Raw genomic sequence first — 46,479 nt, 5'->3', positions numbered from 1 at the left:
GGTCCGAGCGACTCGGCCAACTCCACGGCTTGGTGCTTGAACTCATCGGTGTAGCTACGACGGGTGATACGGGACATAAGGGACCTCCAAGTGCGATCAAAGTATCGCTTCTTGGCGTCCGCTGACGGGGGGCCAGATCAAAGGTCCCCACCGTGCCGGATGCGGAGGGCAGGGGCAAGGTGGTCTTGGGCAAACGCCCTTCACGTGCGAGAATACGCCGCTGCCCGGGCGACCGGGACCCGATTGGAGAGATGGCCGAGCGGTTTAAGGCACCGGTCTTGAAAACCGGCGAAGGGTCAAACCTTCCGTGGGTTCGAATCCCACTCTCTCCGCCAGTTGATTCAAAGAGCCCCTGGATTCAGGGGCTTTTTCGTCTCGTCAGTCCACGCCATCGATCTGCACGCGAGCCGGGGTAGCACGGCGGCCTTGCATGAGGAGCCCGACGCCGGCCACGAGGCAGGCCGCCAGCGTTGCGATGGAGAGCGGAAGCAGGAACTCGTCACGACCGGCCGCGGCGAAGCCCACATGAATCATGGCGGTGCCGGCGCCAACTGTCCCGCACAGGCTGGCATACGCCCGCGCGGAGGGCTTGGCCAGCACAACCTGGCGATAGCCATGCAGCAGGGCGCCCACAGCGATCAGGTTGAAAGCCAGAAACCCCTGGATGCCGCCAGGAACGCCGAACAGGGCCCACTCGTGCCAGAACGCTGCATCAATCTGGTGCAGGACCAACGCCAGCAGTGTTGCCAGATACCACCGTTCCATGGGGTCGTCCATTTGAATGTCGGCAAAGTCTAGCAGCCGGAGTGAGTAGTCGATCTCCGCCTGGGCGAAGCTCACGGTGACGGTGAGGGCAGTGCGCACATCGCCAGGAAAGCGCAGAGAATACGCTCACCCACGACGCCCGCCCTTCGGCTTGTTATGGCACAACGGATAACTCGAGCACGACCGGAAAGGCCCATGTGGCCCATTGCGGTCCACGAACACGCCCACCTTGCACACCGGGCAGCGCTCTTCGTGGATGGCCGCGCCTGAAATCGCGGTCACTTCCACGGCGCCGTCCTTCACCAGCTCATCCAGGAATGGCGAGTGCTTGCCCTGCAGGGTGAACATCGCAACCGAACGTCGCGCACGCGTCTGCGCGACATAGAACAGGCGCCGTTCTTCGCTCAGCGGATAGGCATCCCCATCCGGCATCGCCAGCGAAAGCACCGGGTCATCCGCGCGCAGGCTCGGGAAGCTGCGGTTGATCATGCCCGGCAGGATCACGTAGTCCGCCTCGCGCCCCTTCGATCGATGGGTGGTCAGGAACTCGACCTCCATCGTGCTGCCAAAGGCCGTCTTCCAATCCAAAGGCATCGCGCTGCGGTCCGCGCGATACCGCCCCAGAATGAATACAGTCACGCGCCCGTTGCGGCCCTGCGGCACTGCACCTGACAGCAGTTGCTGGTGCAGCGTCGCAAGGTATTGGCGAACACCATCCTGCACCTCCTCACGCCGGTTCATCTGGAACGCCTGCAGCACAGGTCCCATTGCCGGCGCAGCAGAGCGAACTTCCTTGGTGATCTGCACCGGATTGCGGCTGATGAAGCGGCTGGAAACATCACACAGTGCTTGCGGGCAGCGGAACGTCTGCTCCAGTTTCAGCACCTGGCCATGCCCCATCCATTCGCGGAATCCGGTCATCACCGAAACGTCGGCGCCAGCGAAGCGGTTGATCGACTGCCAGTCATCGCCCACCGCAAACAGATAGCGGCCCGGTTGGCTGACCAGCGCACGGCAGAGGCGCGCACGGGCGCGCGAGGCATCCTGGAATTCGTCGGCCATCACCAGATCGTAGGGTGATTCATAGTGGCCCTGTTCCAGCAGCCCGGCGGCCATGTTGAGCATGTCCTCGAAGTCGATGCCACGTTCGTCCGCCAGTGCGTTGTCCCAGGCCTGGAAAACCGGCCCGGCGATTTCCAGGAAGCGCCGGTAGCGTTCCTTGAACTGGTCTTCGGGCATCTGCCGCAGGCGTGCGGCCATGTCATCCAGCGTCAGGCAGTTGCTCTTGGCATGCGCAATGAAGGTGCGCATCAGGCCGATCAGGTCTGCATCCGGCATTGGTTTGGCGCCCTGGTCGGGCAGTTCGCGGTCCGGGTTCGGGTCGAGCTCGACGTTGTAGTCGTCCAGCCTCTCGGCCAGATGGCGCAGGGCGTCTCCGCTGCGCAGGCCATACGAGGTGGTCTCGACAAGAGCCGTGCCACGCGCCGCATGCTGCTCGCGCTTCCAGTGCATGCCTTCTGCGTAGTTGGCGAAATGCTTCGGCGGCTGGCCACCGGCATCCAACGCAAAGTGCTCGTGATACAGCCCGGCGTCCGGATAATAGAAATCAGGGCGATACTGGCGATAGGTGTCGGTCGCCGTATCGAATTCGTAGCGCCGTTCGTAGTCGTAGGTCACGCCGTTGTAGAACAGCCAGTCAGCGATCACGCACTCTTCCTGGCTCTTCACCCGCTCACCCTGCAGGGTGCGGATGTAGGGCGTGCCATCGCGGTCGTAACCATCGGCCATCATGTCGGCACCCAACGGCGGCAGATCGCGTCCGAACACAAGGCGGAACATGTCCCACTGGGTGCGGAAGTGGGTCGAACGGTCCTTCAGGTCGTCCACCAGTTCGGCCAGCTTGTTGAAGCCCAGCGTGGCGTCGATCGCCCATTCCGGGATATCAGGCTTGCGTCCCGTGGCCTTGGCGATGATGGCCAGGCCCAGGGCGTGGAAGGTCCGCGCCTCGACCACGATGTCGCCCATGCCGAGCCGGTCGAAGCATCGTCGCGCGCGTTCCTCCAGCTCGTTGGCAGCGTCCTTGTTGAAGGCGAGCATCACGATCCGCTCGGGTTCGACGAAGCCGCGGTCGATGGCATAGGCCGCCTTGGCGACCATCGTGGAGGTCTTGCCGGAGCCGGCCGCGGCCACGACCTGCACGCGGTTGTCGAAGCAGAAGACGGCGCGGGCCTGTTCCTCGGTCAGGGGCTTGCTCTCGACCCGGTCGAGGAAGTCCTTGGCCAGCACCTGCTCACGCGTTGCCATGGTCGCGTTGGCGTCGGCCCAGATGGCGGGCCAATCCAGGTGCCAGTCATTCAGTGCCTCAAGCGCGGCCAGATGGCGGCTGGAGCGCAGGTCGCCGTGCACGCTCGCATCGAGGAACAGACTCTCCAGCTCATCCGGGGAGAGCGGCAGGGCAGGCCGATCAGCCAGCAACGCCTGCTGCTGCTCATGGGTGATCCAGCGTCGGCTGGCGTGACCTCGATCAGTCAGTGCGTCCGCCGCGCTCAACCAGGCTTGGATCTGTTCGAGGATCTTCTCGAACAGATCCTTGCGCCCGCGCGTGCTGCGCGCGAAGAGCAGGCCCCGCACAGCCCCTGCAAGCTGGGACGCTTGCCCGTTGGGCAGGCCGCCCACGGACACGGAACCGCTGTCGGTCTGCAATGAAACGCTGGCCCAGAAAAACCCTGGAATGACCTGCACGCTGTGATCGTCATCCACGCGCTGCCGGTACTGTTGGCCTGCGGTGTTCAGCTCGATGCATTCGCCATCCAGCCGCAACCGCCAGTGTGGCGAGCGTGTCACACGTTGGCCCCAGCCCGAGGGGCGCCATTCCATAGACATCCAGGTACTGCCTTGCAAACGTCAATCGGGCATGTAGAGCCCCTAAGCCCGCATGATAAGGGGCCTTGACGTTGCATGGGGTCTTTCCTGCGCGGGCAGGGCGCATCCAGATGCCGTCTATCTCAGCTCGCCCAAGCGCCAGGCGCATGGCACCATGAAAGGCCTGAATCCAAGAGCTGGCCATGGAAATTGACTGGTACCAGATCGGAACCTTGAAGCACATCGGTGGCGGCTACGATATCCGGACGGATCCATTGAACATCCTGGTGACCACTGCGAAGCAAGGGCACGAGGGCGAAGTCTCTGACATGCTTATCGTGATGGACGATGGCACCGTCATTCCACCGGACGGGATCATGCGTCTGGCACGGGCGCCTGGCCGGATCCGTTAGGAGATCCAGAACCTGCTGTGTCAGCAGTAGTGGCTGAATCACTCAAGCGTACGAGACCCTCGGTGCTGCAAGATGCGCTCCGTCACAGGCTATCGTTCCTTGGCGATCTCCGTCACTGTCACGCTCGCGATACGAAAGTGCGGTGGAGGTAGGCAGCCACCTCCCCCTGTCATCATGGTTCGCAGCCCTGCGTCAGAAGCTGTATGCCGCCTGCACATACACCCGCCGCGGCTCGCCCGGGAAATGCCCGTTGCGTTCGATGAAGCCACTGGCTGCGTACACCTTGTCGAACAGATTCTTGACGTTGGCCTGGAACTGCCACTGCTTCCACGTGGTCTTCCAGCTCATGTCGAATACCGTGTAAGCCTTGACCGTCTGCCCATCCAGGCTGACACGCTCGCCCACGTGGTCGGCGCCGAAGCCGATGGCCGAGTTGATCGAAGGCAGGTCGTAGCGCGTCCACAGGCCGAGCTTGTTGCGTGGCGCATTCGCGAAGCGGTCGCCGGAGGCATTGGTGATGCCGTTCGGTCCGGCGTCCTTTACCCGTGCGTCGTTGTAGGCGTAGGTCAGGTTCACCACCCAGCGCTCGGTCACGTCGGCCAGCAGGTCCAGTTCCATGCCCGTGCTGCGTACCAGGCCCAGTGCAGCGAGTTGGTTTACCCCGCCGACCACCTCGCCGGTGGCCTGCACGATGTTGCTGCGGTCGATGCGGTAGGCCGCCATGTTCAGGGTCACACGGTCGGCCAGCAGGGACTTCAGGCCGACTTCCCATTGCCTGCTGCGCTCCGCGTCGAACGGTCCGCCGGCCGCCGGGTTCTGGTTGGTGGCACTCTGCGGCACGAAGCCGCTGGCGATGTTGGCGTACAGGTTCACGCCGTCCCGGACGGTAAAGGTACTGCCCAGACGCCAGCTGAGCGCGTTGCCATCCACGCTGCTGCCGCCCATGCGGTCCTCATCCTTGAAGCCATCCCAGCGCAGTCCGGCCAGCACGTGCCAGCGCGTGCCCAGCGCCAGCTCGTCCTGAAGATAGCCGCCGTAGCGCTTGCTGCGGGTGGCGGTGCTGCGCCAGGGCAGGGCGGCCAGGTTGTAGTCATGCCAGGTGCTCGCGCCATAGACCGGGTTGAACAGGTCGATGCCGCGCACCGGGCCGGCGCCGCGTGCCAGGTCGGCACTGTTGGCGGTCTGCGCCGTGAAGTCGGCGTCGAGCTGATACACGTCGGCGCCGAACAGCACCTTGTGTTCGATACGGCCGGTGTTGATCCGCCAGACGGCATTGCCGCTGGCGGTGAAGGCCTCGTTGTCGCGGATCTGGTTGCGCAGCTGGCGCGTCATCCATTCGGCCACCCCGTCGCGGTCACGATCAATCAGCCCCATCGGCTCGTGGTACATCTGGTGCTCGTTGTTGCTGAACCAGCGCGCAGCAATGTCCACGTCCAGCGTATCGAGCGGTGCGAAGCGGTACTGCGCCAGTGCGACCCTGGCGCGCATGTCGAGGAAGTCGCTGGCCTCGTTGTGGTTCCATCGCCTGTCGATCAGGAAGCTGCCGGCATCGTTCACTGGCACACCGCGCAGCCGGTTGCCGCCCAGGTTCTGGGCGATGTCGGTGAACTGCAGCACCAGTTCGCCGGTCTGGCCAACGTCGAAGGCCAGCGATGCATCGCCGATCACGCTTTCGCTGTCGGCGTTCCAGCGCACGCCCTGCTCGCTGTCGGCATACAGGCCGGCGCGATAGCGGATGCTGCCGCTGGCATTCAGCGGGCCGGTGCCTTCGATCGATCCGGCGCGGAAGTCCTTGTCACCTGCCTGCAGCTCGATGCGGCGTTCGGCGCGCGCCTTGGGCTTGCGCGTTACATAGTTGATGATGCCGCCCGCATCACCACCGCCGTACAGCGCACCGGCCGGGCCCTTCAGCACTTCCACGCGTTCGATGTTGAACAGCTGCGGCACCGAGAAGCCTGCATAGGGATCACCGCGCAGGCCGTCGTAGAGCACGTTCTCCTGGCGGAACCCGCGCAGGGTGACGCCGGCATAGCTGAAGAAGCTGATGCCGCTGATGCTGCGGTACAGATCGGTGACCTGGCGCGCCGCCTGGTCGTCGATCAGCTCGCGTGGCACGACCTGGATCGACTGCGGTACGCGCTCCAGCGGAGTATCGGTGCGGGTGCCGACGGCTGCATCGTTGGCGCGGTACAGGGTCTGCGCGCGGCCGCGGACTTCCACTTTGTCCAGGTCCCGCGGGGCGTCAGTGGAGGCCTCGGAAGCCAGTGCAGGTGTAGCCAGAGCAAGGGGCAGCGCCAGGCAGAGGGCGTGCTTGAGCGGGGTCGGAAGGGGCATGAGGGACGAGGCTTGGCTGCAAATGAGAAAGATTAGCATTTGCAGTGCTTCGGGACCTATCCCCCGGATGCACTATGGACGCGGGCCCGGGTCGGTATACGGGGTGCCGGCCAGAGCCACCAGCATGTCCGGGCGGCAGGCAACGATCACCGCGTTGCATTTGGCCACCACATGGACCGATGCCGCGCGCCAGGCCACGGCCTATCGCAGCGGCCGCGTGCTGTTGGCTGGTGATGCGGCGCACATGCATTCGCCGCTGGGAGGTCAGGGCCTGAATCTCGGCATCGGCGATGCGATGAACCTGGGGTGGAAGCTGGCCGCCGTGGCGCGAGGCGACGCCGCCGAGACGCTGCTGGACAGCTATCAGGCTGAGCGTCATCCGATCGGCGCCCGGGTGCTCGACTGGTCGCGTGCGCAGGTGGCGTTGATGCGACCAGGCCCAGGGCAGCGCGCGCTGGCGGCGGTCTTCGCCGACCTGGCCGCGACCCGCGACGGTGCCACCTATCTCGCTGAGCGGCTGTGGGGCGTGGCACAACCAGCGGTGTTCGACGGCGAGCATCCGTGGGTTGGCCAAAGCGTGCCTGACGTCCAGCTGGCCAATGGCGATCGCATGGGGGAGCTGCTGCGCGCAGGGAAGGGCGTGCTGCTGGGGCTCGATACCGGCGTTTCACTCGGCCCGATCTTTGCGCGCTGGCAACGCTCGGTTCCCTGCGTGATATCCACGGCGCGCGATGCGATGGGACTGGGCGCGGTGCTGGTCCGCCCTGACGGTATCGTCGCTTGGGCCTGCGATGTCGGCGGCGATGCGTCGGGGCTGGAGTCTTCGCTGGAACGCTGGTTCGGTTTGCCGTGGTGAGCGACCGGCTAGGGCGATGCCATCACAGCCAGCGCGCGGCGCGCGGTCTCGGTCATCACCGAGGCCAGCTGCTTCAATGAGTACGGCTTGCGCAGCAGGGTGAAGCCATGGCCAGGATCCCGCGCCAGCAATTCGCTGTAGCCGCTGGTGAGGATCACCGGAAGCTCCGGAAAGCGGGCGCGGATGGCACGGGCCAGATCCAGGCCGTTCATGCCCGGCATTACCACGTCGCTGAACACCAGATGGAAGCGCGAGGCATCCCGTTCCAGCTCGGCCAGGGCCTCGTCCGCATTGCGTGCAAGGACCACGCTGTAGTCGAGTTCGCGCAGGGCGCCCACCGCAAATTCGGCCACGTCGACGTTGTCTTCCACCACCAGCACGCAGACGCCATGACCATGCTGCAGCCCCGATTGCGCCGCCGGCCGTTCAGTCGTTTCTCCTGCCTGCGCCAGCGGCAGATACAGCGTAAAGCGGGTACCGGCGCCGGCCTGGCTCTGCACATCCACCTCGCCTTCTGACTGCTTGACGAAGCCGAATACCTGGCTGAGACCGAGCCCGGTCCCGGCGCCCACGCTCTTGGTGGTGAAGAAGGGCTCGAAAATGCGGTCAACCACCGCAGGGTCGATGCCCGCTCCGGTGTCGGTCACACTGATTGCGGCAAAGTCGCCCTTCATCGGCGCGGCGAAGCGCACCGAAGGCACCGCGGTGACCCGTTCCACTTCGATGGTCACCCGGCCGTGTCCGTTGATTGCATCGCGGGCATTGACCGCGATGTTGATCAATGCAGTGTCCAGCTGGGTCCGGTCCAGCAGTACCGGCATCGGTGTATCGGGCAATGCCAACGACACCTGGATGCGCGCGCCGAGTACCGTGGTGATGATATCCGAGAGCGCGTGCACGCTTTCGCAGAGGTCGAAGACCTCCGGCGACAGACTCTGGCGACGCGAGAATGCAAGCAGTTGCGCGGTCAGCTTGGTGGCGCGGTCCGACGCTGTTGCAATGGCCTGGATGTAGCGGCGCCGGGTGTCGTCTGCGGGCCACGTGTGCAGGAGCATGTCTACCGAACCCGTGATGACCTGCAGCAGGTTGTTGAAGTCGTGGGCCACCCCGCCGGTGAGCTGGCCGATCGCCTCCAGCTTCTGCGATTGCCGCAGCTGCTCGCGGGCGCGCACCAGTTCCAGATGGGCCTCCCGCGCCTGCTCGGTGATCGCCGCGACCTGGCGGCTGTGCAGGTCGCGCTCGATCACCCGTTCGGTCTGTTCGCTGACCACGCACAGGATGCCGGCCACACTGCCGCAGCCGACGCGCAGCGGCGAATAGGAGAACGTCCAGAATGTTTCACGCAGCGTGCCGTCGCGATCCATCATCAACGGGAGATTCTTGAAGCTGCGGCTGGTGCCGGCGAAGGCATCGTTGACGGCCTGCACCACGTCTGGCCATACGTCCGCCCAGACATCCTCCAGGCGATTGCCCATCGCGCCGTGCAGTTTTTCACCCAGCATGGGCAGGTAGGCATCATTGAAGAAGAACGCCTTGTCTTCCTTGCCCCAGGCAAGCCACAGCGGTTCTGGCGAATCCAGGATCATCGCCAGCAACGTGCGAAGTTCGGCGGGTGCGCTTGCGGCAGTGGCCGAGCGGGCCCAGTCACTGTCCTGCAGCAGTCGGTAGGCGAGCTGATCAGGTGCAGAGACTGGCAGGGGAAAAGGATGCATGGCCGCCATTGGCGCAGGAAGGTGGCGCAGCATAGCCGAGCGCATGTCATGACGCTCTGCACACCGCCGACATGAAAGGCCTCGCCACTTCGCCGTCGACGTGGCAGGGATGCACCCATTGTTCCGCAGGTTGCCGCTATCGCGGCGCAGCGCGAAGGGAGGCGACGCTGGCCTGAGCGGCGGGTCTAGCCCTCACGACCTGCCTGCGCGGTGAGCGCATCCCGGCCAGCCTCGGTGAGATCGATATCCCCGTCCTCTGCCTGTACCGCCCACCCGGCGGTCACCGCCCACGTGGCGGCATCACCGCGCACCGGTTCTGCAGCGGCGATGGCCTGGAGTATTTTCCGCTGTTCCGCAGTCATTGCCACGTCGCGGTCCTCAAATACCCAGCAACGACGCCGGTTGCCAGTCCGACAGCCGGGCATGGCTGACCGGCTGATGGCAGCCGCACCCGTCGCAGCGGAACAATGCTCCACCTGGCAAGTGCACCAGATTGTCCTCACTGGCCGAGCTGGTCGATGTGCAATGCCGGCAGGTGACCGTGAGCGCGGTGATGCGCTGCACGCCCCCTGACAGATCGAACACGGCCTCGAACGCGCGAATGACAGGGTGGGCAGTGTCCGGCATCTGAATCTCGACAGGGTGGGGAGACCTCATCGTCGCGCGCCGGTTGTGATGGGCCAGTCAGCCAGGTGCATGGGCATGATCAAGACAGCCGCGGCAACCGGCAGCGCTCCTTTTCAGAGATCCTTTTTCTTTCCGCTCAGGTCCAGCGGCTTGTCACTGCCGCCGCGCTCGCTCGACCACACTTCCACACCCTTGTTGCAACGGCTCTCGCGGGCAGCGACCTCGCGCGGCAGATCCTTCAGATGGGGTGACTCCTGGCAGGCCGGATGCATGGCGCTGTCGTCATAGGTGGCGCAGGCGCTGAGCGACGCCAGGGCGATGGCAGTGAGGGTGGCGCGGAATGAAGACTGCAGAGTCATGAGATGGCCTCGGGTAATGCCAGGATGGCCATGGAATTCAAATCCGTGACGCCGGGCATGCACAATCGGACCCATTGCACTTGTTATTCTGTAACAAATGCGCAATAGTCCGGCCCCTGCTGGGTCAGGCGATGCAGATCATCAGCACCATGCACAGCGCCACCATCAGCACGAACACACGACGGCTCAGTGCCAGGCAGGCCAGATAGGCTGCGAGCGCCCACGCTGCCAGCAGCGCGCAGGCCATCACCCACAGCCCGATCCCCATCATCGAATCGACTGCCATCGCAGACAAGGCAATGGCCTTGGACAACGCCACCCCCAACACGCTGCCCAGCATGCCGGCCTGCAAGGCGATGGCATCGTGGCGGGCAGGTGCGCGGTGGTGGTGCATTGCGGGTCCGGTGCAGGCCGAGAATGCGGCGTCGGCTGCACTGTGCCGAAATGCACATCCACGAAATGTGTTCATCGCGCGCCAGATGCGCGACGAAGCCCGCGCAGTCGACTGGTCGACCTGTGAATCCGGTGGTTGGACGCCCGTTCTTCAGTGGTTGCCGGCGGCGACGGTCTTGCGCTTCCTGTCCAGCATCACCGCCGCGCACCACAGCAGCAGGCCGCCGATCGCGGTGGCCGCACCGACATAGCCGGTACTGGCCGGGCTGAAGCCGGCGCTGATCGCCATGCCGCCCAGCCACGGGCCGAGTGCGTTGGCGGTATTGAAGGCGGCATGATTGGAGGCGGCCGCCAGCGTCTGCGCTTCGCCGGCCACATCCATCAGGCGCGTCTGCAGTACCGCTGCCAGCGCGCCCATGGTGCCGACCGTGATGATCATCGGGCCGATGGTCCACACCGACTGTGCGGCCAGCGGATACAGCAGCAGCATCACGATCGACCACAGCAGCACCACGGCGGCGGCCTTGAAATGGAACTTGTCCACCAGCCAGCCACCGGCGATGTTGCCGATGATCGCGCCGATGCCGAACACGCCCACTGCCAGCGGCATCCACGATTCGGCCACGCCGGTGACCTGCACGAGGGTGGGCGCGAGGTAGGTGAACACGCAGAACATGCCGGCGAAGCCGACCGCACCGATCGCCAGCGCCAGCCACACCTGGGATGTGTTGAAGGCGCGCAGTTCGCGCATCGGCGAGGTACGCACTTCGTCCGGGTCCGGCAGCAGGAAGCGCGCGATCATCGCCACCGTGGCAATGGCCAGCACGCTGACCAGGGCAAAGGCGGTGCGCCAGCTCAACTGCTGGCCCAGCCAGGTGGTCAACGGATTGCCGACCAGGATCGCGATCGACAGGCCCAGCAGCACCCGCGACATCGCCTGGCCGCGCTGGCCGGCAGGGCTGATCGCAGCGGCCACCAGCATCGCAACGCCGAAGTAGGCGCCATGCGGCAGGCCGGCGACGAAGCGTGCCACCAGCATCGTGCCGTAATTCGGTGCCAGCGCGCTGGCCAGGTTGCCGATCGCGTAGAAGCCCATCAGCGCCAACAGCAGCTTGCGGCGCGGGAAGCTGGCACCCACGAAGGCGAGGATCGGGGCACCGACCACCACGCCGATGGCGTAGGCGCTGATCAGGTGCCCGACCTGGGTTTCGGAAATCGACAGGCCGCGGCTGATCTCCAGCATCAGCCCCATGCTGGCGAATTCGCTGGTGCCGATGGCAAATCCACCCAGCGACAGGGCGAGGATGATCAGGGTGCGCTGGCGGGGCGTCAGCCGCGCAGCCAGGGAAGAGTTGGGGCTCATGCGGGGGCGCGATGGGGCGGGGGAGCCGTCCATTGTACTGCTGCACTGCAACAGGAGCAGCAGCACTCAGGGTAAATCAGCGTTTGATCGGTGACACGCCGGCCCTCCGCGCCGCCTCGCGGCCGGCTCAGATGCCCAGCGCCGCCCGGGCATGAGCGTATTTGTCGCGAAGGCGCCCTGCCGTGGTCCCGTCCAGCATCGCCAGCCGCTGTGGATCGGCGTTGTCATCCAGATCGGCGCGCTTCACTTTCAATGCCAGCGGGTGGGCGGCAATGCGCGCGTAGTAGCTGTCCGCGTCAGGAGCTGCATCGCGGTTGAGCAGTTGCACCGCCTCGCGCAGCGGCGCCGGAAATACCTCGATCCGCGCGGCAAACGCCGGGCAGTCCTCGGCCACGTCATGCAGCCAGGCCACCACTTCGGCGGCATCGTCGCCGCGCACGGCGGCCGCCACCCGCGCCACATGGCCGATATAAGGCTGGCCGGCCTTGTCGATCTGCCCCGCGTGGGCCTCGGTGGCCAGCGTACGGGCAAGTGCTACCCAGTCCATTGCAGTCTCCTTGGATATCCGCGCACAGTTTCGCGCGAAAGCCGCAGCGGTTGTGGATGCGCCCATGACGCTGCCACGGGCATGATGGCGAGGCAGGGGACGCAGTGTTGCCCCGACAAGGAGGAGTGAGATGCAGGAATTCAGGCATGTGCTGGAAACCCGTGGACGCTATCAGCTGGTAGCGGTGTCCTACGAGCCGGTGTACGCTCCCGGCGATGTGGTCGGCCATGCGGTCGTCGCCGACGATGGGGATCGTCTGACCGACCTGATATCACTGGCCGAAGCGCGCCAACGCTTGCTCCAACTGGTGCGTGAAGAGGGCGAGGAGCCCGGGCTGGAAAACGAGAACCACCTGCGGAAGAAGGCGTCGCGCTGGCGCCACCGCTAGGCCGTCGCGCCGCGTGCGCATCATGGAGGATTCGGGTGTTGCCCAGTAAGAAGTATCTGCTCATCGCCATCATCACGCTGGCGACCCTGCTGCTCGGTTTCGTGTTTTCCGGCTATCTGACCCTGCTGTTCCTGGGGCTGGACACCCAGCTGTTCACCTGGAACACCTACTACCAGTACGTCCACGCCATCGGCCAACCGCAGGTCGCGCCCTTCGTGGGCAAGATCAAATGGGCTGGCTACGTGGGCTTCGGCCTGCCCCTGCTGGTGCTGCTGGTGGCCGGCCTGGTGCTGCTGCTGAAGAAGGACAAGCGCTCGCTGCACGGCGATGCGCGCTTCGCCACCGGCGCTGACCTGGCCAAGCACGGCATGTTCAAGAAGACCGGGCAGAGCATCGTGGTCGGCAGCCATGGCGGCAAGCTGGTGCGCCTGGATGGCCAGCAGTTCGTGATCCTGGCCGCGCCGACCCGCTCGGGCAAGGGCGTGGGCGTGGTCATCCCGAACCTGCTGGAGTACGGCGAGTCGCTGGTGGTGCTGGACATCAAGCAGGAGAACTTCGACCTGACCAGTGGCTGGCGCGCCAGCCAGGGCCAGGAAATCTATCTGTTCAATCCCTTCGCCGAGGACCGGCGCACGCACCGCTGGAACCCGCTCAGCTACGTCTCCGATGATCCGGCCTTCCGCGTCTCGGACCTGATGAGCATCGCCGCGATGCTGTATCCGGACGGGGCCGAGGACCAGAAATTCTGGGTCAGCCAGGCGCGCAACGCGTTCATGGCCTTCACCCTGTACCTGTTCGAGAACTGGGACGATGAGCGCAGCAGCGGTTTCCCGGGCGGCGCCGGCACTCCCACGCTCGGTGCGGTGTACCGTCTGTCCTCCGGCGACGGCACCGACCTGAAGAAGTACCTCAAGACCCTGTCGGAGCGGCCGTTCCTCAGCACCAACGCCCGTTCGGCATTCGCCAACATGCTGTCGCAGGCCGATGAGACCTTCGCCTCGATCCTGGGCACCTTCAAGGAACCGCTCAATCCCTGGATCAATCCGGTGCTGGACAAGGCCACCAGCTGCAACGACTTCCTGCTGACCGATGTCCGCAAGAAGAAGATGACCATCTATATCGGCATCCAGCCGAACAAGCTGGCCGAGAGCCGGCTGATCATCAACCTGTTCTTCAGCCAGCTGATCAACCTCAACACCAAGGAACTGCCCAAGTCCAACCCGGACCTGAAGTACCAGTGCCTGCTGCTGATGGACGAATTCACCTCGATCGGCAAGGTCGAGATCATCGCCTCGGCGGTGTCCTACATGGCTGGCTACAACATCCGCCTGCTGCCGATCATCCAGAGCATGTCCCAGCTCGACGCCACCTACGGCCGGGAAGTGTCACGCACCATCATCACCAACCATGCCCTGCAGATCCTGTACGCGCCGCGTGAGCAGCAGGATGCCAATGACTATTCGGACATGCTGGGCTACACCACGGTGCGCAAGAAGAACGTCACCCATGCCCGCGAGAAGACCCACAACTTCACCGAGGAACGGCGCGCGCTGATGCTGCCGCAGGAGCTGAAGGCAATGGGGCCGGACATGGAGGTGTTCCTGTATGAGGGCATACCGCATCCGGTGAAGTGCGACAAGATCCGCTACTACAAGGACCGCTACTTCACCTCGAGGCTGCTGCCGAAGGTGGATGTTCCGATGCTGAACGTCTAATTCACGACGCTTAATTTGTGAATTTGATTCGAAGTTAAGAATGTGAATTCGTGATTTTGGTCAAGAATTTGGCATTTGTTCATGGATTTTCAGACTTGTCTGACATGGAATTGACGCGTGGTTGTGCGACTCTGTGTCTGTCGTCCAGAAGTGTGTGCTGGATGTCGAAGATGTAGCAGCAGGGTGGCCAGGAGTTTGTGCCATGGAAACAAGGATGGTTTCGACGTTGGTGAGGTATGCGGATGTGTTGTCGGCTGCGCCGATGGCCCCGCGACCTGGTTGGCAGCCTTTGGGCTGCAGGGGAGCCGGAGTGGGTGCGCTGCACACAGCGTGTCCCTCCGATTCCGGCGTGCGCGATGCAGCGCCGGACGACCAGGGGGCCAATGCTCGGGACTGCTTTTTCGTACGTCAAAGTGAAGCCCGTATGAATCAGGCGTTTATCGCGAAAATGTCCATCGCCGCAGTGGCGGCGCTGATGGTGGCCGGTTGCGCCACCAAGTCCGCTCCGGATTTCGGAGGCCGCTGGAAGCCAGTCAACCGCTTTGCTGCGACGACGACCGAAATTCCGCTGTACTCCAGCTACGTCTACCAGGCCTCGCCGATGGATGGCACGCTCAAAGCCATGCTCGAGCGTTGGGCCAAGGATTCCGGGCGCACGCTGGACTACCGCCTCAGCTCGGATTTCACCCTGTATGGCGCGGTCTCGAACATCGACACCACCAACGCACAGCAGGCCGTGATCGATCTGACCGCAGCCTATGCGGCGCAGGGCATCTCCGTCTCCATTGTCGGCAACCAGATCGTTGTGCAGAGCGCTGGCTCGACGCCGACCGCGTCGGCGCAGGGCGCTGATTCCAACAGCGGCACCTGAGTCCACCTCGAAATCATCGAACGTGCCGCTCCCCGCGCCTGTCGCAGGGGTGCCACGCCCATTGATGTTTCAGCAGTACGGAAGAATCCATGTTCCGCAAGAAGGATCCCGGCAATAGTCCCAAGGTCGAGCAGTCGGTCGCCAAGGCGGTCAGCTACGAGATCACCGTGGCCGACATGGCACGCCGCAGCGAGCGGCGCGCATGGTGGGTCGCCACAGGCTCGTTGCTGATGTCGCTCGCACTGGCGGGCGGCTACTACTACATGCTGCCGCTGAAGGAGAAGGTGCCGTTCCTGGTGATGGCCGATGCCTACACGGGTACCGCGACCGTCGCGCGCCTGAGTGGCACCTTCCAGGGCGAGACGATCACCACCAACGAAGCGATCAATCGCAGCAACGTCGCCCAGTACGTGCTCGCGCGCGAATCGTATGACTCGGCGGTGATGGGCCTGCGTGACTGGGAACTGGTGTTCGTGATGTCCACCGATCCGGTGGCGCAGTCCATGCGTGTCCGCTATGCCGGCAACAATCCGCAGAACCCGTTCGTGATGTACGGTCGCGAGCGCGCCATCCGGGTCAAGATCCTCAGCATCACGCCACTGGGGGCCGAGCCGAACGGCAGCTTCCGCGGCGCTTCGGTGCGCATCCAGCGCAGCCTGCTGGACAAGCGCACCGGCGTCTCTACCTACCTGGACAACCAGCTGGTGACGATGCGCTTCGAGTACAACCAGAACCTGGCGTTGTCCGAGCAGGATCGCATCCTCAACCCGCTGGCGTTCCAGGTCACCGAGTACCGCGTCGACAACGACTACTCGCGTGGTGTGCCGGTACCGGATGACGGCGCCATGCAGGCGCAGGCGCAGCAGGCCGCACAGGCGGCGCAGCAGGCACAGGGTGTCTACGATCCCAACAATCCGGCTGCGGCCACCATGATCGATCCGGCCACCGGCCAGCCGGTCGCGGTGCCAGCCAACGGTCAGGTACCGGGCCAGGCAATGCCGGGACAGCCTGTACAGGGCCAACCGATGCCGGGTCAGCCGGTGCAGGGGCAAGCAATGCCGGGGCAGGCCATGCCCGGACAGCCGGCCATGAGGCCGGTGCAGAACAATTCCACCGGAACTGCTGATGGAGCAAGCAACCGATGAGTAGTCGAAATATCAGGGGAAGCGCGCTGGCGCTGCTGTCGATGTTGTCGTTGCTGTTCTCAGCAGCGGCGATGGCGCAGGCGGTTGACCACTACGAGTACGAGAAGGACCGTATCTATCCGGTTCGCACCGGCCTGGGCCTGACCACCCAGATCGAGTTGAGCCCGAACGAGAAGATCCTCGACTACAGCACCGGCTTCAGCAGCGGCTGGGAACTGACCCGTCGCGAGAACGTGTTCTACCTCAAGCCGAAGAACGTCGACGTCGACACCAACATGATGGTGCGCACCGAGACCCATTCCTACATCTTCGAACTGAAGGTAGTAGCCACCGACTGGCGCCAGCTGGAGCAGGCACGCCGTGCAGGCGTGCAGTACAAGATCGCCTTCGTCTATCCGAACGACACCGTGTTCGGCGTCGCCCAGGAAGCGGTCGAAGAAGAGGCCAAGCCGTTGCTGAGCTCGGAACTGGCCAAGGACCGCCAGTACAACTTCAACTACTCCTATTCGACCAGCAAGGCGAAGAAGATGGGGTGGCTGATCCCGGTCAACGCCTATGACGATGGTCGTTTCACCTACCTGAAACTGCCGAATTCGCCGGAGTACAAGACCGGCATCTTCCCGGCGGTGTTCGGTCGTGAAACGGAATACGGTGAAGACTTCGTGGTCAACACCACGGTTGAAGGCAATACGCTGATCGTGCACGGGACGCACCCGTACCTGGTCATCCGCCACGGCGACTTCGTCGTCGGCCTGCGAAGGAACGTGAAGAAATGAGCCAGCAGAACACTCCCGGAAACGACCCGAACAACGGACGCGACGAGAGCCAGAGCCCGTACGGCGCACAGGGTGCTTCGGACGCGCAGTCGAACCCGTACTTCGGCACGACCCAGGCCGAGCCTGCGCCGGATCTGGATGCGGCCGCGCCGCAGCTGCGCTCGGCCGAAGAGCAGCGGCTGAACCGAAAGGCGCTGCTGTTCCTGGGCGGCATCGTGGTGCTGCTGGTGGCCATGGGTTTCCTGCTGTTCCGCAAGGGCCAGGATGACAAGGACGCTGTGCAGAAGGTGCCGGACGTTGCGCGCGTGTCTACGCCGACTCTGCCGGACGCCGTGCAGACGAGTCCGGTGCCCTCCCAGGCCATGCAACCGGTTGATCCGATTCCGATGACGCCGCCGCTACCGCCGCCGCCGCTGGATTCCACCCCGCTGTTCGTTCCCCAGTCCGATTCGGCGCGCGAGATGGACCGTGGCCCGACTTTGCTGGACCGCCGCATCGGCTCCGGGAGCGGGGTGGGTGGTGGTGATGGACAGGATGGCAACGGGGGCAATGGCGGCCGCGGCATGGATGAGTACACCCGTGCCATGCTGGCCCAGCTGCCCAACAATCAGGCGGCGCCGGCAAAGGTTCGCCGCGGCCCGGACGTCGAGGATGTCTCCAGCGCCACCTACATCCAGAGCCCCGACGCGCTGCTGGTGCGTGGCACCTACCTGCGTTGCGTGTTGGAAACCCGAATCATCACCGATCTCGCCGGCTATACCTCGTGCCTGCTGACCGAGCCGGTGTACTCGATCAACGGTCGCAACCTGCTGCTGCCGAAGGGCTCCAAGATCTATGGCGCCTACGGCGGCGGTCCGATGGGCAAGCGCGTGGAAGTGATCTGGGATCGCATCACCACTCCGAATGGCATCGACGTTGCGATGTCCAGCCCGGGTGTGGATCAGCTGGGTGGCGCCGGTCATCCGGGCCAGTACAGCGCGCACTGGGGCAGCCGTATCGCTTCGGCGCTGATGATCAGCCTGATTTCCGATGCCTTCAAGTATGCGGCCGCCGAGCACGGTCCGGAGACGACGACCATCGCCAACAATGGCATGACGGTGCAGTCGCCCTATGAGAGTGCTACCGCACGCACGATGGAGCGCCTGGCCAACGAGGCACTCAGCAGCAACCGTCGTCCGCCGACCGTCACCATCAACCAGGGCACGATCGTGAACGTCTACGTCGCCAAGGACGTCGACTTCACCAACGTGCTGCATCCCCGCCGGTAACCCAACGAACGATCATGGACGCCGAAGTGTCACCCCTCGCCCTCGTCTCCAGCGATTTCCTGCGCTATCAGTACGAAGTGCTGGGCATCGCCGAGTACATGACCTCTCCGGAAGTGACGGAAATCTGCATCAACCGTCCCGGTGAGCTGTACCTGGAAACCCGGGCGGGGTGGCAGCGGGTGGACGTGCCGAGCCTGACCTTCGAGCGGGCCCGGCAGTTCTGCACGGCGGTGGTGAACGAAAGCAACACCGGCCAGCGCATCACCGATGCCGATCCGGTCGTGTCGCTCACGTTCCCCACCGGCCAGCGTGCACAGTTCGTCATTCCGCCCGCGTGTGACGCTGGCAAGGTGTCGATCACCATCCGTCTGCCGTCCAAGCACACCAAGTCGCTCACGCAGTATCACGAAGACGGCTTCTTCAATCAGATCCTGGAAAGCGATGGCAGCATCAGCGAGCAGGATCGCGAGCTGCTGGAGCTGCGTCATTCGCGAGAGTACGCCGAGTTCTTCCGGCGTGCGGTGATGTACCGCAAGAACATCGTGGTATCCGGTGCGACCGGTAGCGGCAAGACCACCTTCATGAAGGCGCTGGTCAACCATATCCCGGACAACGAGCGCCTGGTCACGATCGAGGACGCGCGCGAGCTGTTCCTGACCCAGCCCAACGTGGTGCACCTGTTGTATTCCAAGGGCGGGCAGAGCACCAGCAATGTGACGGCCAAGAGCTGCATGGAAGCCTGCCTGCGCATGAAGCCCGAGCGCATCATCCTGGCCGAGCTGCGCGGTGACGAAGCGTTCTACTTCATCCGCAACTGCGCGTCCGGCCACCCGGGCTCGATCACCAGCTGCCATGCCGGCAGCCCGGAGCAGACCTGGGACCAGCTGGCGCTGATGGTGAAGGCTTCGGCCGAGGGTTCGGGCCTGGAGTTCAACGTGATCAAGCGGCTGTTGATGATGACCATCGACATCGTCGTGCATATCAAGGCGCATGCCGGTTCGCGCTACATCACCGGCATTGACTTCAATCCTGGGCGTGCCCAGGGGCAGGAGGGCTGAAGGATGCTGCCAGGATTGGAAATGATGGCGTGCCCGGAGATGGCCGTATCGATGGAGGTGATGCAGCACGTCATCAACGTCGAGTCATCGCGCAATCCCTACGCCATCGGTGTGGTGGGCGGTGCACTGGTGCGCCAGCCCAAGGCGCTGGACGAAGCACTGGCGACGGTGCGTATGCTGGAAGAGAAGGGCTACAACTTCTCCATCGGGCTGGCCCAGGTCAATCGCTACAACCTGGGCAAATACGGGCTGGATTCCTACGAGAAGGCCTTCCAGCAGTGCCCGAACCTGCAGGCCGGTTCGCGCATTCTCGCCGAGTGCTACAAGCGCTCTGGTGGTGATTGGGGCAAGTCGTTCAGCTGTTACTACTCGGGCAACTTCGAGACCGGCTTCCGTCACGGCTACGTGCAGAAGATCTACGACTCGATCCGCCGCGGCCAGCAGGTTGCCAGCAATGGTGTTGCGCCGATCGACGTGGTGAGCCGCGGCGAGCGCCGCAGCGTGAAGGTCGAACATCATCCGCAGCTGGCCTCTCCGGCGCAGGCGCGCATCGTTGCTCAATCCAATGGCCCGGTGTACGTGCCGTCGGAAGATCCCGCACGCGCCTATGTCGTGTACCCGTCCACCGGGGCGATGGCGCGGGGTAGTTTGCTGAATCTCGCCGACCAGGCGCTGTCCAAGGTGGTGCTGGGTTCGGTGGACAGGATGATGCAGCCTCAGGCGCAACCCAGCCAAGGGGCCGCCTATCCGCAGCAACAGTCCAGTGGTATGCCGCAGCAGTTGCCTCAGCAGCGTGCTGCGCAGGCGATGGCCATGCCGCAGCAGTTGCCGGGCGCCGCCGGTGCCAGCAATGAGGGGCCCGTGATGCTGCGGCCCTGGAGCGAGCGTAACCAGCCTGTGGCCGGTGCCGACAATTCATTCAACGCGCCGGTGCAGGCCGCACCGGTGCAGCAGATTCCCGCAGGGGATGCGGCCTTCGTGTTCTGACGAAGTCGTGGTGCGGCCAGTCCCCCGGCTGGCCGATTCAGTTGTGTTAGTCCATCAACAAGGAAATCAATCCATGAAGCGATCCAATCTCGACCTCGTCCAGGCCCAGCGCACGCTGAAGACCCTGCTGATGGCCACGATCTTCGTTGGCGCACTGTTCGCCCCCCAGGTGTTCGCCACCAGTCCCGACTTCGGTGGTACCGACAAGAAGGTCTGCGGTTTCTTCTCCAACATCAACGGCCTGCTGAACATGGCCTCGATCGCCGTGGTGACCATCGCGGTGATCTTCGCCGGCTACCAGATCGCCTTCGCGCACAAGCGCATCGGTGACGTCGCGCCGATCCTGATCGGTGGCGTGCTGATCGGTGCCGCCGGACAGATCGCGCGCATGCTGCTGGGCGAAGGCAGTGATGGCAAGTGCGGTGGCGGCACCGGCACCACCTATTACCTGATCAACAACGCGATCCAGTACTACAGTGCATAAGAACGTCGTGTTCCGCGGCTGCACGCGCCCGGCCATGTTCCTGGGCGTGCCTTACCTGCCATTCTTCATGGTGGCAGGTGGTTTGCTGCTGCTCAGCATGTATACGAACTTCTGGTTCCTGCTCACCATTCCGGTGGCGGTCTTCATCATGCGGCAGATGGCCAAGCGTGATGAAATGATCTTCCGCCTGTTGGGCCTGCGCCTGATGTTCAAGCTGAAAGTCCGCAACGTGCAGGAACACGATGGCATGTGGGTGTTCAACCCCAACCATTACCGCGACAAGCCGGCCCGAATGGATTGAGGTCCGGATCCGGCCCGGCGGGCGCCAGCGCCCGTCGGGTCTGTTGAAACTTCTTGGCAGCACCTCTTTGGAAGCAGTCGTATGTTCAGCCCAGACACCTCCATCAGCGAGTTCATTCCATTGTCGTCGCACGTCGCCCCGAACGTGGTCAAGACCACGGGCGGCGACTACCTGCTGACCTGGCATCTGGAAGGGCTGCCGTTCGTCGGCCGTGAGGAGTGGGAGCTGGAGCATCGCCACAACACGTTCAACCGCCTGCTGCAGACGCTGCGTGCTCCCGACTTCGTGAACGTGGCGTTCTGGGTGCATGACATCCGTCGTCGCCGCACGCTGAAGGGAAAGAGCAACTACAAGCAGCGCTTCAACCAGGACGTGTCCGACCAGTACATGGGCATGCTGTCCTCGCAGCGCATCATGCAGAACGAGCTGTACCTGACCATGATCTATCGCCCCGTGGTGGCGGGTAAGCGGTTCGTCGAGAAGTCGGCGAACGTGGACAAGCTGCGCGCGGAGCAGGAGCAGGCAGTCGAAAAGCTGATGGAACTGGCGGGCAACGTCGAGGCCGTGATCCGCGACTACGCGCCGTACCGCCTGGGCATGTATGAGGCCAAGAATGGCGTGGTGTTCTCGGAAACGCTGGAGCTTTTCGGTTACCTGATCAATCGCATCGACGAACCGGTGCCGGTGCTGTCGGCGCCAATCAAGGATTACCTGCCGGTCAGCCGTCATATGTTCTCGGCCAAGACCGGTGACTTCGTCATCAATACCCCCAATGGTGCCAACCACTTCGGCGCTATCCTGAACATCAAGGAGTATGCCGAGGGAACGTACCCGGGCATCCTCAACGGCCTGAAGTACCTGGACTACGAGTACGTCATCACCCATTCGTTCAGCCCGATGGGACGCCAGGATGCGCTCAAGGTGCTCGACCGCACCAAGGGCATGATGATCTCCTCAGGCGACAAGGCGGTGAGCCAGATCGTCGAGCTGGACCAGGCGATGGATCAGCTGTCGTCGGGCAACTTCGTGCTGGGTGAATACCACTTCATCATGGCGGTCTACGGCGACACCCAGGCCAAGCTGTCGCAGAACGTCGCTTCGACCCGCGCAGAGCTATCCAACGCCGGCTTCGTGTCGACCAAGGAAGACCTGGCGGTTACCTCGTCCTTCTATTCGCAGCTGCCGGGCAACTGGCGCTATCGCACACGCTTGGCCAATGTCAGCTCGCTGAACTTCCTGGGCCTCTCGCCGCTGCACAACTTCGCCACTGGCAAGCAGCACAACAACCCGTGGGGCGACTGCGTCACCACGCTGCAGACCACCAACGGCCAGCCGTACTACTTCAATTTCCACGCGACCCATCCGTCGGAAAACTCGCTGGGGGAGAAGGCGATCGCCAACAGCATGGTGATCGGCAAGTCCGGTACCGGTAAGACCGCGCTGATCAACTTCCTGCTCAGCCAGGTGCAGAAGTATGAGCCGTCGCCGACCATCTTCTTCTTCGACAAGGACCGTGGTGCGGAAATCTTCGTGCGGGCCTGTGGAGGCAACTACCTGGCCCTGGAGAACGGCGCGCCGACCGGCTTCAACCCGTTCCAGTGCGAGAACAACGAAGCCAACGTGCAGTTCCTGGCCGACCTGATCAAGGTGCTGGCCGGCAAGCGTGAGTACAGCGCCCGCGAGGAAGAAGACATCTATCGCGCGGTGGAAAGCATGCTCGATACGCCGATGCATCTGCGCAGCATGACCAATTTCCAGAAGAGCCTGCCCAACATGGGTGACGATGGCCTCTACGCGCGCATGCGGCGCTGGACCTCGGGCAATTCGCTGGGCTGGGTCTTCGACAATCCGGTCGACACCGTTGATCTGAGCAAGGCCAACATCATCGGCTTCGACTACACCGACATCATCGACAACCCCGAAGTGCGCGTGCCGGTCATCAACTACCTGCTGCACCGCCTGGAGTCGCTGATCGATGGTCGTCCGCTGATCTACGTGATGGACGAATTCTGGAAGATCCTGGATGGCGAAGGTGGCCTGAAGGAGTTCGCGAAGAACAAGCAGAAGACCATTCGTAAGCAGAATGGCCTGGGCATCTTCGCGACGCAGAGCCCGGAGGACGCGCTGAAGAGCGACATCTCGGCAGCGCTGATCGAGCAGACTGCCACGTTGATCCTGCTGCCGAACCCGAACGCCAGCAAGAGCGACTACATGGACGGCCTGAAGCTGACCGAGGCCGAGTTCAAGGTGGTCACTGCCCTGGACGAGCGCTCGCGCTGCTTCCTGGTCAAGCAGGGTCATGCCTCCAGCGTGTGCCAGCTCAACCTGCGTGGCATGGACGACATCCTCTCGGTGATCTCGGCCTCGACCGATAACATCGACATCATGCATCGGGTGTTGCAGACCGCTGCAGTCCGCAACCGGATCACCGTGGATGAGCTGACGCCGGAACAGTGGCTTGAAGATTTCTACAAGAATCGAAAGGGCTCGGGCAAGGCGGCTGTCGCAGCGCGCGACACTGTTACCTGATCCGCGAGACGGCCTGCCCGAAGACTACGAGTTCCGATCAATGGAGACTGATATGAACAATACCAAGCAAGCTTCCTCGCCCCGCCGCCGCGCGCCCCGTCTTGCAGCGATGACCGTGGCAGCCATGATGGCGCTCGGCACCGGCAATGTCAGCGCCTGGATTCCCGTGCAGGAGACCGGTACCAGCCTCATCCAGCACCTGCTCAATCAGATCAACACCTACAAGACCGAGGCGACCGTCTACGCGGCCAAAGCGCAGGACGCGGCCGAGTACGTCGAGCAGAACACCCGCTGGATCCGCACGCTGGAGCAGTATCGCCAGGCGCTGATCCAGGTGCAGGCGGCGGTGAACAGCTTCGGCATGCCCGACAGCGCGCCGCTGGTGCCGGTGGCACCGAACTATTTGGTTGCCGAAACCTGCGGCAAGGCGCTGGACTTCAGCCTGGAGTCCGCCTTCAAGGTGTTCGTGTTCAATCCGCAGGCGGATGTGAAGGAGCAGCAGATGCAGATCTGCGTCAACATCCGGATGATGCAGAACCGCAAGTACAACGACGCGATCGATTTCCTGACCCAGACCGTTCCGCGCATCAACAACTCCTTGACCCGCATCCTCAAGATCCGCCTGACCAACAACGATCAGGGCACCGTGCAGGGTGCCGACAGCGAATCGCTCCGCACCGCCAATGACATTGCCGCACTTGCCCAGAGCTGGGAAGCACGGATGAAATCCTATGATGCCTATATCGAGGTCATGGAGGCCAACCAGAAGGTGGTGGCGCAGGCCGCATTGAAGGGGGACCCGACCAAGCAGCTGATCAGCGACATGGTCAAGACCACCGCACTGAAGGCCGCGCTCAGCGTCAATTGATTGCAGGCCGCTAGTACGTAGACAGGGGCTGCAAAGCAATGCGGCATTTCATGCAGTAACGGAATTACCAAGGGATTGTGGAAATGACGATCAGGTGGCTGGCCAACTTTGATTTCTCAGGCGGATTGCAGGATCTGCTGGGCTACGCTGTGCGTGTCCAGTCGATCGGCGATTTCGTCTTCTTCAAGCTGATCATGGATTACCTGCGCGACAGGATCAGTGACTACGGCATCGACCTGATGGGGCGCATGATGTCCTGGGTCGGTGGCATTGCCCTGGTGCTGATGACGCTGTGGGTACTGATCCAGGGCTTCCGGATCGTCACCGGCCGCAGCCGCGACTCCATGATGGTGCTGGTGACCAATATGGCGCGCGCGGCGTTGATTGTGAGCGTTGCCACCAGCATGGCGATGTTCGGCAGCAACCTGCAGAAATTCCTCAACGAGGACGTCAAAGGCCTGATCACCCACGTGGTGACCGGCAAGGACCAGCAGCCGGAAGACCAGATCGACAAGAGCTTGGCCTGGATGCAGGTGGCGCTGTCGAGCATTGATGGCATCAAGATCCTGAATGATCCAGGGTTGCAGGCGGACAAGACCCGGGCGCTGTGGTTCATCGGCCTGGGCACGGGCGGCCCGGCGGTCACCGCTGGTGCGATGTTACTGCTCTACGAGGTCGCGCTGGCGCTGTTCATCGGCCTGGGTCCCTTGTTCATTCTGTGTCTGCTGTTCGACCAGACCAAGCAGCTGTTCCAGCGATGGCTGTTCTACGGCATCGGCACGATGTTCTCGATGGCGGTACTGGCAGCGATGGTATCGATCGCGCTGGACATGGTGATCCGTGTCTCGACCGCGTTCTGGTCCACCGCCTTGGTCAACAAGTTCCTACTCGAAGGCGCCTCCAGCGACGGCATGACCAGCCAGGCGATGCAGCAGGGCGGCATGGGCCTGATCCTCACGACCCTGATTCTGACTGCGCCCCCAATGGCGGCCATGTTCTTCCAGGGGACCTTGGGTGGTTTCGCGCCATACTCCCAGATCGGTGGATCGGCAGCGGGCCAGCCGGGTCCACAGGGCCAGCCGCCGGGTTCGTATACGCCGGCAGCGCCTTCGAATAATGACGTGCGGCAGACCGAGGTTCATTCAGGAAGTATGGTGAGGAACTCGATGCCTCCGAGCTCGACCGGCGAAGCAAGAACTGCCCCGAGTACGATAGGTGCTGCCAGATCTAATGATTAGTGCTATTAGTGACATCCGTTGAAGGTGCGTAGCCATGCCAAAAAAATCAGTTGGAAAGTTGATTTCCAAATTACTCGTTCTTTCGGCACTTTTTCTTGTTGCTGAATCCTCTGTGGCAGAAGGGCGATGCCCGCCTGGCCAGTACCCGATAGGTGACAGTCGGGCACCGGGATGTGCGCCAATTCCTGCGGGTAGCAGCGGAGACGCTGGACCCAGAGCGACGGGCCGGTGGATCAAGACTTGGGGCGCCATCGCAATGTCCAATTCTGGGGCATCAGGTGTTTCGGTCGGGAAGGTAAAGAAGAGGGAGGCTGAAAAGGCAGCAATGGTTGAGTGCGAAGCGACCGGCGCACGTGATTGCGACATCGCCTTTACGTACAAGCACCAGTGTGCGGCGGCCGCGACTGCGAGCTCGGGCACTCAAGGTACGAACTTTGGGAGCGGAGAGACTGTTGATGTTGCCAAGAAGGTCGCTACTGAACTCTGTCAGTCCCGAGGGGGACGGGGTTGTGGTGTCGTGTATTCGGCATGCACAGAACCAAAGTTCGAGGCTTTCTAGATAATTTTTTTGCAGCCGCACCGCGACAGTAGGCGCGTTGAAGGGGGATTCTCGGCATCTTGATCGGATGCGATCTGCCTTCAAGCTTGAGAAGAGAATTTCATGAGGGCTATTTTTATTTTGTTGTTGTGCCTAGTGCCATTCTTGACTTTTGCCGAGGGCAGATGTCCTCCTGGCCAGTATCCAATAGGGGACAGCCGCGCTCCAGGCTGCGCTCCAATCCCTGCTGGTGGTGGCGGAGCTGCGGAAGGGCCGCGTGCCACCGGCCGTTGGATAAAGACATGGGGAGCGATTGCAACTTCTTCTACCGGCGCCTCGGGAACAGTCACTGGTGAGGTTAAGAAATCAGACGCCGCGAAGAATGCAGTTTCTGAATGTGCTAGCTCAGGGGCGCGTGATTGCCGAGTTTCGTTCACCTATAAGAATCAGTGCGCTGCGGCGGCTGTTCCTAGCTCTGGAACCCCTGGGACTAGCTTTGGCAGTGCAGCTACGGAAGAGCTTGCCAAAGGCGTAGCTACTAAATTGTGCGATTCCCGCGGCGGACGTGGCTGTGATGTTGTTTACTCAGCCTGCACAGAGCCAAAATTCGAAACGTTTTAACGCATCGATAGCTGGCATCCCGATGGTGGCGCTAGCTGCAGCGCCCATAATGGCGATCTTCTTCCTGACTTGCAGCGATGATCTCAATCTAGCTGTACATAGTGTCTCGGCAGCGCTCTGATCGACTGCGTCGGTCACAAGTTCCTGCTCGACGGTGCCTCCAGCGACGGCATGACCAGCCAGGCGATGCCGCAGGGCGGCATGGGATTGATCCTGACGACCTTGATTCTGACTGCGCCCCCAATGGCGGCCATGTTCTTCCAGGGCACGCTGGGTAGCTTCATGGCATATTCGCAGATAGATGGCAGCCCGGTTGCTGCTGCGCCGGGACCTAATGGACAGCCGCCGGGTAGCTATTACACGCCGGATAAACCTTCAACGAGCGGTGGCAGTCAATCGGGTGGATCGACTTCAGTTGGGAGCAATGTCGTAGTCACTGGCAGCAACTCCACAGCTGGGTCAGGCAATTCTGATACTGGCCGTAAAGGCTTAGCTTCGAACTAGAGGCCGGAGATGAAGTCAATTCGTGTCTATTCAGGTGCAATAATCCTGCTGGGTCTGGGAATCATTGCCTGCCAATTGCCACAGACGGCCAACGCAGAAGGTAGGTGTCCTCCTGGTCAGTATCCAATTGGTGGTCAGGGAGTCGGCGGCTGTGCTCCCATCCCAGGTGGTACCACTGGAGCAGGCCAAGCGTCGCCTGTTGCGACAGGGCGTTGGATCAAGACTTGGGGGGCCATCGCTTTAGCGAAGGGGGGCGATGTCGGCGTGGCTCTCGGTAAGCGAAGGAAGAGGGATGCGGCTTCGGAGTCCCTTGCTAATTGCGCACAGCGGGGGGCTACGGATTGCAGGGTGGTATTGGAGTTCAATAATCAGTGTGCAGCATTCGTATCCCCCAGTGATGCAAGATTTGGTGGCTCCACGTTTGCGCGTGCGGCATCTGTTGATGCTGCGAGTAAGATGGCTGTGGATGCGTGCTTAAAGCAGGGGAGCGATGGCTGTAAAGTGATTTATTCTGGATGCACCGAGCCTGAGTTTGAGAACTTCTGAGGTTGCGCTTATTGAGTTTCTGGCTGAAAACGTAGAAATGCCTGATTAGCCGGAAAAGACAATGCGCCGGATGAGCAGATCGACAAGAGCTTGGCCTGGATGCAAGTGGCGCTGTCGAGCATTGATGGCATCAAGATCCTGAATGATCCAGGGTTGCAGGCGGACAAGACCCGGGCGCTGTGGTTCATCGGCCTGGGCACTGGCGGCCCGGCGGTCACCGCTGGTGCGATGTTGCTGCTCTACGAGGTCGCGCTGGCGCTGTTCATCGGCTTGGGTCCCTTGTTCATTCTGTGTCTGCTGTTCGACCAGACCAAGCAGCTGTTCCAGCGATGGCTGTTCTACGGCATCGGCACGATGTTCTTGATGGCGGTACTGGCAGCGATGGTATCGATCGCGCTGGACATGGTGATCCGTGTCTCGACCGCGTTCTGGTCCACCGCCCTGGTCAACAAGTTCCTGCTCGAAGGCGCCTCCAGCGACGGCATGACCAGCCAGGCGATGCAGCAGGGCGGCATGGGCCTGATTCTCACAACCCTGATCCTGACCGCTCCCCCAATGGCAGCGATGTTCTTCCAAGGAACCTTGGGCAGCTTCATGGCATATTCGCAGATAGGTGGCAGCCCGGTGGCGCAGGCGCCGGGGCCCAGCGGGCAGCCGCCGGGTAGTTACTACACGCCAGCGACGCCAGAGAAGGGACGAACTGTCGACTCCGGTGACTACAGTAGTCAGTCAACAAACCGCATGACATTGCCGCAGTCGGATGCGACAAAGATTGCGGAAACTGGCCAGCGAGCTGCTCATTCTGGTAGATAGTGATTCAGGCGTATTTGGAGAGTTAACGTGAAGCGCATTGTGATCTCCCTCTTTTGGATTTGCTCTGCTTTGTTCTTGCTTGTGACAGAAGATGCCCAAGCGGAGGGGCGCTGCCCGCCCGGACAATATCCGATTGGCGGACAGGGGGTTGGTGGATGTGCGCCAATGCCGGGCTCTAATGGAGGCGATGCAGGGTCGAGTGGTCCGGTCGCGACTGGCCGCTGGATCAAAACCTGGGGAGCTATTGCAACCGCAGTAAGCACAGGTGATATGGGGGCTTCGGTTGGAAGGCGTTCAAAGCAGGAAGCTTCGTCCGAGGCGCTTTCCCGTTGCGCAAGCCATGGCGCTAGAGATTGCAAAGTCGGAACTACCTACAAGAACCAGTGTGTTGCATATGCTGATCCCGAGAGGGGGGGTAAGGGCCGTGTCTCCTATTCGGTTGCAGGCTCCAAGGAGGAGGCTGCAAATCGAGTCTTGTCCCATTGCGCGGACATCGGTGGCGGCCAGTGCAAAGTTCTTTATACAGATTGTTCTGAGCCGATCTTTGAGTCGTTCTAGTCTCATGACTGCCGTGACATCTTTGATGGTATGAGCGTACCTGAGCCAAGCTGCTCAAGAGCCTGGGGTAGAACGCGCGGCTGAAGAAGCCGCTCGGCGAGAAGTTGAGCGAGAACGACTTCATCAAGGTTGCATTGCGACTCGTGCACCTTGTTTAGTGGGCAAGTGTTCTTCTACTGCGCTGGGAAAGTGGTGCAGAGCTATCGGATCGTCACCGGCCGCAGCCGGGATTCGATGATGATCCTGGTGACCAACATGGCGCGCGCCGCCCTGATCGTGGGGGTGGCGACGAGCATGGGCATGTTCGGTCGCGACCTCCATGAATTTCTGACGGAAGACGTGAAGGGGCTGATCACGCACGTTGTGACCGGCAAGGACGAAAAGCCCGAGGCGCAGATCGACAAGAGCCTTGCCTGGATGCAGGTGGCGTTGTCCAGCATCGATGGGATCAAGATTCTCAATGATCCCGAGCTGCAGGCTGACAAGACCCGCGCGATGTGGTTCATCGGCCTGGGCACGGGTGGCCCTGCGGTGGGGGCAGGTTCCATGTTGCTGCTGTATGAGGTCGCCATGGCCCTGTTCATCGGCTTGGGACCACTGTTCATTCTGTGCCTTCTGTTCGACCAGACCAAGCAGCTGTTCCAGCGATGGCTGTTCTACGGTATTGGAACCATGTTCTCCATGGCGGTACTGGCGGCGATGGTCTCGATCGCGCTGGACATGGTGATCCGCGTGTCGGCCTCGTTCTGGATGACGGCGCTTGTGAACAAGTTCCCGCTCATGGGCGCATCCAGTGACGGTATGACCAGTCAGGCGATGCAGCAGGGCGGCATGGGATTGATCCTGACTACCTTGATTCTGACTGCGCCCCCAATGGCGGCCATGTTCTTCCAGGGCACCTTGGGTAGCTTCATGGCATATTCGCAGATAGGCGGTAGCCCGGTGGCGCAGGCGCCTGGGCCGAGCGGACAGCCGCCGGGTAGTTACTACACGCCGGATAAGCCATCCAACAACGCTAATGTGTCCACCAACACCCAGGACGCGACCGCTGGAGTATCACGCATGACGTTGCCGCAGAGTTCGACGTTGGGAGCACAGGAGACGGGTCTTCGGGGAGCAAATCGTTAGGTCCGCCGTCCTCCATGATGGCCGTTTCACCGAATTGTCTTGGTCGTTGAATAGAGCTTATGAAAATTGAGAAAGTGATGCTGTTAGTTCTGTTGCTCGCGTTCTCTGTATGTGCATATGCGGAGGGTCGTTGTCCGCCCGGACAGTACCCGATTGGCGGCCAAGGAGTAGGCGGCTGCGCTCCGATCCCTGGTGGAACTGGTGGGGGGGAGGTTCCGAGCCCTCGAGCGACCGGGCGTTGGATAAAGACCTGGGGGGCCATCTCTCGTTCGATTACAACGGGTGACGTGGGCGCTTCTGTCGGAAAGCGTGCCAAGGCGGAAGCAATAGCTGAGGCGCAGTCGCGATGCGCATCGTATGGGGCGGTGGACTGCGCTGTTGGGCTCACCTACAAGAATCAGTGTGCTGCTCTCGTGGCTCCTGAATCTGGGTCTGGTGGGAGGATATCAATGGCTGGAGGGCCTTCTAAAGATGTCGCTACAAAGGCAGCGATGAAGAGTTGTTTAGATAACGGGGGGAGGGCTTGCGTGGTTAAGTACACCGACTGCAGTGAGCCCTTGTTTGAGAAGTTCTGACTCAACTGTGAACTTGTCCTGCTCGCTGCCGTTGTCCACATTGACTGCGCCCGGCGATCCTCGCTGGGCTGCCAACCTTGTCATTGCCTCCGCCACATGCTCCCCGCGTAGCGACTGGTCCACGACGATGGCAAGACACTCACGCGTGAAGTAATCAACCACGGTCAGCATCCGGAAACGGCGACCGTCAAACAGTGCGTCGCTGACGAAGTCCATTCCCCAAAGTGCATTGGGAGCAACGGCTACCTTTATCGGCTGACGCTGGCGTGCACTTCTACTGCGCCGAGGCAGGCAATGCCTTAAAGAAAGGCCTTCCTCCTTGCAAATACGATGGACCGGCCGACCCGGGTGCGTCGCTGGGCAGGCCTCAGAACTTTTTTGTGACCACCTCCTGCAACATGGCTTTGTCCAGGCTGAGATCAGCAACCAATTGCTTGAGCTTTCGGTTTTCCTCTTCCAGCAGCCTTAAACGTTTCAATTCCGAATGGCCAAGTCCACCGTACTTATTTCGCCATACGTTGAAGGTTGCCTCGGCAATACCCATTTTCCTGCAGATCTCGCCAGCTGCCGTTCCCAGCTCCGCCTGCTTCAGCGCGTAGGCAATCTGCTCCTCGGTGAAACGCGACTTCTTCATGCCTGAATCCTCGTTTGTCACGGGGCCCAATGCTGCCGACGTCTCTACTTTAGCCTGCACCAGTTTTCTGGGGGTGGGTCACTTTCGTTCACGCTTAAGGTGCCGACTCTGCGCCAAAGGGGGGGCGTCCCGCGAGGCGACGCACCTGGCCGTGCCATAGGGCGCCATCCGCGCTACCGTGAGTCTTCGCGCCATTCGAAGGAACGAATCATGCAGAATCCAGGCCGTGTTGCCTTGCTGATTGGCGGACTGCTGTTCGCTTCGCTGGCACAAGCCACTGATAGCTGGGTCATCTTCACCGGTGGCGAAACGCCGAACCGCGAGGCATGGGTGGTCGATGCGCAAACGCTCGCCGACCGCTCGGATCTGGGCGGTTTTCTTCAGCGTGCCATGCCGGCAGAGCAGAACGCGTACCTGAAGCAATTGCGCCGCAGGAAGCGGCCAAAGCCCGGTGAGCCCGTTGCTGGGCCGGAGCCGTGTACGAGATCCAGGTCGATACCGTCTACGAGAACGCGACCAAACCGAATCGATTGGTCAGAAAGTACTGGGTGAACTGCTCACGGAACACCGTGGCCATCAGGACGAGTCTGATCCAGTGGCGCGATCGGCCAATGGAGAACGACCCTCCGGATAAGTTCGAACCGCGAACCGAGGCGATTGCTCCTTGGCAGGTGCAACTGGTGCGTTTTGCCTGTCTCGTGGGGCCTGATCCCAAGGCCAAGGTGCCGGCGGAAATGATGAAGCGTGGCTTCCTTTCCATCGGTGACGTCGGGCAATCGCCTGTGGATTTCATCTGGGGCAGCCTGTGGAAGGACGGCAAGCGCCCAGCATTCACCTATCGGCCGACCGACGCTGAAATGGATCGTACTGTGCGTAGCCTGGAAGCGACTGTGGCGCGCGGCCAGAATGAAACCAGCAGAGCTCTGGATGAGTCGCGTCGCGCAGCGAACCGGGTGGGTCGCAACAATCTCATGGAGCTGTGGATCGGCAAGACAGAGCAGGAATTCGTGCGGACGTGGGGCCCACCGGATCGTGTGGAGATTGGGGCCGATGGTTCGCGCACCTTGTACCTGCATCGTGGCGAGCGTATGCAGGGATTGAATGCTTATGGGCATGTCGTCAGTGACGTCAACCATCGATGCGATATCACGGTGCTGACGATGGACGGCTACGTCCGTGACTACGCCACACAGGGGGCTACATGCGCGCAGCAGTTGCGCTGATTGTGATTGCTGGCTACGACGCGAGGCAGCAAAGCATGGGCGGCGTGTCGCGGCTAGCCGCACGGGCGGCGCAGGCTTTCCGTGCAACATCGCCTTAGCCGAATCAGGTCTTGTGTGGGGTCGCAGCGCATCCCCGCGGTGCCATCCGCCGCGAATCTGTTTACCCGATAAGCCACCATTCACGTTAACCGCGCTTTTTATGTGATCAAGTGCGCTTTTCATCCCGAGCCCCCTTCGACGAGCGCTGCCTCCTCGAAGTAAGCTGCGTGCGCGTCAAAATCCCGGCGCGCCGGTGCCATCGAACGCAGGAGCTTTTCCGTCCATGAGGACTGTGTCCCCCCGCGATGCGGGTGACGCTTGCCACCATCGCGGTTGCCGTGGGCTCGGGGCTATCATCCGCCATGGCGGCCGCAGGACACGTGCGAGGCATCGCCCCGTTTCCGGCCTCCGCTCGGGAACTGGCAAGACGGGATTGAAGGAGTTGCAGGGGATGGAGAAGGGGAGTGGCGTACACATGGACAATGCCCTGGCGTTCGTTCCGTCCGGCGCGAACCTGCTGGAAGCCGTGCGCGGTGATCTGACGGGCAATGGTTTCCAGGACCAGCTGCTGGTGATCGACCAACCTCCTCCGGAGGGCTTGCTGCCCGGCGAGCACGGGCCCAACCGGGTGCTGTTGCTGCTGCTGGGCGACGCCACGGGCCGATGGCAGTTGGCGGCGCGCAACGACAAGCTGGTGCCGTGTTCCACCCGGGGAGGCATTGCCGGCGATCCCTTCGCGTACGTGACCATCGAGGATGGTGCGTTCAGTGTGATCACCAACGGCGGCAGTCGCGAACGCTGGAGCAGCGTCTACACGTTCCGGTATGCACCTGCCGAGCAGGCGTGCTGGGTGCATGGCGTGCAGCGCAGGGTGGTCGACACCGAGACCGAAGCCACCCATACGCGTGACTTCTCGGCCGCCGAACTTGGCCGGGTGCGGTTCGAGGATTTCGATCCGTCCGTCGTCGCCGACGTCAGCTTGCCCTGAGTGCCATGCCGGTGAGGAGGCGGGAGTACCCAACGATGATCGAGCAGGAGTTTCACCGTGTCGCAGGATAGGGAGTCGCAGCTGTTGCGGCAGGCCACGGAGGCCGGCATGACCTCGTCCCGGGAACTGGCCAACTTCATGGCGCAGGCCGGGCACGAGTCCCGTGGCCTGAGCCGGCTCAATGAAAGTTTCAACTTCACCCGGGGTATCTCGCAGATCCCGGTGGAAGCGGCGTGGCGCAATGGCAATGGTGCGCTTGAGAGCGCGCGCCAGGAGGCGCTGCGTGGGCGGCCGGAGAACCTGGCCGAACTGATGTATGGCGGGCGTATGGGCAATGACGCGCCTGGCGACGCGCTGAAGTATCACGGCCGTGGCTATCTGCCTCTGGTCGGCAAAGAGAATTACGAGCGTGCCGGCAAGGCGCTGGATCTGGACCTGGTGAATCACCCGGAACTGGCCGCGCAGCCCGAGCACGCAGGCCGCATTGCCGTGTGGCAGTGGCAGACGCGGGTGCCGGAAGCGGCGCGCGAGGACGTGCGCGAAGCGACGCGCGCGATCAATGGTGGCCTGAACGGCATCGAGGCCCGCCAGCAGCGATTCGAGGTGTGGCAGCAGAAGCTGACGCCTGATGTGATGGCGCGGCTGGAGCGGGGCGAAGTCGGGGCGCCGGCCCAGCAGGCCACCGTGCGCGACATGTCGCAGCCTGGCGCGCCGGGACATGCCCTGTTCCAGGGCGCCCGCCACCATCTGCAGCAGATGGGACCACAAAGCGGTCTGCGCAGCGTGCAGGAACTGGACAATGCTGCCGGCGCACTGGCGCTGAGCGCGCAGAAGGCGGGGATGTCGCGCATCGATCATCTCCTGGCTGGCAACGACGGCCGCACGTTGTTTGCCGTGCAGGGCGCGCTGGGTGACCCGGCCATGCTGCGCGCTTCGGTCGAGCGCGAACAGGCGGCGCAGCAGCCGCTGGCGCAGAGCAGCCAGCAGTTGGCCGCCAGTGTCGCCCAGCAGGACCCCGCGGCCGCGCTCGCCCGCGAGCAGGAGCAGCGCTCTCGATCCCTGTAGCACCTGATGCCGGCGGGCAGAGTGCCCGCAGGCGCTTTACGTACGACGCGTGGCGCCCTGTGGCGCCGACATGGAAACCCACTCGTAAGGACACCACATGCGAATCGTTCCCTCGAATACCCGGCACGCCGCTGCCCGCTGCACTGCGTCCGTGCGCCGCCTGCCGCCGGTCTGGCTGTTGTCACTTGGACTTGTCGCGGGGGCGGCACAGGTTCAGGAGGCAGCGGGACCTGTGGTGGAGACGGCCCCCGCTGCCCAGGCTACCGTTGAGGCGCCTGCGGAGGCGGCGCCCGTTGCAGCGCCCGTGGCGGCCGACGCCGTTGTCGCGGCGCCGACGCCCGAGGTGTCGGCTGCCGTGATACCCCCTGCGGCCCCTGTGGTGGACGCGCAGCCGGCGACGACTGCGGATCCGGCGCCGGCGCCCGTTGCGCCCGCAGCGCCGGCACCTGTGGCTGCACCGCCCGCCTCCGTCGAGCCAACCGTTCCCGCGGTAGCGCCCGCTCCGCCCGCATTGGCCATCGTGCCGTTGCCGCCCGAGCAGGCGACCGAGCGGGCGCTCGGTGCTCGCTGCCCGGTGGATCTGGCCGGGCGACTGGCGACCCAGGGCGACCTGCTGATTGGCGCCTGCCAGGGCACGATGCCGGCGCATCTGGCCGCGTTGCTGGTCGCGCTGCCCGTGCAGGACATCCACCTGCCGCGCAGCTGGCGCGAGCGTGAGGTGCGGCAGAAGGCCTGGTTCAAGGCTGTGCCGGGCTACGGCCAGCGCCCGGACTTCATCGTGCGGATGGGCGACATCTGGGTGCGTTCGCTGGAAGGGCGCGACGCCGACAGCACGTTCTATCTGGTGTCGGCGCCGTTCACCTGCAGCGACCAGGTTGCCAACCGGGATGAGTACGGCGCGGAGCCGGTCCGCGTACCCGCAGGTGATTGCCGCGAGGCTTATGTGGCCCAGCGTGTGTACCAGGTCCGCGGGGATGCGGCGCCGCGGGATGTGACCGCCGATGCCATGCCGACGATGCCCCCGGTCACGGAGGCCGATCGTGCGCGCCAGCTGTCGCGTGAGGGCCGGATCAGCCTGGACCACAGCAAGCTGCAGTACGGCCCGGCCATGCGTTGGTTCGTGCAATACCCGGAGTCGGCGCAGAAGGGTGGTCCGCGCGCCTACAGTGACTGGAACCGTGAGCACATCGCGTTTGTGGTCTGGACCGGTGATCGCTTCGAGCTGCGCGAGAAGGTCGCGCGCGCGCAGTGGCCCTGTGACCCGGTGGCACCCGGCGATCGCGCCTGTGGCGGATTCCCGGATTCCGGGCCCGATCTGTTCGTGACGGCCGCAGCATCCGTGCCAATGGCAGCGTCCAGCCCCTGAGCCGGAGTCTCGAAGTGATGCGGGAGCCGGGCTGACCGGCTCCCGCGCTGCATCAGGCCTGCAGGCTGCGGGTCTGGTTCCGCTGCTGTTCCAGCTGCTGGTCGCGCTCCAGCGCAACGCGCTGGTCGGCGGCCTGCTGGTCGATGCGCTGGCTGCTCTGTTCCAGCGGGGTGTTCATCGCCACTGCCGTATCCACCGACACACGAAGGTGGGCGGGGTCGCCGCCCTGGCCCTGCACGGCGAAGCTGCGCGAGGCATCGGCATTCATGACCACTTCGTCGATGCGCTTGCCGCCTGCTGCGTGCATTTCGGCGGCCAGACTGCCTGCCAGCTGCGTGCTCATCACGTCTGGTACCCGGCCGACGCGGACATCCTGCGCGTGCACGCCACGGATCGCGTCGTTGAACAGTGGGTTGCCCACATGGTTGGCATCGTCCATGCGCAGCATGTTGGTGTGATGGCCGTTCTTCTCCGCTTCGCGGCGTGCCGGCTCACCGGGCTGCAGCGGGCCGCGGATGTGGTCGTACAGGTCGACGGCGCCGCCTGGAATGCCCCGCGCCGCGCGGGTGACACCACGGCGCAGTGATTCAACGTCGTCGCGGTACTCCTCGATCATCCTGGCGTTGTCTTTTGCCAGCTTCTGCGTTTCCGGGTGCTGCAGCACCGAGCCGTCACCGAGGAAGTTGCCCAGCTTGTGCGCGCCGAACGAGCTGCCTGCGGCGATGATCGGTCGGTCGGGGATAAGGGCGCGCAACGAGTGATTGCTGAAACCGTTCGCGGCGAGCGTGCTGATTTCATTCGGCCTGGCGTAGATGCGCACCTGGCCGAAGTGCGGCGACGCTGCGCTGACCGGATCGGAGGCCATGACATGGTTGATCATGGTGTTGCCGCCTTCCGGGATGCGGTAGCTGAGGCTGACCGCGCCATAGGCGTTGAAGGTTTCGCCCTTGACGTTGAAATGGTGCGAGGTGATCTGGGCCAGAGCGCCGCCGAGAGAGTGGCCGGTGACGGTGACTTCGGGGGGGCGCTGTCCGAGATCCTGCCCCTCCTTCTTGGCGTAGGCGAGGGCGCGTTGGGTCAGCGCGATGGCATCCGGTGCCTGCACGTTGGTGCGGGCGACAACCATGCCACCATCGGTCAGGATCGCATCGCGGGCGATCTGTTCGGTGCCGCGATGTGCGACGACAATCTCGTTGGTATCGACTCGCTGGTAGATCGTTCCCTGATAACCGTTCAGTCGATTGTCGACGTGCTCGAGGATCTTGTACTCATGCCCGTTGATCGCTACGAGCTCTTCTTTGCCGGGAGCGCGTCGACCGACCGCACGGTCCTTGTACACGTCGTCGGAAATGCCCGCGTAGTCTTGGCTGCTGAGGCTCATTGGCGGACCTCATTGGCTTCAAGTGAAGCCGAGAACAGCGCATTCTGCAGTTCAGGGCGGAACTTGGTGGGGTCTTCCTGGCCGCTTGCGCCGTAGTCAGGAATCTCGTTCACGCGCGGATAGTCCGAACGAGGATAGTGGCGAGTTTCGGTCTCGCCTTTGACGAAGGGCGCTGCTTCAATGAATGAAAGGAAGCGCGTCTCGCCTTCGGCACCCGTCGCTTTCAGCATCGCGCCGGCACCGGTGAACTCCCACTTGCAGACACCGCGACCGTAGTAGTCCTCGTCCAGCATGCGATCGATGTATACGGTGCCGCGGTATTCGCCATCAGCGACCTTGCGCAGCTCCACTGGTTCCTGGCTGGTGATGCGTGCAGCCGTGCCTGTGGCCGGCTCGATGTGGCCGCACTGGTCTTCGTTGGTGACGTCGTACTGCGCGACGGCTTCGACCACCGCGAAATCACCGGGGGCGTCCTTCAGGCGCAGCACCAGTTCATAGGCCTTGCGCGGGCTGGGGTTGAGCTTGGCGAGGCCGCGCCCACCCTGGGCGACATCGGCTTCAGCAGCGGCACGTTCCTGGTTCATGGCGGTCTCCGGATGGCAGGCGGTCAACAGAAGCAGAGCAAGGCACGGAATCATCTTGTGGCGCAATGTCGGCCTCCTTGGGGATAGGGGTGAATGAGGCACTGGCAGCTCATGGCGTGAGCTTCTGCACAGTGGTGGTGGTTGAGAACAGCGCGTCGCGCAGATCTTCGCTGTACCCCGACGGAGCTTCCTCGCCACTGGCACCAAAATTGGCGACAGTGTCGGCGCGCGGATAGACAAGGTTCGGGTAATAAAGCGTCAGAGGCGAGTCGTTCTCCATGCGCTTCTTGTCGACGAACGTCAGGAATCGCGTATCCGCCTTGCTGGTCGTGGCGCGCAACATCGCACCGACGCCCGACAGCGTCCAAACGCAGGCGCCGCGCCCGTAGTAGTCCTCATCCAGCATGCGGTCCAGGTAGAACGTACCGCGGTACTCGTTCTCGCTGACCTTGTGCAGGGTGACGGGCTCTTGGCTGGTAATACGGCTGGCGGTACCGGTCGCCCTCAGGACCCGGCCGCAGTCCTTGTGGTTGCTGACGTCGTACTGGGCAACGCCCTCGACGACCGCGAAGGGACCAGGGGCATCCTTCAGTGTCAGTACCAGCTCGTAGCCCTGCTGCGGTGACGGGTTGAGCTTGGCCAGGCCGCGTCCACCTGCGGCAACGTCACGCTCTGCGTCCGCGTAGGGCGAACATGCCGCCAGCGGGACGAGGGCGAGCAATGCCAGCAGCGGCCGCCCCCTGGGTTCGGGGCGAGCTACACCCATGGCGCGAGCCTGCATCGTGCGTCCATGTCCATCTATCCTTCCTGGGTGGCAGGTTTCTCGATTATGGAACGTGCCGGGAGCGCTGTGCCACCCTTGGAGACGGATTTTTGACGCGCCGGGGAGGCATTGCCCGGGCGGATCGCTTGCCGCACAAGGCTCGCGATCGTCACGGTGGCATTGCTGCCGGGGGCATCTCTGCGGCTGAATCCGTGACTGAAATCAATCATTCACATGTCCATCACTTTATAGAAGGCGCTTTCCTTGAACTGCATGATCCGCCCTGAAAACCGCGAAGACCGTGCTGTCATCCACGCACTCACCGAGGCAGCCTTCCGCGAAGCCCCGCACAGCAGCCATACCGAGCAGTTCATTGTGGATGCACTGCGTTCGCGTGGAGAGCTGAGTCTCTCGCTGGTCGCCGAGAAGGACGGGCAGGTCGTCGGGCATGTTGCCTTGTCGCCGGTGACGATCAGCGATGGCAGCACCGGCTGGTTTGGCCTGGGGCCAATTTCGGTGCTGCCCGGATGGCAGGGGCAGGGTGTCGGCGCGGCGCTGATGCATGCGGCGCTTGATGCACTGCGTGAGCAGGGGAAGCAGGGCTGCGTATTGCTGGGAGAACCCGCGTACTACGGTCGATTCGGATTCCGCGCCGAGCCCGGCCTGGTGCTGCCGGGTGTGCCGCCAGAGTACTTCCAGGCGCTGTGCCTGAGGCCGCCGATGGCGCAGGGAGAGGTCCAGTACTCACCGGCATTCGAAGCGACGGTCGGATGATCGGGGGCGGGCCTCGAACATCCGTCGAATGTCAGCCGTTGTACCGGAGATGGATCAGCGGATACGGGCGGCCCTGCGAATCCAGCGGTGAACGTCCGGTTTCGACGAAGCCCATGCGCAGGTAGAAGCCGACGGCCTGTGCGTTCTGTTCGTTGACGTCAGTGCTCAGCTGCGGATGCTGGGCAAGTGCATGTTGCAGCAGTTGCCGGCCGATCCCGGTGCCACGTACCTCGGGATCGATGAACAGCGCTTCCATGTGCGTGCCGTCGATCAGCATGAAGCCCAGCGGCCGATCCTGTGCATCGACAGCAACGGTCATCGGCGCCTGCGGCAGGAAACCGGCCACTTCGGCATCGATGGCCTGGCGGTCTTCGGCACTGAGGAAGTCGTGGGTGGCGTCGACGGCGCGACGCCAGAGGTCGACAAGGGCGGCGCCGTCGTCGGCGCGAGAGGGGCGCAGGGTGCTCATGGGTTCACCAAGGTGCTTCGGAAGAGTGCGAAGTATGAGGCTTTCCGGTAGCGCATGCAGGCGAAGATTCATCCCGCGTCGCGGTGGCGGATGAAGGGGCTGTGCGCGATCGCGTCCGCGCGCAGCACCACCCCATCCTCGAAGTCATCGCTGTCGTTGAAGGGCACGATTGGCCACTGCCGCCAGTACGTCAGTCGCTCGCGGTAGGAGAGGGTGGCTGCAACCAGTGCTTCGTCGTGGGCCTGCACGCGTTCCGCTGCAAGCCCGGAACGCACGCCATGCACCACGCATGGCTCCATCACCTCGAAGCCGACGTAGCGCAGGCTGTACATCAACGGCCACAGCAGCAATCGGGTGTCGCCTTCGCGGCCGTCCACCGCGCATGCCCGTGCCGATGAACCGGTGGTGACGCTCAGCAATGCACGCTTGCCCTGCATCACGCCATGTTCGTGGCGCTGACGGCTGTTGTACATCGGCCCATATACCAGCACGCGGTCCAGCCAGCCCTTGAGGATGGCTGGCGCCGCGAACCACCACAGCGGGAACTGCAGGATCACCAGGTCTGCGACCCGCAGCAGGTGCAGGTGACGTCGCACATCGGCGGGTAACTGCTCCAGTTCGGCGCTGTGGCGTTGTTCGCGCTGGGCATCGAAGCGCTCGGGCTGCAGGCGCCTTGAATGATGATGGGCCGCTTCCAGTGGATCGAAGCCTTCCGCATACAGGTCGACCACGTCCACCTGCAGGGCGTCATGGCGCAGCTGTTCGGCGGCCTGCGCGGCCAGGTAGGCGTTGAACGAGCGGGGTTCGGGATGGGCAAGCAGGATCAGGGCGCGCATGGGGCGAGGTGTTGGTGGAGTGTGCGACCATCCTCGCGATGCCGGAGTGCCCCGGCAATTACGCACCTTGAGGTAACCATGGCCTGTCCGGGCGATGTCTATGCCGCCGATTGTTCGGCACGTGATGCGCTGGCGCTGATCTCCGGCAAGTGGGTGATGCTGCTGTTGCCGGCACTGGCGCAGGGGCCGCTGCGCAATGGCGCGCTGCTGCGGAAGATCGAAGGCATCTCGCAGAAGGTGTTGACCCAGACCCTGCGGCAGCTGGAGCGCAATGGCCTGGTCGAGCGGTGTGAGCTGGGCAAAAAGCCACTGCATGTGGAGTACCGGCTGACCGAAGTCGCGCGTGGCCTGGTTGACACGCTGTCCGCTCTGGACCGTTGGGCCGAGCACAACTTCCCGGCACTGGACGCCGCCCGCGAGCGCTTCGACGCACGCTAGCGCCGCCTGCACGGCCGCGGGCGTACAATGCGGCCCCGGCGGCCATCCTGGCCCTGCACACACGCGAGAACCGCCATGACCGATGCCCTGGGTGTACCGGTGCACGACGCCGATGAACACTGGATGCGCCATGCGCTGGCGCTGGCCGAGCGTGCGCAGCGCGAGTACGACGAGATCCCCGTTGGTGCGGTACTGGTGGGCGCCGATGGCCAGCTGCTGGGCGAGGGCTGGAACCTCAACATCGCCTCGCACGATCCCAGTGCGCATGCCGAGATCGTGGCCATGCGCGCCGGCGGCACGCGGCTGGCCAATCATCGGCTGCTCGGCAGCACCCTGTACGTGACCCTCGAACCCTGCGCGATGTGCGCGATGGCCATCGTGCATGCACGCGTCGCCCGCTTGGTCTACGGCGCCAGCGACCCCAAGACCGGTGCCTGCGGCAGCGTGTTCGACCTGCTGGGCGATGCCCGCCACAACCACCGGGTGGAGATCCACGGTGGAGTGCTGGCCAAGGAGGCCAGCATGCGCCTGACCAATTATTTCCGCGCCAAGCGCGGCAAACCGCCGCTGCTGCTGGAAGACCACGCCGGCGAGGGCTGAGGGGCGAACGGGTATGATGGGCGCCCCTTTCCTTCACCGGTGGGCCGCGCGCCTGCCCAGCAACGAGGCGACACATGGCGGACAACGGCGCGGCCAACGAGCGGCTGATCTGGATCGACCTGGAAATGACCGGGTTGGATACCGACAACGATTCGATCATCGAGATCGCCACCGTGGTCACTGATGCCCAGCTGAACGTGCTGGCCGAAGGGCCGGAATTCGCCATCCACCATCCGCTGGAAACGCTGGAAGCGATGGATGAGTGGAACCGCAACCAGCACCGCCGCTCGGGCCTGTGGCAGCGCGTGGTGGACAGCACCACCACCCTGGGCCAGGCCGAGGCGCAGACGGTGAACTTCCTGGCGCAGTGGATTCCGGCCGGCCTTTCGCCGATGTGCGGCAACTCGATCTGCCAGGATCGCCGCTTCCTGCACCGCCAGATGCCGAGGCTGGAGAAGTACTTCCACTACCGCAACCTGGACGTGTCCACGGTGAAGGAACTGGCCAAGCGCTGGGCGCCGAGCGTGGCCGCCGGCGTCGGCAAGAACAGCAACCATACCGCGCTGAGCGATGTACACGATTCAATCGCCGAGCTGCGCCACTACCGCCAGTTCATGGGCGCGCTGTCGGGCCTGCCGGCTGCCTGAACGACGCCGCCGGGCATGGCCCGGCGCTACCGGGTGACACGCCAACGGGTAGTGCCGGCCGCTGACCGGCAAGGCGCCGGATCGGGCCCGTCTGTGGTGCCCCGCGACGAAGCGTTCAACTTCCGGGCGCTAAGATCGGCGCCATGAACGAGCCCATCTTGCTCCCCCGCGACATCGCCCATGACGCACGCGACTGGTCCGACCTGCAGCGCGCGGTGGCCCTGCTGGAAGCGCCGACCCTGACCGCGCGCATGGCCAACCTGGTCGGTACGCCGCTGGAGTTCGCGGTGAAGGCGCTGCCCAGCTCGGTCTCCAACCGCATCCACGGTGCGGTGCAGGCGGCACTGTCCAAGTCGGCGCGGGCAGCCCTGTGGAGCATGGACAACTCGCCCGGCAAGGGAGCGTCGACCCGCTGGCACAAACTGGCGGCAGCCACCTCCGGTGCGGTCGGCGGCGCCTTCGGCTTTGCCGCCTTGCTCATCGAGTTGCCGGTGTCGACCACGATCATGATGCGTGCTGTGGCCGACGTCGCCCGCAGCGAGGGGTTTGACCTGTCCGAGTTCAGCACCCGCCAGGCGTGCCTGGAGGTGTTCGCGCTGGGCGGCAACTCGCCGCGTGATGACGCCAGCGAGACGGGCTATTACCTGGCCCGCGGCTTCACCACCGATGTGATGCGCCACCTGTCGGCCGAGCTGGCCGGGCGGGTGGTGACCGGCCGCGACCTGACGCTGGGCGTGGCGCCGAAGGAAGCCGGCAAGCTGCTGGCGAAGATGGTGGAGAAGGTGGCGGCGCGCTTTGGCGTGGTCGTTACCGAGAAGTTCGCCGCGCAGGCGGTGCCGGTCGTTGGTGCCGCCGCGGGTGCAGCGCTGAACACCATGTTCACCGACTACTACCAGGACATGGCGCGTGGTCACTTCATCGTGCGCCGGCTGGAGTTGAAGTACGGGGAAGATGTGGTGCGCACCTGCTATGACCGCGTGGCACACGGTGCTGTAAAGATCGAGCCAAGGGTGGAGTAGATCCACGCCATGCGTGGATGAGCCCTCGTACCGGGTGATCCTTGCCGTGGGGGAACAACTGTTTTGCCAGTGCGTGCCTGTTGCCTGGCGGGGGCCATCCCCATTCTTGGTGGCACTCCTCCCGCAAGAGATCGCCGCCATGTTGTTCACTCCTCATCATCTGGGCGCACTGACGCTGCCCAACCGCATCGTGATGCCGCCGATGACCCGCTCGCGCTCGTCGGCCGGCAACGTGCCCACTGCCGAAATGGCCACGTATTACGCGCAGCGCGCCAGCGCCGGCCTGATCGTCAGCGAAGGCACCCAGATCAGCCCTCAGGGCCAGGGCTATGCCTGGACCCCGGGCATCCATAGCCCGGACCAGGTGAAGGGCTGGCGCCGGGTGACCGATGCCGTGCACGCTGCCGGCGGTCGCATCTACGCCCAGCTGTGGCATGTCGGCCGGGTCTCGCACGTGGCGCTGCAGCCGGGTGGCGCCGCGCCGGTGTCGTCGTCGGCGTTGTTGGCGGAAGGCGTGAAGGTGTTCGTCGACCCGACCGGGGCAGGCCCCGAAGCCGGGGTAGGCGAAATGATCCAGCATTCGATGCCGCGCGCGCTGCGCGAAGACGAGATTCCGGGCATCGTCGCCGACTACGCCCAGGCGGCACGCAACGCGCTGGACGCAGGCTTCGATGGCGTGGAGTTGCACGGTGCCAATGGCTACCTGATCAACCAGTTCATCGACTCGCAGGCCAACCAGCGCACCGACGGCTATGGCGGCGCGTTGCAGAACCGCCTGCGGTTCCTGCGCGAGGTGGTGCAGGCGGTGGTTGCGGTGGTCGGTGGTGACCGCGTCGGCGTGCGCCTGGCGCCACTGACCACCTTGCAGGGCGCGGTCGACGATACGCCGCAGGCGACCTATCTGGCCGCCTCGCATCTGCTGGGCGAGCTCGGCGTCGGTTACCTGCACATCGCCGAGGCCGACTGGGACGACGCACCGCTGATGCCGGTGGCGTTCAAGCAGGCGCTGCGCATGGTCTACCCGGGTACGCTGATCTATGCCGGCAAGTACACCGCCGAGCGTGCCGAGCAGGCACTGGCCGAAGGCTGGGCCGACCTGATCGGCTTCGGTCGCCCGTTCATCGCCAACCCGGATCTGCCTGAGCGCCTGCGCCTGGGGGCGGAACTGAATCCGCCGGATCGTGCGACATTCTTTGGCGGTGGCGCGGTCGGCTTCACCGATTACCCGACGCTGGAAGAGAGCGTCGCGGCCTGATCCTGAAGGCTGCCGGCCGCTGGCCGGCATTTCAATGTCGTATCGCCGATGGGTGGGTGCCGACCGTTGGTCGGCACTGCCGGCATGGATCAGGGCTTGTCGCGCACCAGCGCGTCCGCCTCGACCACACCGCCATCCTTTCCATGCAGGTACAGGTGCATGTCCTGCTGCGGGTACGGGATGTTGATGCCGGCCTTGTCGAAGCCCAGCTTGAGCTGCTCCAGCAGCGTGACCTTGGTGCCGAACCAGTCGGCCGACTTCACGTAGCAGCGGATGCCGAGGTTGATCGCGTGCGCACCCAACTCGTACACCACCACGTCCGGTGCCGGCGTCTGCAGCACGCGCGGGTCCGCCTTCATCAGCGCCAGCGCGGTGTCGCGTGCCAGCTGGATGTTGTCCTCGTAGCCGATGCCGATCACCAGTTCGACGCGGCGGGTCGGCTCGGCGGTCAGGTTGATGATCGGTGCGGCGGTGATCAGCGTGTTTGGAATGGTGGTGTGCTGGTTGTCGGCACCGGTGATGACGGTCTGGAAAATGCGCACTTCGCGCACCGTGCCGGTCTGTCCGGCAACGGTGACCACGTCGCCGACGCGGAACGGCCGCAGTGTCACCAGCATCACGCCCGAGGCGATGTTGGACAGCGAATCCTTCAGGGCAAGGCCAACGGCCAGGCCGGCGGTGCCGAGCACGGCCAGCAGCGGCGTGATCTGCACGCCCAGCGTGCCGATGGCCAGCACCACCACGATCACCAGCGACGCGGCGTACACCACGTTGCGCAGGAAGCTGCCCAGCATCGGGTCCACGCCCATGCGCGCTGTGGCGCGCGGCATCGCATTGGACAGGCGACGCGCCACCCACAGGCCCACCAGCAGCACCACGATGGCGGCCAGTAACGGCACACCGTAGGTTTCCAGCAGGCGCTCCCAGTTGAGCGAGTGGAACCAGGGCGTTGCGGCGGGGGCGGGAGGTGCGGCGGCGATCATGCGGAAGTCCTTTGCTGCGTAGCGATGTCTGCGTGGGGCTGGGCGTGCGCGGACGCCAGAAACAGCAAGCCCCGCAGAGTGAAGTGACCCCCGAGACTTGGACGGTGGGGTCAGGCGGCTGCTTGGGCCTGCTCCCGGTACTTTACCGGGCTTAGCCCCTTCAATTTCAATCTGATTCGCTCTTGGTTGTAGTACTTGATGTACTCCACCAGCCCGGCCTCCAGGCTTTCGATGCTGTCAAAGCTGTTCAGGTAGAAGAACTCCGACTTCAGC

At 63.5% G+C, this 46,479-nt stretch carries 46 protein-coding genes, 1 tRNA gene and 5 pseudogenes; 34 read left to right on the top strand and 18 right to left on the bottom strand.

The genetic code is table 11. The features are described from left to right. Positions 1-245: 245 nt before the first annotated feature. Positions 246-335, top strand: a tRNA-Ser gene (locus tag AC5P5V_RS16590). A gap of 43 nt (positions 336-378) precedes the next feature. On the opposite strand, the gene AC5P5V_RS16585 is transcribed toward AC5P5V_RS16590, so the two are convergent. After that, positions 379-864: a DUF6713 family protein gene (locus tag AC5P5V_RS16585; protein WP_229298463.1), complete on the bottom strand. Its 486-nt coding sequence runs from the start codon at positions 862-864 to the stop codon at positions 379-381. A gap of 27 nt (positions 865-891) precedes the next feature. After that, a complete protein-coding gene (locus tag AC5P5V_RS16580; RefSeq protein ID WP_134968030.1) occupies positions 892-3,642 on the bottom strand; it encodes a UvrD-helicase domain-containing protein in 2,751 nt (916 codons plus the stop codon). A 188-nt stretch (positions 3,643-3,830) separates the two neighbouring features. Between AC5P5V_RS16580 and AC5P5V_RS16575 the strand changes: the two genes are divergently transcribed. Continuing rightward, positions 3,831-4,040, top strand: a complete 210-nt coding sequence (locus AC5P5V_RS16575) for a hypothetical protein (RefSeq protein WP_061478908.1) — start codon at positions 3,831-3,833, stop codon at positions 4,038-4,040. Positions 4,041-4,232: 192 nt separating this feature from the next. Here the strand turns inward: AC5P5V_RS16575 and AC5P5V_RS16570 are convergent, their stop codons facing one another. Next, positions 4,233-6,374, bottom strand: a complete 2,142-nt coding sequence (locus tag AC5P5V_RS16570) for a TonB-dependent siderophore receptor (RefSeq protein ID WP_134968026.1) — start codon at positions 6,372-6,374, stop codon at positions 4,233-4,235. Between the two features lie 124 nt (positions 6,375-6,498). On the opposite strand from AC5P5V_RS16570, the pseudogene AC5P5V_RS16565 reads away from it, so the two are divergent. Beyond that, positions 6,499-7,230, top strand: a pseudogene (locus tag AC5P5V_RS16565) (FAD-dependent monooxygenase); the annotation flags it as partial. An 8-nt stretch (positions 7,231-7,238) separates the two neighbouring features. Here AC5P5V_RS16565 and AC5P5V_RS16560 read toward each other — a convergent pair. From AC5P5V_RS16560 to AC5P5V_RS16530, 7 genes are all read right to left on the bottom strand, one after another. After that, positions 7,239-8,942, bottom strand: a complete 1,704-nt coding sequence (locus AC5P5V_RS16560) for an ATP-binding protein (protein WP_134968025.1) — start codon at positions 8,940-8,942, stop codon at positions 7,239-7,241. A 185-nt stretch (positions 8,943-9,127) separates the two neighbouring features. Further along, positions 9,128-9,310 (bottom strand): hypothetical protein, encoded by a 183-nt coding sequence (locus AC5P5V_RS16555; RefSeq protein WP_134968024.1) that lies wholly within the window; start codon positions 9,308-9,310, stop codon positions 9,128-9,130. Between the two features lie 10 nt (positions 9,311-9,320). Then, the gene (locus tag AC5P5V_RS16550) at positions 9,321-9,569 is read right to left on the bottom strand and encodes a hypothetical protein (RefSeq protein WP_005417258.1); all 249 of its coding nucleotides are present in this window, start codon (positions 9,567-9,569) and stop codon (positions 9,321-9,323) included. A 113-nt stretch (positions 9,570-9,682) separates the two neighbouring features. Continuing rightward, a complete protein-coding gene (locus tag AC5P5V_RS16545) occupies positions 9,683-9,928 on the bottom strand; it encodes a hypothetical protein (protein ID WP_061478906.1) in 246 nt (81 codons plus the stop codon). A 124-nt stretch (positions 9,929-10,052) separates the two neighbouring features. Beyond that, positions 10,053-10,322, bottom strand: a complete 270-nt coding sequence (locus AC5P5V_RS16540) for a hypothetical protein (protein ID WP_061478905.1) — start codon at positions 10,320-10,322, stop codon at positions 10,053-10,055. A gap of 150 nt (positions 10,323-10,472) precedes the next feature. Further along, positions 10,473-11,684 (bottom strand): MFS transporter, encoded by a 1,212-nt coding sequence (locus AC5P5V_RS16535; RefSeq protein ID WP_061478904.1) that lies wholly within the window; start codon positions 11,682-11,684, stop codon positions 10,473-10,475. A 127-nt stretch (positions 11,685-11,811) separates the two neighbouring features. Next, positions 11,812-12,231 carry an HD domain-containing protein gene (locus AC5P5V_RS16530; RefSeq protein ID WP_134968023.1) on the bottom strand — a complete coding sequence of 140 codons (420 nt, stop codon included), beginning with the start codon at positions 12,229-12,231 and terminating at the stop codon, positions 11,812-11,814. Between the two features lie 130 nt (positions 12,232-12,361). Between AC5P5V_RS16530 and AC5P5V_RS16525 the strand changes: the two genes are divergently transcribed. From AC5P5V_RS16525 to AC5P5V_RS16425, 21 genes and pseudogenes are all read left to right on the top strand, one after another. Further along, positions 12,362-12,619, top strand: coding sequence for a hypothetical protein (locus AC5P5V_RS16525; protein WP_005417248.1), 258 nt, complete (start codon positions 12,362-12,364; stop codon positions 12,617-12,619). 35 nt (positions 12,620-12,654) lie between these two features. Beyond that, positions 12,655-14,334 carry a type IV secretory system conjugative DNA transfer family protein gene (locus AC5P5V_RS16520; RefSeq protein ID WP_134968022.1) on the top strand — a complete coding sequence of 560 codons (1,680 nt, stop codon included), beginning with the start codon at positions 12,655-12,657 and terminating at the stop codon, positions 14,332-14,334. A 424-nt stretch (positions 14,335-14,758) separates the two neighbouring features. After that, on the top strand, positions 14,759-15,205 hold the full coding sequence (locus AC5P5V_RS16515; protein ID WP_032954281.1) for a hypothetical protein: 447 nt from the start codon (positions 14,759-14,761) through the stop codon (positions 15,203-15,205). An 89-nt stretch (positions 15,206-15,294) separates the two neighbouring features. Beyond that, the gene (locus AC5P5V_RS16510; protein WP_134968021.1) at positions 15,295-16,350 is read left to right on the top strand and encodes a VirB8 family type IV secretion system protein; all 1,056 of its coding nucleotides are present in this window, start codon (positions 15,295-15,297) and stop codon (positions 16,348-16,350) included. Further along, entirely contained in the window at positions 16,347-17,126 is a 780-nt protein-coding gene (locus tag AC5P5V_RS16505) for a TrbG/VirB9 family P-type conjugative transfer protein (protein WP_014037652.1), read from the top strand. Before AC5P5V_RS16510 ends, AC5P5V_RS16505 begins: the two co-directional genes overlap by 4 nt. Then, positions 17,123-18,394 carry a TrbI/VirB10 family protein gene (locus tag AC5P5V_RS16500; RefSeq protein WP_100473222.1) on the top strand — a complete coding sequence of 424 codons (1,272 nt, stop codon included), beginning with the start codon at positions 17,123-17,125 and terminating at the stop codon, positions 18,392-18,394. The genes AC5P5V_RS16505 and AC5P5V_RS16500 overlap by 4 nt, the downstream gene beginning before the upstream one ends. Before the next feature lie 14 nt (positions 18,395-18,408). Beyond that, a complete protein-coding gene (gene virB11, locus AC5P5V_RS16495) occupies positions 18,409-19,452 on the top strand; it encodes a P-type DNA transfer ATPase VirB11 (protein ID WP_021202793.1) in 1,044 nt (347 codons plus the stop codon). A 3-nt stretch (positions 19,453-19,455) separates the two neighbouring features. Beyond that, entirely contained in the window at positions 19,456-20,439 is a 984-nt protein-coding gene (locus AC5P5V_RS16490) for a lytic transglycosylase domain-containing protein (protein ID WP_134968020.1), read from the top strand. 73 nt (positions 20,440-20,512) lie between these two features. Continuing rightward, positions 20,513-20,923 carry a TrbC/VirB2 family protein gene (locus AC5P5V_RS16485; RefSeq protein ID WP_134968019.1) on the top strand — a complete coding sequence of 137 codons (411 nt, stop codon included), beginning with the start codon at positions 20,513-20,515 and terminating at the stop codon, positions 20,921-20,923. After that, the gene (locus AC5P5V_RS16480) at positions 20,916-21,224 is read left to right on the top strand and encodes a VirB3 family type IV secretion system protein (protein ID WP_019660289.1); all 309 of its coding nucleotides are present in this window, start codon (positions 20,916-20,918) and stop codon (positions 21,222-21,224) included. Before AC5P5V_RS16485 ends, AC5P5V_RS16480 begins: the two co-directional genes overlap by 8 nt. 81 nt (positions 21,225-21,305) lie before the next feature. Continuing rightward, positions 21,306-23,753, top strand: coding sequence for a VirB4 family type IV secretion/conjugal transfer ATPase (locus AC5P5V_RS16475; protein ID WP_134968018.1), 2,448 nt, complete (start codon positions 21,306-21,308; stop codon positions 23,751-23,753). 52 nt (positions 23,754-23,805) lie between these two features. Continuing rightward, a complete protein-coding gene (locus tag AC5P5V_RS16470; protein ID WP_134968017.1) occupies positions 23,806-24,621 on the top strand; it encodes a hypothetical protein in 816 nt (271 codons plus the stop codon). 83 nt (positions 24,622-24,704) lie between these two features. After that, on the top strand, positions 24,705-25,859 hold the full coding sequence (locus AC5P5V_RS16465; RefSeq protein WP_231352760.1) for a TrbL/VirB6 family protein: 1,155 nt from the start codon (positions 24,705-24,707) through the stop codon (positions 25,857-25,859). 34 nt (positions 25,860-25,893) lie between these two features. Then, positions 25,894-26,418 carry a DUF4189 domain-containing protein gene (locus AC5P5V_RS16460; RefSeq protein WP_082783389.1) on the top strand — a complete coding sequence of 175 codons (525 nt, stop codon included), beginning with the start codon at positions 25,894-25,896 and terminating at the stop codon, positions 26,416-26,418. Positions 26,419-26,520: 102 nt separating this feature from the next. Continuing rightward, positions 26,521-27,018 carry a DUF4189 domain-containing protein gene (locus AC5P5V_RS16455; RefSeq protein ID WP_231352180.1) on the top strand — a complete coding sequence of 166 codons (498 nt, stop codon included), beginning with the start codon at positions 26,521-26,523 and terminating at the stop codon, positions 27,016-27,018. A gap of 144 nt (positions 27,019-27,162) precedes the next feature. Further along, a pseudogene (locus tag AC5P5V_RS16450) lies at positions 27,163-27,522 on the top strand (TrbL/VirB6 family protein); the annotation flags it as partial. Positions 27,523-27,531: 9 nt separating this feature from the next. After that, positions 27,532-28,068, top strand: a complete 537-nt coding sequence (locus AC5P5V_RS16445) for a DUF4189 domain-containing protein (protein ID WP_231352179.1) — start codon at positions 27,532-27,534, stop codon at positions 28,066-28,068. Positions 28,069-28,113: 45 nt separating this feature from the next. Then, positions 28,114-28,881: pseudogene (locus tag AC5P5V_RS16440) on the top strand (TrbL/VirB6 family protein); the annotation flags it as partial. Positions 28,882-29,046: 165 nt separating this feature from the next. Then, entirely contained in the window at positions 29,047-29,439 is a 393-nt protein-coding gene (locus AC5P5V_RS16435; RefSeq protein WP_265330106.1) for a DUF4189 domain-containing protein, read from the top strand. A 189-nt stretch (positions 29,440-29,628) separates the two neighbouring features. Continuing rightward, positions 29,629-30,567: pseudogene (locus AC5P5V_RS16430) on the top strand (TrbL/VirB6 family protein); the annotation flags it as partial. A gap of 59 nt (positions 30,568-30,626) precedes the next feature. Continuing rightward, complete coding sequence (locus AC5P5V_RS16425) at positions 30,627-31,142, top strand: DUF4189 domain-containing protein (protein WP_321573214.1); 516 nt, start codon at positions 30,627-30,629, stop codon at positions 31,140-31,142. Here the strand turns inward: AC5P5V_RS16425 and AC5P5V_RS16420 are convergent. Beyond that, positions 31,119-31,776 (bottom strand): annotated as a pseudogene (locus AC5P5V_RS16420) (transposase); the annotation flags it as partial. The gene AC5P5V_RS16425 and the pseudogene AC5P5V_RS16420 overlap by 24 nt on opposite strands. Before the next feature lie 476 nt (positions 31,777-32,252). Here AC5P5V_RS16420 and AC5P5V_RS16415 point away from each other — a divergent pair. The 4 genes from AC5P5V_RS16415 to AC5P5V_RS16400 all read left to right on the top strand — a co-directional run bounded on the left by AC5P5V_RS16415 (position 32,253) and on the right by AC5P5V_RS16400 (position 36,457). Then, on the top strand, positions 32,253-32,999 hold the full coding sequence (locus tag AC5P5V_RS16415; RefSeq protein WP_134968014.1) for a hypothetical protein: 747 nt from the start codon (positions 32,253-32,255) through the stop codon (positions 32,997-32,999). Between the two features lie 490 nt (positions 33,000-33,489). Further along, positions 33,490-34,026, top strand: coding sequence for a hypothetical protein (locus tag AC5P5V_RS16410; protein ID WP_032954278.1), 537 nt, complete (start codon positions 33,490-33,492; stop codon positions 34,024-34,026). A gap of 57 nt (positions 34,027-34,083) precedes the next feature. Further along, positions 34,084-35,091: an XVIPCD domain-containing protein gene (locus tag AC5P5V_RS16405; RefSeq protein ID WP_005417198.1), complete on the top strand. Its 1,008-nt coding sequence runs from the start codon at positions 34,084-34,086 to the stop codon at positions 35,089-35,091. 97 nt (positions 35,092-35,188) lie between these two features. Continuing rightward, the gene (locus tag AC5P5V_RS16400) at positions 35,189-36,457 is read left to right on the top strand and encodes a hypothetical protein (protein ID WP_404830589.1); all 1,269 of its coding nucleotides are present in this window, start codon (positions 35,189-35,191) and stop codon (positions 36,455-36,457) included. A gap of 52 nt (positions 36,458-36,509) precedes the next feature. On the opposite strand, the gene AC5P5V_RS16395 is transcribed toward AC5P5V_RS16400, so the two are convergent. The 3 genes from AC5P5V_RS16395 to AC5P5V_RS16385 are packed head-to-tail and all read right to left on the bottom strand — an operon-like array spanning position 36,510 to position 39,203. Further along, the gene (locus AC5P5V_RS16395; RefSeq protein ID WP_134968012.1) at positions 36,510-37,838 is read right to left on the bottom strand and encodes an XVIPCD domain-containing protein; all 1,329 of its coding nucleotides are present in this window, start codon (positions 37,836-37,838) and stop codon (positions 36,510-36,512) included. Continuing rightward, entirely contained in the window at positions 37,835-38,488 is a 654-nt protein-coding gene (locus AC5P5V_RS16390) for a hypothetical protein (protein ID WP_134968011.1), read from the bottom strand. Before AC5P5V_RS16390 ends, AC5P5V_RS16395 begins: the two co-directional genes overlap by 4 nt. A 43-nt stretch (positions 38,489-38,531) precedes the next feature. Then, positions 38,532-39,203 carry a hypothetical protein gene (locus AC5P5V_RS16385; protein ID WP_134968010.1) on the bottom strand — a complete coding sequence of 224 codons (672 nt, stop codon included), beginning with the start codon at positions 39,201-39,203 and terminating at the stop codon, positions 38,532-38,534. A 246-nt stretch (positions 39,204-39,449) separates the two neighbouring features. Between AC5P5V_RS16385 and AC5P5V_RS16380 the strand changes: the two genes are divergently transcribed. Further along, entirely contained in the window at positions 39,450-39,959 is a 510-nt protein-coding gene (locus AC5P5V_RS16380; protein WP_231352178.1) for a GNAT family N-acetyltransferase, read from the top strand. A gap of 31 nt (positions 39,960-39,990) precedes the next feature. On the opposite strand, the gene AC5P5V_RS16375 is transcribed toward AC5P5V_RS16380, so the two are convergent. Continuing rightward, positions 39,991-40,428, bottom strand: a complete 438-nt coding sequence (locus tag AC5P5V_RS16375; protein ID WP_134968008.1) for an acetyltransferase — start codon at positions 40,426-40,428, stop codon at positions 39,991-39,993. Between the two features lie 68 nt (positions 40,429-40,496). Beyond that, complete coding sequence (locus AC5P5V_RS16370; RefSeq protein ID WP_134968007.1) at positions 40,497-41,264, bottom strand: NAD(P)H-dependent oxidoreductase; 768 nt, start codon at positions 41,262-41,264, stop codon at positions 40,497-40,499. Between the two features lie 78 nt (positions 41,265-41,342). Between AC5P5V_RS16370 and AC5P5V_RS16365 the strand changes: the two genes are divergently transcribed. The 5 genes from AC5P5V_RS16365 (at position 41,343) to AC5P5V_RS16345 (ending at position 45,223) form a co-directional block, all read left to right on the top strand. Further along, positions 41,343-41,702: a winged helix-turn-helix transcriptional regulator gene (locus AC5P5V_RS16365; RefSeq protein WP_061479054.1), complete on the top strand. Its 360-nt coding sequence runs from the start codon at positions 41,343-41,345 to the stop codon at positions 41,700-41,702. 75 nt (positions 41,703-41,777) lie between these two features. Then, positions 41,778-42,302, top strand: a complete 525-nt coding sequence (gene tadA / locus AC5P5V_RS16360) for a tRNA adenosine(34) deaminase TadA (protein WP_058981408.1) — start codon at positions 41,778-41,780, stop codon at positions 42,300-42,302. A 74-nt stretch (positions 42,303-42,376) separates the two neighbouring features. After that, positions 42,377-42,949 (top strand): oligoribonuclease, encoded by a 573-nt coding sequence (gene orn, locus AC5P5V_RS16355; protein WP_019660274.1) that lies wholly within the window; start codon positions 42,377-42,379, stop codon positions 42,947-42,949. A 143-nt stretch (positions 42,950-43,092) separates the two neighbouring features. Continuing rightward, on the top strand, positions 43,093-43,968 hold the full coding sequence (locus tag AC5P5V_RS16350; protein WP_134968006.1) for an EcsC family protein: 876 nt from the start codon (positions 43,093-43,095) through the stop codon (positions 43,966-43,968). 139 nt (positions 43,969-44,107) lie between these two features. Then, positions 44,108-45,223: an alkene reductase gene (locus AC5P5V_RS16345; protein ID WP_134968005.1), complete on the top strand. Its 1,116-nt coding sequence runs from the start codon at positions 44,108-44,110 to the stop codon at positions 45,221-45,223. Positions 45,224-45,312: 89 nt separating this feature from the next. Here AC5P5V_RS16345 and AC5P5V_RS16340 read toward each other — a convergent pair whose 3' ends face one another. Beyond that, positions 45,313-46,206: a mechanosensitive ion channel family protein gene (locus tag AC5P5V_RS16340; protein WP_049435556.1), complete on the bottom strand. Its 894-nt coding sequence runs from the start codon at positions 46,204-46,206 to the stop codon at positions 45,313-45,315. Between the two features lie 110 nt (positions 46,207-46,316). Continuing rightward, positions 46,317-46,479 (bottom strand): IS3 family transposase (locus tag AC5P5V_RS16335; protein WP_308141063.1); only part of this gene is annotated, 163 nt, incomplete at its 5' end.

The sequence above is a fragment of the Stenotrophomonas sp. YJH_SMC_130 genome (assembly GCF_059369035.1).
Note: the sequence above shows the minus strand (reverse complement) of the source record. Positions and strands in the feature narration are given on the sequence as shown.

Bases quoted from the DNA above. Each gene is read 5' to 3' on its own strand.
- AC5P5V_RS16580 (WP_134968030.1), bottom strand. From the start codon at position 3,642: ATGGAATGGCGCCCCTCGGGCTGGGGCCAACGTGTGACACGCTCGCCA.
- AC5P5V_RS16575 (WP_061478908.1), top strand. From the start codon at position 3,831: ATGGAAATTGACTGGTACCAGATCGGAACCTTGAAGCACATCGGTGGC.
- AC5P5V_RS16570 (WP_134968026.1), bottom strand. From the start codon at position 6,374: ATGCCCCTTCCGACCCCGCTCAAGCACGCCCTCTGCCTGGCGCTGCCC.
- AC5P5V_RS16560 (WP_134968025.1), bottom strand. From the start codon at position 8,942: ATGCATCCTTTTCCCCTGCCAGTCTCTGCACCTGATCAGCTCGCCTAC.
- AC5P5V_RS16550 (WP_005417258.1), bottom strand. From the start codon at position 9,569: ATGCCGGACACTGCCCACCCTGTCATTCGCGCGTTCGAGGCCGTGTTC.
- AC5P5V_RS16545 (WP_061478906.1), bottom strand. From the start codon at position 9,928: ATGACTCTGCAGTCTTCATTCCGCGCCACCCTCACTGCCATCGCCCTG.
- AC5P5V_RS16540 (WP_061478905.1), bottom strand. From the start codon at position 10,322: ATGCACCACCACCGCGCACCTGCCCGCCACGATGCCATCGCCTTGCAG.
- AC5P5V_RS16535 (WP_061478904.1), bottom strand. From the start codon at position 11,684: ATGAGCCCCAACTCTTCCCTGGCTGCGCGGCTGACGCCCCGCCAGCGC.
- AC5P5V_RS16530 (WP_134968023.1), bottom strand. From the start codon at position 12,231: ATGGACTGGGTAGCACTTGCCCGTACGCTGGCCACCGAGGCCCACGCG.
- AC5P5V_RS16525 (WP_005417248.1), top strand. From the start codon at position 12,362: ATGCAGGAATTCAGGCATGTGCTGGAAACCCGTGGACGCTATCAGCTG.
- AC5P5V_RS16515 (WP_032954281.1), top strand. From the start codon at position 14,759: ATGAATCAGGCGTTTATCGCGAAAATGTCCATCGCCGCAGTGGCGGCG.
- AC5P5V_RS16510 (WP_134968021.1), top strand. From the start codon at position 15,295: ATGTTCCGCAAGAAGGATCCCGGCAATAGTCCCAAGGTCGAGCAGTCG.
- AC5P5V_RS16505 (WP_014037652.1), top strand. From the start codon at position 16,347: ATGAGTAGTCGAAATATCAGGGGAAGCGCGCTGGCGCTGCTGTCGATG.
- AC5P5V_RS16500 (WP_100473222.1), top strand. From the start codon at position 17,123: ATGAGCCAGCAGAACACTCCCGGAAACGACCCGAACAACGGACGCGAC.
- virB11 (WP_021202793.1), top strand. From the start codon at position 18,409: ATGGACGCCGAAGTGTCACCCCTCGCCCTCGTCTCCAGCGATTTCCTG.
- AC5P5V_RS16490 (WP_134968020.1), top strand. From the start codon at position 19,456: ATGCTGCCAGGATTGGAAATGATGGCGTGCCCGGAGATGGCCGTATCG.
- AC5P5V_RS16485 (WP_134968019.1), top strand. From the start codon at position 20,513: ATGAAGCGATCCAATCTCGACCTCGTCCAGGCCCAGCGCACGCTGAAG.
- AC5P5V_RS16475 (WP_134968018.1), top strand. From the start codon at position 21,306: ATGTTCAGCCCAGACACCTCCATCAGCGAGTTCATTCCATTGTCGTCG.
- AC5P5V_RS16470 (WP_134968017.1), top strand. From the start codon at position 23,806: ATGAACAATACCAAGCAAGCTTCCTCGCCCCGCCGCCGCGCGCCCCGT.
- AC5P5V_RS16465 (WP_231352760.1), top strand. From the start codon at position 24,705: ATGACGATCAGGTGGCTGGCCAACTTTGATTTCTCAGGCGGATTGCAG.
- AC5P5V_RS16460 (WP_082783389.1), top strand. From the start codon at position 25,894: ATGCCAAAAAAATCAGTTGGAAAGTTGATTTCCAAATTACTCGTTCTT.
- AC5P5V_RS16455 (WP_231352180.1), top strand. From the start codon at position 26,521: ATGAGGGCTATTTTTATTTTGTTGTTGTGCCTAGTGCCATTCTTGACT.
- AC5P5V_RS16445 (WP_231352179.1), top strand. From the start codon at position 27,532: ATGAAGTCAATTCGTGTCTATTCAGGTGCAATAATCCTGCTGGGTCTG.
- AC5P5V_RS16435 (WP_265330106.1), top strand. From the start codon at position 29,047: ATGCCGGGCTCTAATGGAGGCGATGCAGGGTCGAGTGGTCCGGTCGCG.
- AC5P5V_RS16425 (WP_321573214.1), top strand. From the start codon at position 30,627: ATGAAAATTGAGAAAGTGATGCTGTTAGTTCTGTTGCTCGCGTTCTCT.
- AC5P5V_RS16410 (WP_032954278.1), top strand. From the start codon at position 33,490: ATGGAGAAGGGGAGTGGCGTACACATGGACAATGCCCTGGCGTTCGTT.
- AC5P5V_RS16400 (WP_404830589.1), top strand. From the start codon at position 35,189: ATGCGAATCGTTCCCTCGAATACCCGGCACGCCGCTGCCCGCTGCACT.
- AC5P5V_RS16395 (WP_134968012.1), bottom strand. From the start codon at position 37,838: ATGAGCCTCAGCAGCCAAGACTACGCGGGCATTTCCGACGACGTGTAC.
- AC5P5V_RS16385 (WP_134968010.1), bottom strand. From the start codon at position 39,203: ATGCAGGCTCGCGCCATGGGTGTAGCTCGCCCCGAACCCAGGGGGCGG.
- AC5P5V_RS16375 (WP_134968008.1), bottom strand. From the start codon at position 40,428: ATGAGCACCCTGCGCCCCTCTCGCGCCGACGACGGCGCCGCCCTTGTC.
- AC5P5V_RS16370 (WP_134968007.1), bottom strand. From the start codon at position 41,264: ATGCGCGCCCTGATCCTGCTTGCCCATCCCGAACCCCGCTCGTTCAAC.
- AC5P5V_RS16365 (WP_061479054.1), top strand. From the start codon at position 41,343: ATGGCCTGTCCGGGCGATGTCTATGCCGCCGATTGTTCGGCACGTGAT.
- tadA (WP_058981408.1), top strand. From the start codon at position 41,778: ATGACCGATGCCCTGGGTGTACCGGTGCACGACGCCGATGAACACTGG.
- orn (WP_019660274.1), top strand. From the start codon at position 42,377: ATGGCGGACAACGGCGCGGCCAACGAGCGGCTGATCTGGATCGACCTG.
- AC5P5V_RS16350 (WP_134968006.1), top strand. From the start codon at position 43,093: ATGAACGAGCCCATCTTGCTCCCCCGCGACATCGCCCATGACGCACGC.
- AC5P5V_RS16345 (WP_134968005.1), top strand. From the start codon at position 44,108: ATGTTGTTCACTCCTCATCATCTGGGCGCACTGACGCTGCCCAACCGC.
- AC5P5V_RS16340 (WP_049435556.1), bottom strand. From the start codon at position 46,206: ATGATCGCCGCCGCACCTCCCGCCCCCGCCGCAACGCCCTGGTTCCAC.